Origin of the sequence: Acinetobacter pittii ATCC 19004 = CIP 70.29 (assembly GCF_000369045.1) — a bacterium.
Taxonomy (GTDB): domain Bacteria; phylum Pseudomonadota; class Gammaproteobacteria; order Pseudomonadales; family Moraxellaceae; genus Acinetobacter; species Acinetobacter pittii.
In genome coordinates this window covers 80,844-138,514 of record NZ_KB849797.1, presented here as the reverse complement: position 1 = coordinate 138,514, position 57,671 = coordinate 80,844, and the positions used below count along the sequence as shown (strand labels likewise).

At 38.3% G+C, this 57,671-nt stretch carries 53 protein-coding genes and 2 pseudogenes (1 of these 55 only partly in view); 29 read left to right on the top strand and 26 right to left on the bottom strand.

Going from position 1 to position 57,671, the window contains the following annotated elements:
- The 3 genes from bamB to F928_RS19295 form a co-directional block, all read left to right on the top strand.
- Window positions 1–724, top strand: the 3' portion of a protein-coding gene (gene bamB / locus F928_RS19305) for an outer membrane protein assembly factor BamB (protein ID WP_002115136.1). 422 nt of this gene lie to the left of the window's left edge; the window shows 724 of its 1,146 coding nt (coding positions 423–1,146); its start codon lies beyond the left edge, outside the window; the stop codon is at window positions 722–724.
- A 189-nt stretch (window positions 725–913) separates the two neighbouring features.
- Complete coding sequence (der, locus tag F928_RS19300; RefSeq protein ID WP_002115095.1) at window positions 914–2,323, top strand: ribosome biogenesis GTPase Der; 1,410 nt, start codon at window positions 914–916, stop codon at window positions 2,321–2,323.
- A 114-nt stretch (window positions 2,324–2,437) separates the two neighbouring features.
- Window positions 2,438–3,094, top strand: a complete 657-nt coding sequence (locus tag F928_RS19295) for a 4'-phosphopantetheinyl transferase family protein (protein ID WP_002114899.1) — start codon at window positions 2,438–2,440, stop codon at window positions 3,092–3,094.
- 68 nt (window positions 3,095–3,162) lie between these two features.
- On the opposite strand, the pseudogene secB reads toward F928_RS19295, so the two are convergent.
- The 4 genes and pseudogenes from secB to rsgA all read right to left on the bottom strand — a co-directional run bounded on the left by secB (window position 3,163) and on the right by rsgA (window position 5,497).
- A pseudogene (gene secB / locus F928_RS0104025) lies at window positions 3,163–3,621 on the bottom strand (protein-export chaperone SecB).
- A gap of 27 nt (window positions 3,622–3,648) precedes the next feature.
- A complete protein-coding gene (grxC, locus tag F928_RS19290; protein WP_002114715.1) occupies window positions 3,649–3,906 on the bottom strand; it encodes a glutaredoxin 3 in 258 nt (85 codons plus the stop codon).
- Between the two features lie 11 nt (window positions 3,907–3,917).
- Complete coding sequence (gene yibN / locus F928_RS19285) at window positions 3,918–4,334, bottom strand: rhodanese-like domain-containing protein (protein WP_000443006.1); 417 nt, start codon at window positions 4,332–4,334, stop codon at window positions 3,918–3,920.
- Between the two features lie 98 nt (window positions 4,335–4,432).
- A complete protein-coding gene (gene rsgA, locus F928_RS19280; protein ID WP_002114663.1) occupies window positions 4,433–5,497 on the bottom strand; it encodes a ribosome small subunit-dependent GTPase A in 1,065 nt (354 codons plus the stop codon).
- A gap of 125 nt (window positions 5,498–5,622) precedes the next feature.
- Here rsgA and orn point away from each other — a divergent pair, with 125 nt between their 5' ends.
- The 3 genes from orn to fabI all read left to right on the top strand — a co-directional run bounded on the left by orn (window position 5,623) and on the right by fabI (window position 8,016).
- Window positions 5,623–6,189 (top strand): oligoribonuclease, encoded by a 567-nt coding sequence (orn, locus tag F928_RS19275; RefSeq protein WP_000099436.1) that lies wholly within the window; start codon window positions 5,623–5,625, stop codon window positions 6,187–6,189.
- Window positions 6,190–6,343: 154 nt separating this feature from the next.
- A complete protein-coding gene (locus F928_RS19270; protein WP_002114711.1) occupies window positions 6,344–7,075 on the top strand; it encodes a Bax inhibitor-1/YccA family protein in 732 nt (243 codons plus the stop codon).
- 137 nt (window positions 7,076–7,212) lie between these two features.
- Window positions 7,213–8,016 (top strand): enoyl-ACP reductase FabI, encoded by an 804-nt coding sequence (gene fabI / locus F928_RS19265; protein ID WP_031944198.1) that lies wholly within the window; start codon window positions 7,213–7,215, stop codon window positions 8,014–8,016.
- Window positions 8,017–8,131: 115 nt separating this feature from the next.
- Here the strand turns inward: fabI and F928_RS19260 are convergent, their stop codons facing one another.
- From F928_RS19260 to leuS, 8 genes are all read right to left on the bottom strand, one after another.
- Window positions 8,132–8,461 carry a hypothetical protein gene (locus F928_RS19260; RefSeq protein ID WP_002115115.1) on the bottom strand — a complete coding sequence of 110 codons (330 nt, stop codon included), beginning with the start codon at window positions 8,459–8,461 and terminating at the stop codon, window positions 8,132–8,134.
- Between the two features lie 118 nt (window positions 8,462–8,579).
- Window positions 8,580–8,834, bottom strand: coding sequence for a hypothetical protein (locus F928_RS19255; RefSeq protein ID WP_002114885.1), 255 nt, complete (start codon window positions 8,832–8,834; stop codon window positions 8,580–8,582).
- A 184-nt stretch (window positions 8,835–9,018) separates the two neighbouring features.
- Window positions 9,019–10,413, bottom strand: a complete 1,395-nt coding sequence (cmeC, locus tag F928_RS19250) for an efflux transporter outer membrane subunit (RefSeq protein ID WP_080632764.1) — start codon at window positions 10,411–10,413, stop codon at window positions 9,019–9,021.
- Window positions 10,414–10,435: 22 nt separating this feature from the next.
- Complete coding sequence (gene macB / locus F928_RS19245; protein WP_005079110.1) at window positions 10,436–12,430, bottom strand: MacB family efflux pump subunit; 1,995 nt, start codon at window positions 12,428–12,430, stop codon at window positions 10,436–10,438.
- Between the two features lie 2 nt (window positions 12,431–12,432).
- Window positions 12,433–13,773 carry a MacA family efflux pump subunit gene (macA, locus tag F928_RS19240; protein WP_005079109.1) on the bottom strand — a complete coding sequence of 447 codons (1,341 nt, stop codon included), beginning with the start codon at window positions 13,771–13,773 and terminating at the stop codon, window positions 12,433–12,435.
- A gap of 107 nt (window positions 13,774–13,880) precedes the next feature.
- Complete coding sequence (gene holA / locus F928_RS19235; protein WP_005079106.1) at window positions 13,881–14,870, bottom strand: DNA polymerase III subunit delta; 990 nt, start codon at window positions 14,868–14,870, stop codon at window positions 13,881–13,883.
- A gap of 18 nt (window positions 14,871–14,888) precedes the next feature.
- Window positions 14,889–15,398, bottom strand: a complete 510-nt coding sequence (lptE, locus tag F928_RS19230) for an LPS-assembly lipoprotein LptE (RefSeq protein ID WP_002115142.1) — start codon at window positions 15,396–15,398, stop codon at window positions 14,889–14,891.
- A 27-nt stretch (window positions 15,399–15,425) separates the two neighbouring features.
- Window positions 15,426–18,050, bottom strand: a complete 2,625-nt coding sequence (leuS, locus tag F928_RS19225) for a leucine--tRNA ligase (RefSeq protein ID WP_005066198.1) — start codon at window positions 18,048–18,050, stop codon at window positions 15,426–15,428.
- Between the two features lie 534 nt (window positions 18,051–18,584).
- Here leuS and ilvI point away from each other — a divergent pair.
- From ilvI to F928_RS19205, 4 genes are all read left to right on the top strand, one after another.
- The gene (ilvI, locus tag F928_RS19220; protein WP_005079103.1) at window positions 18,585–20,309 is read left to right on the top strand and encodes an acetolactate synthase 3 large subunit; all 1,725 of its coding nucleotides are present in this window, start codon (window positions 18,585–18,587) and stop codon (window positions 20,307–20,309) included.
- Window positions 20,309–20,800, top strand: coding sequence for an acetolactate synthase small subunit (gene ilvN / locus F928_RS19215; RefSeq protein ID WP_002114824.1), 492 nt, complete (start codon window positions 20,309–20,311; stop codon window positions 20,798–20,800). The genes ilvI and ilvN overlap by 1 nt, the downstream gene beginning before the upstream one ends.
- Window positions 20,801–20,832: 32 nt before the next feature.
- Window positions 20,833–21,849 (top strand): ketol-acid reductoisomerase, encoded by a 1,017-nt coding sequence (gene ilvC / locus F928_RS19210; RefSeq protein ID WP_002115094.1) that lies wholly within the window; start codon window positions 20,833–20,835, stop codon window positions 21,847–21,849.
- Window positions 21,850–22,175: 326 nt separating this feature from the next.
- Entirely contained in the window at window positions 22,176–24,230 is a 2,055-nt protein-coding gene (locus F928_RS19205) for a bifunctional diguanylate cyclase/phosphodiesterase (protein WP_005066201.1), read from the top strand.
- Between the two features lie 408 nt (window positions 24,231–24,638).
- On the opposite strand, the gene F928_RS19200 is transcribed toward F928_RS19205, so the two are convergent.
- Window positions 24,639–25,211, bottom strand: a complete 573-nt coding sequence (locus F928_RS19200) for a TetR/AcrR family transcriptional regulator (protein WP_005079100.1) — start codon at window positions 25,209–25,211, stop codon at window positions 24,639–24,641.
- Window positions 25,212–25,537: 326 nt separating this feature from the next.
- On the opposite strand from F928_RS19200, the gene F928_RS19195 reads away from it, so the two are divergent.
- From F928_RS19195 to F928_RS19165, 7 genes are all read left to right on the top strand, one after another.
- Window positions 25,538–26,401: a hypothetical protein gene (locus tag F928_RS19195; RefSeq protein ID WP_005079090.1), complete on the top strand. Its 864-nt coding sequence runs from the start codon at window positions 25,538–25,540 to the stop codon at window positions 26,399–26,401.
- Between the two features lie 222 nt (window positions 26,402–26,623).
- A complete protein-coding gene (prfC, locus tag F928_RS19190; protein WP_005079088.1) occupies window positions 26,624–28,216 on the top strand; it encodes a peptide chain release factor 3 in 1,593 nt (530 codons plus the stop codon).
- A gap of 69 nt (window positions 28,217–28,285) precedes the next feature.
- Entirely contained in the window at window positions 28,286–29,128 is an 843-nt protein-coding gene (locus F928_RS19185; RefSeq protein WP_005079086.1) for a hypothetical protein, read from the top strand.
- 90 nt (window positions 29,129–29,218) lie between these two features.
- Entirely contained in the window at window positions 29,219–30,160 is a 942-nt protein-coding gene (locus F928_RS19180) for an RsiV family protein (RefSeq protein ID WP_016805940.1), read from the top strand.
- Complete coding sequence (locus F928_RS19175; protein WP_005079084.1) at window positions 30,160–30,972, top strand: TatD family hydrolase; 813 nt, start codon at window positions 30,160–30,162, stop codon at window positions 30,970–30,972. The genes F928_RS19180 and F928_RS19175 overlap by 1 nt, the downstream gene beginning before the upstream one ends.
- 124 nt (window positions 30,973–31,096) lie before the next feature.
- Window positions 31,097–33,853 carry an aconitate hydratase AcnA gene (gene acnA, locus F928_RS19170; protein WP_005079083.1) on the top strand — a complete coding sequence of 919 codons (2,757 nt, stop codon included), beginning with the start codon at window positions 31,097–31,099 and terminating at the stop codon, window positions 33,851–33,853.
- Window positions 33,854–34,185: 332 nt separating this feature from the next.
- On the top strand, window positions 34,186–34,947 hold the full coding sequence (locus F928_RS19165; protein ID WP_005079081.1) for a tRNA threonylcarbamoyladenosine dehydratase: 762 nt from the start codon (window positions 34,186–34,188) through the stop codon (window positions 34,945–34,947).
- A gap of 64 nt (window positions 34,948–35,011) precedes the next feature.
- On the opposite strand, the gene F928_RS22245 is transcribed toward F928_RS19165, so the two are convergent.
- Window positions 35,012–35,134: a hypothetical protein gene (locus F928_RS22245; protein ID WP_002117232.1), complete on the bottom strand. Its 123-nt coding sequence runs from the start codon at window positions 35,132–35,134 to the stop codon at window positions 35,012–35,014.
- Between the two features lie 96 nt (window positions 35,135–35,230).
- Here F928_RS22245 and F928_RS19160 point away from each other — a divergent pair, with 96 nt between their 5' ends.
- A complete protein-coding gene (locus F928_RS19160; RefSeq protein WP_080632754.1) occupies window positions 35,231–36,130 on the top strand; it encodes a LysR family transcriptional regulator in 900 nt (299 codons plus the stop codon).
- A 10-nt stretch (window positions 36,131–36,140) separates the two neighbouring features.
- Here the strand turns inward: F928_RS19160 and F928_RS19155 are convergent, their stop codons facing one another.
- From F928_RS19155 to dusA, 3 genes are all read right to left on the bottom strand, one after another.
- Complete coding sequence (locus F928_RS19155) at window positions 36,141–36,536, bottom strand: hypothetical protein (protein WP_002117235.1); 396 nt, start codon at window positions 36,534–36,536, stop codon at window positions 36,141–36,143.
- 178 nt (window positions 36,537–36,714) lie between these two features.
- The gene (locus F928_RS19150; protein ID WP_002117310.1) at window positions 36,715–37,224 is read right to left on the bottom strand and encodes a hypothetical protein; all 510 of its coding nucleotides are present in this window, start codon (window positions 37,222–37,224) and stop codon (window positions 36,715–36,717) included.
- Window positions 37,225–37,559: 335 nt separating this feature from the next.
- Window positions 37,560–38,576, bottom strand: a complete 1,017-nt coding sequence (gene dusA / locus F928_RS19145) for a tRNA dihydrouridine(20/20a) synthase DusA (protein WP_002117180.1) — start codon at window positions 38,574–38,576, stop codon at window positions 37,560–37,562.
- Between the two features lie 134 nt (window positions 38,577–38,710).
- On the opposite strand from dusA, the gene F928_RS19140 reads away from it, so the two are divergent.
- Entirely contained in the window at window positions 38,711–39,859 is a 1,149-nt protein-coding gene (locus tag F928_RS19140; RefSeq protein ID WP_004738134.1) for a tyrosine-type recombinase/integrase, read from the top strand.
- Here F928_RS19140 and F928_RS19135 read toward each other — a convergent pair.
- From F928_RS19135 to F928_RS19115, 5 genes are all read right to left on the bottom strand, one after another.
- Window positions 39,843–40,115, bottom strand: coding sequence for a pyocin activator PrtN family protein (locus F928_RS19135; protein WP_004738135.1), 273 nt, complete (start codon window positions 40,113–40,115; stop codon window positions 39,843–39,845). The genes F928_RS19140 and F928_RS19135 overlap by 17 nt on opposite strands.
- 18 nt (window positions 40,116–40,133) lie before the next feature.
- A complete protein-coding gene (locus F928_RS19130) occupies window positions 40,134–41,114 on the bottom strand; it encodes a hypothetical protein (RefSeq protein WP_005079078.1) in 981 nt (326 codons plus the stop codon).
- Window position 41,115: 1 nt separating this feature from the next.
- Complete coding sequence (locus F928_RS19125; protein ID WP_000838814.1) at window positions 41,116–42,351, bottom strand: YagK/YfjJ domain-containing protein; 1,236 nt, start codon at window positions 42,349–42,351, stop codon at window positions 41,116–41,118.
- A 749-nt stretch (window positions 42,352–43,100) separates the two neighbouring features.
- Window positions 43,101–44,213 (bottom strand): hypothetical protein, encoded by a 1,113-nt coding sequence (locus F928_RS19120; protein ID WP_005079077.1) that lies wholly within the window; start codon window positions 44,211–44,213, stop codon window positions 43,101–43,103.
- A gap of 361 nt (window positions 44,214–44,574) precedes the next feature.
- On the bottom strand, window positions 44,575–44,790 hold the full coding sequence (locus F928_RS19115) for a hypothetical protein (RefSeq protein WP_000489165.1): 216 nt from the start codon (window positions 44,788–44,790) through the stop codon (window positions 44,575–44,577).
- 546 nt (window positions 44,791–45,336) lie between these two features.
- Here F928_RS19115 and F928_RS19110 point away from each other — a divergent pair.
- The 7 genes from F928_RS19110 (at window position 45,337) to F928_RS19085 (ending at window position 49,603) form a co-directional block, all read left to right on the top strand.
- Complete coding sequence (locus F928_RS19110) at window positions 45,337–45,600, top strand: hypothetical protein (RefSeq protein ID WP_000790976.1); 264 nt, start codon at window positions 45,337–45,339, stop codon at window positions 45,598–45,600.
- A 100-nt stretch (window positions 45,601–45,700) separates the two neighbouring features.
- Complete coding sequence (locus tag F928_RS22495; RefSeq protein ID WP_000682545.1) at window positions 45,701–45,847, top strand: hypothetical protein; 147 nt, start codon at window positions 45,701–45,703, stop codon at window positions 45,845–45,847.
- 70 nt (window positions 45,848–45,917) lie between these two features.
- The gene (locus F928_RS19105) at window positions 45,918–46,943 is read left to right on the top strand and encodes a J domain-containing protein (RefSeq protein WP_025465554.1); all 1,026 of its coding nucleotides are present in this window, start codon (window positions 45,918–45,920) and stop codon (window positions 46,941–46,943) included.
- Window positions 46,944–47,024: 81 nt separating this feature from the next.
- Complete coding sequence (locus F928_RS19100; RefSeq protein ID WP_001985473.1) at window positions 47,025–47,723, top strand: hypothetical protein; 699 nt, start codon at window positions 47,025–47,027, stop codon at window positions 47,721–47,723.
- 58 nt (window positions 47,724–47,781) lie between these two features.
- Entirely contained in the window at window positions 47,782–48,111 is a 330-nt protein-coding gene (locus F928_RS19095; protein WP_001068164.1) for a hypothetical protein, read from the top strand.
- Window positions 48,112–48,202: 91 nt separating this feature from the next.
- Window positions 48,203–48,499 carry a hypothetical protein gene (locus tag F928_RS19090; RefSeq protein ID WP_000553831.1) on the top strand — a complete coding sequence of 99 codons (297 nt, stop codon included), beginning with the start codon at window positions 48,203–48,205 and terminating at the stop codon, window positions 48,497–48,499.
- A gap of 54 nt (window positions 48,500–48,553) precedes the next feature.
- On the top strand, window positions 48,554–49,603 hold the full coding sequence (locus F928_RS19085; RefSeq protein WP_000951143.1) for a DUF932 domain-containing protein: 1,050 nt from the start codon (window positions 48,554–48,556) through the stop codon (window positions 49,601–49,603).
- Between the two features lie 265 nt (window positions 49,604–49,868).
- Here F928_RS19085 and F928_RS19080 read toward each other — a convergent pair whose 3' ends face one another.
- Complete coding sequence (locus F928_RS19080; RefSeq protein WP_005079068.1) at window positions 49,869–50,750, bottom strand: copper resistance D family protein; 882 nt, start codon at window positions 50,748–50,750, stop codon at window positions 49,869–49,871.
- Window positions 50,751–50,817: 67 nt separating this feature from the next.
- Window positions 50,818–51,198: a copper resistance CopC family protein gene (locus F928_RS19075; RefSeq protein ID WP_000689223.1), complete on the bottom strand. Its 381-nt coding sequence runs from the start codon at window positions 51,196–51,198 to the stop codon at window positions 50,818–50,820.
- 278 nt (window positions 51,199–51,476) lie between these two features.
- On the opposite strand from F928_RS19075, the gene F928_RS19070 reads away from it, so the two are divergent.
- Entirely contained in the window at window positions 51,477–53,834 is a 2,358-nt protein-coding gene (locus tag F928_RS19070) for a heavy metal translocating P-type ATPase (protein WP_005079053.1), read from the top strand.
- A gap of 77 nt (window positions 53,835–53,911) precedes the next feature.
- Here F928_RS19070 and F928_RS19065 read toward each other — a convergent pair whose 3' ends face one another.
- Window positions 53,912–55,285: a heavy metal sensor histidine kinase gene (locus F928_RS19065; protein ID WP_000149041.1), complete on the bottom strand. Its 1,374-nt coding sequence runs from the start codon at window positions 55,283–55,285 to the stop codon at window positions 53,912–53,914.
- Complete coding sequence (locus F928_RS19060) at window positions 55,275–55,958, bottom strand: heavy metal response regulator transcription factor (protein WP_001221582.1); 684 nt, start codon at window positions 55,956–55,958, stop codon at window positions 55,275–55,277. The genes F928_RS19065 and F928_RS19060 overlap by 11 nt, the downstream gene beginning before the upstream one ends.
- 148 nt (window positions 55,959–56,106) lie before the next feature.
- On the opposite strand from F928_RS19060, the gene F928_RS19055 reads away from it, so the two are divergent.
- Complete coding sequence (locus F928_RS19055; protein WP_000853615.1) at window positions 56,107–56,457, top strand: hypothetical protein; 351 nt, start codon at window positions 56,107–56,109, stop codon at window positions 56,455–56,457.
- Between the two features lie 81 nt (window positions 56,458–56,538).
- Window positions 56,539–57,671 (top strand): annotated as a pseudogene (locus tag F928_RS22235) (multicopper oxidase domain-containing protein); the annotation flags it as partial.

Sequence of the window (57,671 nt, the reverse complement as noted above, 5' to 3'; positions counted from 1 at the left end):
AAGTCCTTCTTTAGTTCAGTCTGGACGCGTTATTACCATTGCTAATGATGGTACTGTATTTGCCCATGATGCTGCTTCAGGCCAACAAGTTTGGGCTTATAAATTGCCAAATGTCCAATTTAGTTTACGTGGTCAGGCGTCACCGGTGAGTCTTGATCCGCGTACCGTATTAATCGCATCTGCAAATGCGTATGTTTATGCAATTGATACGATTAGTGGTATTCCACGTTTCCAACGCCGTGTTGCGGTAAGTGAAGGTCGTTCTGATATTCAACGTTTGATTGATATCGATGGTGATCCTACTGTTGCTGGACAGTTTATGGTAACGACTAGTTTCCAAGGACAAGTGACTGTAACTGATCTAGCTTCTCAACGTGTAGTTTGGAGTGAAGACTCAAGCAGCACGAAGCGTCCAGAAGTTTATGACAATAAAGTATTTGTTTCATCAACTGATGGTAAGTTAACTGCTTATGATTTAACGACAGGCGAACAAGTTTGGCAAAATGATAGTTTATTAAACCGTCATTTAAGTAACCCTGTTGTGTTGGGATCGGATCTTATTGTTGGTGATTTAGATGGCGTATTACATCTTGTTGATCCTGCAACAGGTAAGTTGATTGGTCGTTCAAAAACAAGTGGTGAGGTCAATACATTACGTGTTATTGAGAACCAACTTTACGTTTCGACCAGAAAAGGCGATTTAAGTATTTGGCAGAATCGTTAATTTCGTTTGCTTGTGCTAAAATAGCCGCTTAACAAATTACGCTGTTAAAAAAATATCGGGGTGTTTGAATTAAATCAGTTCAAAGCCCCGTCTTTTATTATGGTCATATCTGACCTTAAAATATATCTCCTGTATTGTTTCTAATGCTCATGCCATGAGATATGGCTGGTCTTGAATTAAGGTTATTGTATGAAACCCGTTATTGCGCTCATTGGTCGTCCGAATGTCGGAAAATCAACGTTATTTAACCAGATTACCAAGAGTCGTGATGCACTTGTAGCCGACTTCGCGGGTCTGACTCGTGACCGTAAATATGGTGATGCGACTTATCAAAATAAGTCTTTCATTGTTGTTGATACTGGTGGTATCGGTGAGAGTGAAGGCGGTATCGATAACTACATGGCCGAGCAGTCAAAAACAGCGATCAATGAAGCAGATATTATTATTTTTGTGGTTGATGCTCGTGCTGGATTGTTAGCTTCTGATGAGCAAATTGCTCGTGAACTACGTACTTTAGGCAAGAAAATTTATCTTGTTGCGAACAAGGTAGATGGTGTTCATGCTGAAGCAGCGTTGGTTGAGTTCTATAAACTTGGTATGGGTGAACCATTACAAGTTGCAGCGACCCATGGTCGTGGCGTACAGCAAATGCTGGAAGATGTACTTGCAGAAGTTCCAGAAGATGAAAACCCTGAAGAACATGACAAAGATACTGGTTTACGCTTAGCAATTATTGGTCGTCCTAACGTTGGTAAGTCAACACTGGTCAACCGTTTGCTTGGTGAAGACCGTGTGGTGGCATTTGACCAACCAGGTACAACTCGTGACTCGATTTACATTCCTTTTGAGCGTGAAGGCCGTAAATACACCTTAATTGATACAGCAGGTGTGCGTCGTAAAGGTAAAGTTGATGAAATGATTGAGAAGTTCTCAATTGTTAAAACTTTGCAAGCAATGAAAGATGCACATGTTGTCGTGGTTGTAGTCGATGCGCGTGAAGGTATTGTTGAGCAAGACTTGCATTTAATTGGCTATGCGCTTGAAGCTGGTCGTGCCATGGTTATTGCCATCAACAAATGGGATAACATGTCTGAATACGACCGCAAGCAGTGTAAGCTTGATGTTGAACGTCGTTTTGACTTTATTCCATGGGCAAAAATCCATTTAATTTCTGCTTTACATGGAACTGGGGTAGGTGATTTATATCCTTCTATCCACCGTGCTTATGAGTCTGCGAACTTAAAAGTATCACCAGCTAAATTGACTCAAATTTTGAGTGATGCGACAGAAGCCCATCAACCACCAATGATTAGCGGTCGTCGTATTAAAATGCGTTATGCACATATGGGTGGTCAGAATCCACCGACTATTGTGATTCATGGTAATAAGGTTGATAAGACACCTGCCGATTATCGCCGTTATTTAGAAAACGTGTTCCGTAAAGTGTATAAACTCGAAGGTACACCAGTTCGTATTGACTTTAAAACTTCTGAAAACCCGTTTGAAGGTCGTAAGAGTCAGGTTGATGAACGTACTGCTGCACGTCGCCGTCGTTATATTCAGAAATTTAAGAAAGCAGAGAAAAAATTTAACCGTTAAGTTTTTTATTGTTCAAAAACCCAAAGTTTTCTTTGGGTTTTTTATTACATGGTTTAATAAGTTATTGGTATTTTTTATATTAGCTTTAGTCCCTCATGGGATGGATTTAGAAAGATGAATGATAGGAAAATTGAAGTTTATATAGGAAAGCTCAATGAGTTTTTAAAACAAGAACAACAAAACTTTCCAGACTTCCGTTCATTTAATCATTATAAAAAACAACAAATACAGAGTGTCAGAAATCGACTGATTGCAGAGAAACTCCAACTCACGTCAATGGAATTGGAGTTTGCCAAGCATGAACATGGTAAACCTTATTTATTGAATCACACTTTGCATTTTAATCACTCACATAGCCAACAATACTACGCTTTAGCCATGAGCGAACAAGTTAAAGATATTGGGGTAGATGCTGAGGAACTGGATCGAAATGTACGCTTAGATGCTTTAGCAAAACATGCCTTTCATCCCGATGAATATGAAACATGGCTAAGCTTAGAACAAGATAGAGAATATTGGTTCAAAGTCTGGACCACAAAAGAAGCCGTTTTAAAAGCTTCAGGATTAGGTATACGTTTAGATTTAAATACGTTAAATACTCAGGCACATCCTACCGATCATGGTGGAGTCTGTTCTCACCCACTTAATGGGACATTTGCTTATCAGAATTTTATTGTTGGCAATATGATATTAACCGTGGCATGGCGTTCAGAGTTATCTTGCCGTGGTTTTCAGTTTCCGTCTATTCAGCTTCACTCACTTGACCGTTAAATCTAAATAGCACACATAAAAAAACCGCGTAATACGCGGTTTTTTTATTAAAAGGAGAAGCTAAAAAATTAAGCTTGACCTTCAACAGCAGCAGCTTGAGCACGTTGCATGTTAGCTTCAAACTCGGCATCAAAGTTGATTGGAGTAAGAAGTAACTGTGGGAAGCTACCTTTAGTTACTAAATCATTTACAGCTTCACGTAAGAACGGGAACAAAATATTTGGGCAATATGCGCCTAAAATATAAGGTAAACGCTCTTCTTCAATGTTGTCGATCAAGAAAATACCTGATTGAGTTACATCTACAATGAACGCTGTTTCGTTGTCGTTATCGGCTTGTTCCACAACTTTTTAAGAAACTTCAAAGTGAGTTGGGTCAATCTTTTCTGCAGCAGAAGAAAGATTGATATTAAGTTCAGGTTGCCATTGTTTAGTAAAAACCTGCGCCCCAGGAACCTCAAAAGAAATATCTTTTGTATAAATACGCTCTAAAGCTAATTGTGGTTGAACTTGTTGTTCTTCGCTCATTGTTTTTTCCTTAATATGGATGCGATGTTAAGCCAATAATTCGTCGAGTTTACCTTCACGCTCTAAAGCATAAAGTTGGTCAAAACCACCGATAAACTGATCGTTAATGAAAATTTGTGGGACAGTACGATGATTTGTGCGTTGCATTAATTCAACACGTACTTCTGGTGCTTCAACAGAAAGATTTACTTCTTTATAAGCAACACCTTTACGCTCAAGTAACTGTTTAGCACGAACACAATACGGGCATACAGAAGTTGAGTAAACAATGACATTTGCAGCCATGATAATTCTCCTTAAGCTTTTGGTTTGCTTTTAACAAGAGGTAAGCCTTGTGCTTTCCAGTTACTAATACCACCATCAAGACGATAGCTATCGTGGTGAGCAACTTTTTGCAAAGCACTTCCAGCAACTTGCCCCAAGTTGCAAATAAATACCAGTGGACGGTCACTTGCTTTTAATTCGTCAGCATGACTTGCGATTTGGCTATACGGAATATTGCGACTGCCACTAATGTGACCTTCGCGGAAATCTTTGCTATCGCGTAAGTCAATCAAAAGAGCATTTTTCGCTTTCACTAAAATACCAAGCGACTGTGGAGAAATTTTACGACCGTTACGTTGACCTTCAAAAATGAAGAACAACACGATCAAGACTCCGAGCGTACCAAACAAAATGGGGTGATTCCCCATAAACTCTAACCAGCGTTCCACAAGTCACCTAAAAAAATTAAAAAACAAAATTGACCTAGAGTATAGCGTATATAGATGGTGATCAAAATCACCACTTCAAGGGCAAATAGGGCAGAAAATCAGTTTTTTTGCTGCGCTTCTTGAATCTCATCGATTAAACGCAAAAAGCTATCTAAACGTCGTGGCAAAATTTCACCCGCTTCAACGGCCTGTTTAAGCCCACAATTCTTTTCATGAGTATGTGTGCAATTACGGAATTGGCAAGATCCTAGATGTGCGGCAATGTCAGGAAAGCCCATACGAATTTTTTCTAAATCGAGATGCCAAAGCCCAAACTCACGAATTCCCGGAGAATCAATTAAGGCACCATTTTTACCGAAGTTGATTAAGCGCGTAGAGGTTGTCGTGTGTTGTCCAAGTGCAGAATTTTCAGAAATAACATTAGTTTTTTGCTCTGCATCTGGAATGAGCACATTAATTAAAGAGCTTTTTCCTACGCCTGATTGCCCTACAAATGCTACGGTTTCACCATCTAAACGCTCAGATAAAGCAGAGATATCTCCCTTCTTGGACTGACAAATCATCACTTCATAACCCAAGGTTTTATATTCTTCTAATAAGGTAAGAATTGGGTCATTTTCAGTGAGTAAATCAGACTTATTGAGGACCAAAAGAGCAGGAATGTTAGCGTCTGCACAAGCAACTAGATATCGATCGATTAACGTTGGAGCTGGTTCAGGAAGCGGTGAAAATACAATCACAATCAAACTGATATTCGCGGCCACTGGTTTAACTTTGTGATAGCGGTCAGGGCGGGTAAGTAAAGATGTACGTGGGTGAATGGCTGTAATAATGCCTAAACCAGTATTTGGATCTGCCTGCCATTTAACACGATCACCAGTTACAAGTAACTCAAGATTAGTTCGAGTATGGCAACGCCAAACGCTATTGAGTTCGATCGGCTTCCAGAATGGTTCTGGTTCTCCTTCGGCAACTTGTGGTTTTTCTGGGTGATGCTCCTCAGGTACAGAGAGGGCTTGTACTTCAAGTTGACGGCCATAATGTTGTACAACGAGTCCGTCTAGATCCTGTGAAGTATCGATCTCTTCTTGGCGAGTTTTATGCTGTTTTTCAATACGACGTTGCTGTTGTTCAGTTAAACGACGCTTACGAATTAAAGCCATTCATATCCCAAAAAAACCATTGTTTGAAGACCGCAAAAATAGCATGAAGCAGCTATAGAATTACAGCGCGGAAGCAAGAAATTTGCTACTATTGATGTTTTTACGGCATTTTAGAACGTACATTCATGAGCAGTACTTTAAATACACGATTAATTTGGATTGATCTGGAAATGACCGGATTAGATACCGATAATGATCAAATTATTGAAATCGCAACAATTATTACAGATGATCATTTAAATGTACTTGCCGAAGGTCCAGTTTTGGCTATTCATCAACCTGATCGTATTTTAAATGCAATGGATGAATGGAACACTCGTCAACATGGGCAGTCTGGACTGATTGAACGAGTCCGTCGCAGTAAGTTAACAGCCCGTGATGCTGAGTTACAAACTTTAGAATTCCTAAAAAAATGGGTAAATCCAAAAGTTTCACCAATGTGCGGTAACTCAATTTGTCAGGATCGCCGTTTCTTACACCGTCTTATGCCTGAACTTGAGCAGTATTTCCATTATCGTAATCTTGATGTATCTACGGTAAAAGAGCTTTCAAAACGCTGGCGTCCTGAAATTATGAGTGGCCTGAAAAAAAATGCATCACATTTAGCAATGGATGATATTCGTGACTCAATTTCAGAGTTGAAATATTACCGCGAATATTTCTTTATCATGAATACAGATGGTAAAGATTGATTACGTTGTAGACGTGATATGAAAGGGAGGCTATTGCCTCCTTTTTTATTACTTAAAGGACCTTGTTACAATAATGCCGATTGCTTAATTTGGCTTTCATATTCATTTTGCTTAAAATGATATTTTAAATTTTTATTATAAAAAGAGAGCATTTATGCAAAGTAATAACCCGATACTGACGCGTGTTGAAACGGTCAGTGATTATAGTCAACCGATGACTGTGCAAGGTGCCATTCAAAAATCTGTTATGTTGACGGTCATTGCAGCTGCAGTGGGTGTCGCTTTATTTTTCTATTCAGCCTTTACTGCAAATGTTGGTATTGCTTACGCGGCTTCAATTGTGGGTGCAATTGGTGGCTTGGTTTTAGCTTTAATTACAACGTTTAAACCAACGACCGCGCCAACATTGGCAATTCCGTATGCCTTATTTGAAGGGGCTTTTTTAGGTGGTATTTCGTTTACTTTCCAGTTGAAATACCCAGGTGTTCCACTTCAGGCTTTATTAGCAACCTTTGTCACCACTTTGGTGATGTTTGGTTTATATAAATTCCAAATTATCCGCGCAACTGAAAAGTTCAAGTCAGTTGTAATCTCTGCATCTTTGGCAATTTTTATTGTATTTATTGTGCAGATGATCATGCGTTTAGCATTTGGTTCAAGTGTTCCTTATATTTTTGAAAGTAACTGGTTAGGTATTGGTTTTGCTGCATTCGTCGCGGTCATTGCTTCGCTTAACCTAATTTTAGATTTTGATTTAATCGAAACTAATGCAGCTTATCGTGCACCAAAATTCATGGAATGGTTGTGTGGTATCGCATTACTTGCAACTTTAGTATGGATGTATATTTCTTTCTTACGCTTACTGGGTTTATTGTCTGACGACTAAGATTGAATTCATCTAGAAGTCGCTCCTCATCAGGAGCGATTTTTTTTCGTGCGATTTTTGAAAAAAGATGCATTATGCAATTTCGAAAACCGCCGAATATTGGCATTATGCTTGAAATTGTTTTGAGTGAGATCGGCATGACACAAGGACTTTTAGCAGGTAAGCGCTTTTTGATTGCAGGCGTTGCTAGTAAATTATCAATTGCTTTTGGTATTGCACAAGCATTACACCGTGAAGGTGCAGAGCTTGCGTTTACTTATCCAAACGAAAAATTAAAAAAACGTGTGGATGAATTTGCTGAGCAATTCGGTTCTAAGCTTGTGTTTCCATGTGATGTTGCTGTTGATGCTGAAATTGATAATGCATTTGCAGAACTTGCAAAACATTGGGATGGTGTAGACGGTGTTGTACACTCAATTGGCTTCGCACCTGCACATACACTTGACGGTGACTTCACTGACGTGACTGACCGTGAAGGTTTTAAAGTTGCTCATGACATCAGTGCATACAGCTTTGTTGCAATGGCACGTGCTGCAAAACCTTTATTACAAGCTCGCCAAGGTTGTTTATTAACTTTGACTTACCAAGGTTCTGAGCGCGTTATGCCTAACTACAACGTAATGGGTATGGCAAAAGCTTCTTTAGAAGCTGGTGTTCGCTATTTAGCATCAAGCCTTGGTGTTGATGGTATCCGTGTAAACGCGATTTCTGCGGGTCCAATCCGTACTTTGGCTGCATCTGGTATTAAGTCTTTCCGTAAAATGTTAGATGCCAATGAAAAAGTTGCGCCGTTAAAGCGTAACGTAACGATTGAAGAAGTAGGTAACGCAGCATTATTCCTATGCTCACCTTGGGCTTCAGGTATTACTGGTGAAATTCTATATGTAGATGCTGGTTTCAATACTGTAGGTATGAGCCAATCTATGATGGATGATGAATAATTAGATTGCTCTAAATTATTTAACAAAGCCGCTTTTATAGCGGCTTTGTTTTAACAATCTGTTTTCGCTTTTTATGTCATTTCAAAATTAATATAAATATAGGTCTATAGTCTAATTATTCGGTTTTGGGATATGGTCCTTCAATAAACCATTCATGATCTTTGTAATATTCAAGCCATTCATCAAACATAGGATCATCTATACCGCAGCGCGAGAATTCATCTTGCAGAGTGCAGGAAAATGAATTGCTCTCCATGCTCCATTTAATAGATTTGATTTTTTGGTTTCTTTCAAAAGGAAAGTCAATTTCTAAGCCAATGAAAGGAATAAATGGCATCTCAATCGTTTTATATGCAACCGCCCAATTATTCGATTGGTCTAAATTTTGACGATCCCAAATATATAGGAGAAGGTGAACTTTATGCGTATTGTTATTATTATCCATGTTAAGAGACCTGTTTATAATTTAATAAATACTTGAATATCCAATTTGTTAAGCCGTACTTTGGTGATTTTATATCGCTACGCAGAGTTTATGTGGCAAAAGTACATAGTTAAGCAATTTATACTATTTGTTTTCTCATATATTCTTTTGCTTGGTTTAATATATCTTCACCCATTGTTTTAGAAATTAAGTCATCAAGTTCACCTGCTATAAATTGTTCGAAAGAAACAGACTTTGAACCACTCGAATGAGCAAAACGCCCATATGTACAAATGACATTTTTTTCTTTGTGAATTATTAATTCATATAGCTCATCTCCAATGTTGTCTAAAGTCCACTTTTTGATAATTCCATTTACCCAAGGTTCGTGCATTTAACTAGTCTCTTTTGATATATCGTTGTAATAATAAAATATAATTAATTGGATTTTCTATCTTATTTTTATCGACATATAAAAACAATATTTTCGTCAAGATGCATAATAATCAGGAGTTACCAGCCCTTCGAAAATGAGCTGATAACTCTAATTGAATAAAGAAATAGCATCTATAGTGCTATTAATTCGGCAATTCTTTTACAGGGGACCCACCTAAAGCTTGCATGAGGGTGACATACGCGTTGTATTGGCTTTGCTTGGTTTCAACGAGGCTTAAGCGAGCAGTACGTGTGGTTTGCTGTGCATCGAGAAGAGTCTTTAATGCAACAGCACCATAGCGATAACGGACTTCGGTTAAACGTTCAGTTTTTTCTGCAAGTTCAACATTACGCTCTTGTAATGCTACTTGTTTGTCGAGTTCGGTACGACTCGATAAAGCATTTTCTACATCAGCAAAAGCCTGATAAAGCGTTTGACGATATTGAATAATCGCTTTTTCATAATCCAGATTACTAATCGCGATATCTTTTTTCATATCGTTATATTGCAAAAACGGTAAGCTCAAACTCGCCCCAAGCGTGAGGGCAGGGTTACGTAATAACTCTGTTAACGATGTGCTGCTTGAGCCCAAACTACTGGTTAAGCTAATCGATGGATAGTAGCTCGCTTTAGTAGCATCTTTAGCGGCTAATGCTTTTCTTAAACGTAGCTCACTTGCTTGCAAATCAGGGCGGCGCGATAAAATGTCGGCAGGTAAGCCAGCACCAATTGCAGGTAGAGCAGTGCGTGGTAAACGCTTTGGCTCTTGAATATTTAATTGCTGCAATGGTTCATGCAATAACACCGCAATGGCTGTGCGAGTTTCAACCAGTTGTTGTTCAATCTGGCTTAAACTCGCTTTCTGGCTTTGTACTGATTGTTCTGCTTGAGTCAGATCTACACCTGAAACGGCACCAGCTTTATATTGAATCTGTACCAAGTCATAAAGCTTTTGAGAGGTTGCTAGACTTTGCTGGGCAGTTGTGTAGCGCTCATTTAAATAACCGAGTTGCCAATAGAGTTTGGCAGTGGTTGCAATTAAACTTTGCCCAGTGGCTTGTAAGTCTTGTTCAGTCGCTAAAGCTTCCCATTTACTTGCTTCAGTTTGGCGTGCAAGCTTGCCAAACAAGTCAAGCTCATAGCTTACGCCAGCGCTCATTGATAGACCTTTAGCACTATCATCTCCCGAATTTAAATCGAAAGAATGCCCTGTAGAAACACTTGAACTGGTTCGTAAGCCTTGTTTGTTAGCGGTTAAGTCAGCTTGTAGACGGGCTTGCTTTAGAGCAATACCTGCAACTGCTAAATCACTATTACGTTCTAATACATTACTTACAAGTTGATTGAGCTGTGCATCGTTAAAGAGTGTCCACCAACGGTCAGAATATTGATTGGCAGACATGGTTTTTGTTTTTGCTGTGTCATACTGAAAACTACCCGGAACTTGTACTGCAGGTGTTTCATAAGGTGTTTTTACTACAGCTGCACATCCGACAAGAGAACCTGTGAGAAGAAGTGCTGTGCTGAGTTTAGTCATAGAGAAAGACATGCAATTTTCCTTATTCTCGAGATAGTGCGGCGACAGGGTCAAGTTTCGCGGCATTCTTGGCTGGTAAGAAACCAAAAACGACCCCAATCAGTGTTGAACAGACAAAGGCTGCAATAATTGAGGTGCTTGAATAAGCCACGCTAAAGTTACCGCCAGCAAATTTATTAATAAGTTGCCCAAGGCCAAGCGACAGTAAGACGCCAAGCACACCACCAATTAAACACACCAAAATTGCTTCAATCAGGAATTGCTGCAAAATATCACTTTGACGCGCACCTACGGCCATACGTACACCAATTTCTTGAGTACGTTCAGTCACCGAAACCAACATAATATTCATTACCCCGATACCACCAACGACCAATGAAATTACGGCAATTGCTGAAACCAGAAGGGTCATTGTGCTAGTTGTTTTCTCAATGGTTTGACGGATACTGTCACTGTTCATAGTGAAAATATCTTGTGCACCATGGCGCTGGGTTAATAAATTCACAATCGCATTTTCAGCTGCAGCAGTTGAATATTTGTCATTAATACGAACCACGATATTACGTACATTAGATTGTCCTAACATACGGCTCATTACGGTTGTATAAGGCATATAGACATTTAGCGTATCATCTGAACCCATACCGCTTGTTTGTGGCTCAACCACACCAATAATACGAGCAGGTACACTACCAAGTAAGACTACTTGACCGATTGGGTTAGTACCGTCACTAAAAAATTGTTTTTGAGTATTGGTATCAATGACCACATCCTGTGAGCGATCACGAACACTACGTTGATCAAAAGTTTGTCCATCTTTAAAGTCCAAACCTTTCACATCGAAATAATCGTTACTCACACCATTAATGGTCGCGTTAGCTTCATTTTGTTGATAACGCATGGTTTTGGATGTGCTGACGATTGGGCTTACTGCACTGACATACGGTTGAGTCATTAACGCATCGGCATCGGCAGGGACCAAGGTTTTAAAACTTGCAGTTTTAGAGTTGTCACCAAAACCACGGCCCTGAAACACGGTAATTGTATTTGTTCCCAGACTGCTAATATTGCTTAAAATTTGCTGTTGAGAGCCTTTACCTAGCGCGACAACCGTAACAACCGATGCAATACCAATAATGATCCCAAGCATGGTTAAAAAAGTACGCATGCGGTGGGCATTCATAGACAGTAAAGCCATTTGAAAGGCTTCAGATAAACGGTCTAAAGTAGAACGCCATGCAGAAATACTTTTGCCTTTCTTCTGTTTACCTTGCAAAGCAGGCGCCGCATCAGGATCAGTCTTGATTGGTTCGGCTGCTTGATCTGGAACATTAGGACGGTCACTAATAATTTCTCCATCACTAATCTCGATAATACGAGTCGCATTTTTTGCAACTTGCATATCGTGGGTGACTAAAATAATAGTGTGACCTGCAGCATTGAGTTCACGCAAGATACGCATCACCTCAACACCACTATGAGAATCGAGTGCCCCCGTCGGTTCATCTGCCAGAATAACGTCACCGCCATTCATCAGCGCACGGGCAATCGAAACACGTTGCTGCTGACCACCAGAAAGTTGGCTTGGTCTATTAAGTGTTTTTGTACCTAAACCTAATTCGGTTAGTAAAGCCGTTGCGCGTTGTTTACGTTCAGAAGGCGTAACACCAGCATAAACAGCTGGAACTTCTACGTTACCTTCGGCAGATAAGTCGCCCAGTAAGTGATAGCGCTGGAAAATAAAACCAAAATATTCACGGCGTAGTCGAGCCAGCTGATCTGGCTCAAGTTTACCTGTTTCTTGTCCATTAACTTTGTAACTACCACTCGTAGGTCGGTCCAAACAACCCAGAATATTCATGAGGGTGGATTTACCAGAACCCGACTGGCCGACAATGGCAACCAGTTCACCTTCATAAATGGTTAGGTCAATGCCTTTTAAAATTTGTATCGTGCTTTCGCCAGCAGGGAATTCCCGGACTAGATTGCTGACTTCAAGCAAAGCTTGTTTTGTCATGCTTACATTCCCATTGGGCCACTACGGCGACGGTTATTACTACTATTTGCCGATGCAGCAGAAGTATCTGCACTATCAGCAATGACAACTTGATCACCTTGTTTTAAGCCCGCAAGAACTTGCGCATTTACACGGTTGTTAATACCCACCAAAATTTGAGTCGGTTTAGTTGTGCCGTCAGCTTGTAATACACGTACAACACTTAATGTTAATTTACCTTGTTCAACCAGTTGTTTTTGTTCAGCAGTCAAATTTAAGCGTTCTAGACGAGCTCCGTTTCCTTGAGGTTTTTTAGCTGCTTCAGGTGAAGAACTTGATTTATCAGATGATTGGCCTGATTTTCTTTGACCTGAAAATTGTTTAGAACTCAGTGCTGATGATGGAACGAGCAGGGCATTTTTAGCTGAGTTTAATACGATATAAACTTGTGCAGTCATATCAATACGCAATTTACCATCGGTATTTGGCACATCGAATAAGGCATTGTAGTAAACAGCCGAACTGGTTGTTGAGCTTGTTGTACTTGTTGATTCGCTAGAAATTGAGTCAGGAGCAGGCTCAATTTGACGTAAAGTTGCGTAGCGCTTAGTTTCATCACCTAAGGTTGTAAAGTAAACCTGTTGTCCTTTTTCAACTTTCATAATGTCAGCTTCACTGACTTGCGCCTTAATCGTCATGTTTTGTAATTTTGCAATTTTGACAATTGTTGGCGCGCTTTGGTTTGCGTTTACGGTTTGACCTTCTTCAGTCACAATCGCGACAACCGTACCATCAGTTGGAGCAACAATACGTGTGTAACCAATATTGGTTTGTGCCGTAGATTTTGTGACTTTTGCAGATTCGATTTGTGCATCTAATGCTTTAATTTGTGCCTGAGCTGTTTTATAGCTTGCCTCAGCCGATTCTAAATCTGCACGTGGCGTTGCGTCTTGTGCATACATTTGTTGCTGACGGCGGTATTCAAGTTGCTTTTCATTTAAAGAAGCAACTTGTTGAAGGCGCTGTGCTTCTAAATTTTTAATGTTTGCATCTGAAGTTTTTAAACTATTTTCTTGGGTGGTTGAGTCAATTTGCGCAATGAGTTGACCTTGTTTAACCTGATCACCCAACTGTACATACATCTTTTTAACCTGACCAGATACCTGCGCACCCACACTAATGAGTTTGGTTGCATCTAGTGTACCTGTCGCAAGTACATTATTTTCAATATCCCCACGTGTTACCTCAGCAGTAATATATTGAGGTTGCTGCTCTTTAGGCTTTAAAAACTTCCAAGCTAATACAGCAATAACTGCTATACAGAGGATAATAATAACAAGTTTGATTGGCTTTATTTTTGGCATGGTGAGAGGTCGAAAAGTTTAAAATTTAATTTAGTATAAAAGCGAAATGAGGATAAAACGTGAATTTTTATTATATTTCAAGAATGAAGAAAAATGATTCAGCCGAATTACTGTATAAATAATGTTTTTCCACATAATTCAGCAATCGCTTGCTGCATTAGATGTTCTGCATTTTCGTTCGACATTCCTTTAATTGCTGCATCAACTTGCAATAGAAGGGTAGACCATCCTAAAAACTGTTGAGGATTTAATCTTCTTAAAGCTTGTTGATATAAACTGACTTTAGTTTTCCAGATACCAAGTTGTAATGCATTATGAGGCTGTTCAAATAATTGCATCAGTAAACGCATTTCTTTGCTTAGTGTCCATAAAATCAGACTTTCTGGTTCGCCAGCAGCAATTAAATATTGAAAAATTTTAATAGATTGAGCGAGATTACCTTCTAACAGTGCGTCACTTAAATCGTAAGTGGTGTAACGAGACTGATCTTGTAAACAAGCATACAGCTGTTCAATTTGAATTAGTTGTTGGTCTGGGAAAGTATCTCTTACACGCATCAAGCTATTCTTAGCTGCGAGCAGATTATGCTCATGATGCTGCATGAGCCACTGCCATGCGTCATTATCGAGTTGAATTTCAAGTTTCTCTGCTTCAGCAGATAAAATTCTTTGACGGTCTTGCGGATAGTTTGCCGTTAGGGCAACGACAACACCATTTGCTTCCACAACTTGGAAAAAAGCAGACTTTAAGCTACTACTATCTTGCTTAGGTAAAACAATTAAAAGCAGGTTAGTTTCATTATGTTGAATATAACTTTTAAGTTGTTTTAGCCCATTTGCGTCAGGCTTTATATTGCCATGTACTTCAATGGCAAGCTGCTGAGAAAATAAAGATAAGCTGTTAAGAGCGTTAAAAACATTCTTCCAGTCGCTTACACTACTAATATCGTAGCGCTGTCTTTCAACTTCTTGTTGTTGCCAACTTTTACGAAAAGCATCTAATAAATTTTGTTCCAGCAAAGGTTCTTGGCCATGTAAAATCCACGCACCCCGTGCTTCCGGAATGCGTTTTAAGGCTTGTAAATAGTCAATTTTCATTGCTGGTAAAAATAAAGATTAAGGCTGAGCTTTTGGTAAACGGTTTGCTGAAATCTGACGAGTAATTTGCTGTGCAATGTCATCGATCACAATACGTTGCAAATAAGATTCTTGCTGATTTTCGGTGTTAACCGTTGCAAGATCATATTGGTAACTACGAGATGCAGTTAATGAACGTGGTTCAGTAATTTTATTACCCTGACGGTCTTCAATCTGGAAGGTTACGGTTAAGCGTAATAATACTTCCGTTAGTTTTCCATTTAAAAGCTGACGACGTGGTGTGTACTCTAAAACACGGAGTACGTAGGCATCATTATCATTGCTGAATTGAACACCATTTGCAGCTAAATAAACTTTTAGCTGGGTTTCCAAATCATCAGTTTTAGCTGGTAACTCAAGGCTTAATTTTTTATAAACAAGCGGAGTTGCAGTCGGGTTGGTTCCTTTTAAATGAAATCCACACCCGACTAAGCCTGCACTAAGGCCTAAGGTCAAAACAACAGCGGCTAAACGTTTGGCAAAGTGCATGCTTGATCCTCTCATTAATAACTTTAATTAAACCACGAGGTTAACTAATTTATTTGGAACCACAATTTCTTTCTTTGTTGGTCCTGTTAAGAATTGTTGAACTTCTGGAAGGGCTTTAGCTTGAGCTAATAGGTCTTCTTTAGAGATATCAACCGAAACTTCAAGTTTACCGCGAAGTTTACCGTTAACCTGTACAACAATCGTTTGTGTATTGCGAGTTAATGCAGAAGCATCGACTTCAGGGAATCTTGCTTCTGTTACATCTGTACCAAACTGAGCCAATAACGTTTGACTTAAATGTGGTGCAAATGGAGCAAGTAAAGTTAACAGTGTAGTGATCGCTTCACGTTCTACAGCAACGTCGTTGTCATCTTTTGCTTCAAACTTGTTGCTCGCATTTAACAATTCCATCAAAGCAGCAATCGCAGTATTGAATGCATGACGACGTTCGATATCATCACTTACTTTTTGAATAGTTTCGTGAGTTTTGCGACGTAAATCTTGAGCATCTTTAGACAAGTTAGCAGTATCAATCGTAGAAGCTTGGTTGCCTTTTTCAAGGAAGCTTGCTACAAGGCGCCACACACGTTTTAAGAAACGGTTTGCACCTTCAACACCTGCATCAGACCATTCTAAAGATTGATCTGGTGGAGCAGCGAACATCATAAATACACGTGCTGTATCTGCGCCGTATTGATCAATAATCGCTTGTGGGTCGATACCGTTGTTTTTCGACTTAGACATTTTTTCTTGTCCGCCGATCACAACTTCTTGACCGTCACCTGAATATTTTGCAGAAAGAATACGACCTTTTTCATCGCGTTCTAATTCGATATCAGCAGGGTTAAACCAAGTTTTTTTACCATTTTCTGCTTCACGATAGAATGTATCCGCAAGCACCATGCCTTGAGTTAACAAGTTGGTAAATGGTTCATTACCTTGTACTACACCTTCATCACGCATTAATTTGTGGAAGAAACGTGCATAAAGTAAGTGAAGAATCGCGTGTTCAACACCACCAATATATTGGTTTACAGGAAGCCAGTTTTGAGCAGCTTCAGGTTTCACCATTCCGCCAGTGAAGTCTGGAGACGCATAGCGTGCGTAGTACCAAGATGACTCAACGAAAGTATCCAAGGTATCTGTTTCACGGCGTGCATCGCCACCACAACAAGGACATTTAGTTTCATAGAACTCAGGCATTTTATTAAGCGGGTTACCTGAACCATCTGGAACAACGTCAGTTGGTAATACAACTGGAAGCTGGTCTTCTGGAACTGTGACTTGACCACAAGTATCACAGTTAATCATTGGAATTGGACAACCCCAATAACGTTGACGAGAAACACCCCAGTCACGTAAACGGAATTGAACTTTAGAATTTGCTAAACCTTGTGGTTCTAATTTTGCAAGGAATGCATCGAAAGCAGCTTGGAATTCCAAACCGTCAAACTCGCCAGAGTTAACAAGTTTACCTTCTTTAGAACCGTACCATTCTTGCCACTCAGTTGCAGAGTAATCTGCATCATCAGCGCCTTTGGCATCAATTACTTGCTTAATAGGCAAGTTGAACTTGTTAGCAAACTCAAAATCACGTTCGTCATGCGCTGGTACAGCCATCACTGCGCCAGAACCGTAAGACATTAATACGTAGTTTGCGATCCAGACAGGAAGCTCTTCACCAGTTACAGGATGCTTTACAAACAAACCTGTCGCCATGCCTTTTTTCTCGGCTGTTGCCAAGTCCGCTTCTGCAACTGAACCCATGCGGCACTCTTCAATAAATGCAGCCAATTCAGGGTTGTTTTCAGCAGCTTTAAGCGCAAGAGGGTGTTCTGCTGCAACGGCAACATATGTCACGCCCATAAGCGTGTCAGCACGTGTTGTATAAACAGTTAAGCCATCAGCATAAATTTCGGTATTGGCAGAAGGGAAAGTAATTTCCATGCCTGTAGAACGACCAATCCAGTTACGTTGCATGGTCAACACTTGTTGAGGCCAGCCGTCTTGTAGGGTGTCTAGGTCGTCTAATAATTCTTGTGCATAGTCAGTAATACGGAAGTAGTACATTGGAATATCGCGTTTTTCAACCAATGCACCAGAACGCCATCCGCGACCATTTTCAACTTGTTCGTTTGCTAAAACAGTTTGGTCAACTGGATCCCAGTTTACTGTTGAAAGTTTACGGTAGATCAGGCCTTTTTTATAAAGCTGAACAAATAACCATTGTTCCCAGTGATAATACTCTGGTGTACAAGTTGCAAATTCACGATCCCAATCTACAGATAGACCTAATTTTTTTAATTGGTCACGCATGTACGCAATGTTTTCAAATGTCCATTTTGCTGGAGCAACTTTATGGGCAATTGCTGCGTTTTCCGCAGGTAAACCGAATGCATCCCAACCCATAGGTTGTAATACAGTTTCACCTTTTAAACGGTAAAAACGGCTAATCACATCGCCAATTGTATAGTTACGCACATGCCCCATATGCAGCTTGCCGCTTGGGTAAGGAAACATTGACAGGATGTAACGATGTTTACCTTCGACAGTGTCGGCAACTTTAAAGACTTTACGATTTTCCCAATCTTGTTGAACTGATGGTTCAATCGTGTTTGCTTGATATTCGGGGTCAATGTGAGAAATAGTCATAGACGTAAGCTATACAACAAAAATTGATATTAAAGATTGTTGCACAGCATAGCGCAAAATCGACAAAAATGCAGTTTTGGGATGGATTTATTTTCCGTTAAAAATTAAACAAGAATAAACCTGAAAAAAGCGGGGTAATCATAAAAAAAGAAAAGTGGAAAAATCAAATAAGATGAAAAAATAGTCAGTTAAAAAATAATCATAGAAAAGTGTTTCTTTAATCTTGACTTTAGTGAATTAAACAACAAAAATGCTTCCTTTAGTTTTATATGCGATTATTTGATCACCCTTCGAGTAACCGTCATGTTTTGTAATAGACATTCTCTCTAGCCGAGAGATTGATTTTACTTAAAGTATGTATATCCAGACATGCTTTATTAATGTTAAAAAAGCTTATACGGCTGAAAAACAGAAATTTTTCTATTGCAACGAAAACTAGACAATATGTGTGCTATAACAGTGCAGACAATTCAATGAATGAAACACTATTTGTGCCTTCCATAAATAGTGATAAAGATTTTAGGGTGAATCACGTTGGAACTTTTATCTGGTGGTGAAATGCTCGTTCGTGCTCTTGCGGACGAAGGCGTTGAACATGTTTTTGGTTATCCAGGCGGCGCTGTATTACATATTTATGATGCGCTATTTCAACAAGACAAAATTAATCATTACCTCGTACGTCATGAACAAGCTGCTGGTCATATGGCAGATGCTTACTCGCGTGCCACAGGTAAGACTGGCGTAGTACTGGTCACTTCTGGACCTGGCGCAACTAATACTGTGACTCCAATTGCAACAGCTTATATGGACTCAATCCCAATGGTGATTTTGTCTGGCCAGGTTGCATCACATCTTATTGGTGAAGACGCTTTCCAAGAAACTGATATGGTAGGTATTTCACGTCCAATCGTGAAACACAGCTTCCAAGTTCGTCATGCAAGCGAAATTCCTGCAATTATCAAAAAAGCATTTTATATCGCAGCAAGTGGTCGCCCTGGTCCAGTTGTAGTCGATATTCCTAAAGATGCGACAAATCCTGCAGAAAAATTTGCGTACGAATATCCTGAAAAAGTGAAGATGCGTTCTTATCAGCCACCTTCACGTGGTCATTCTGGCCAAATTCGTAAAGCGATTGATGAGCTTTTAAGTGCAAAACGCCCTGTAATTTATACGGGTGGTGGTGTTGTTCAAGGTAATGCATCGGCATTATTGACTGAACTCGCACATTTACTAGGTTATCCAGTAACTAACACACTTATGGGCCTTGGTGGCTTCCCTGGCGATGATCCACAGTTTGTGGGCATGTTGGGTATGCACGGTACTTATGAAGCAAATATGGCGATGCATAATGCTGATGTCATTCTTGCAATTGGTGCGCGTTTTGATGACCGAGTAACCAATAACCCAGCAAAATTCTGTGTGAATGCTAAAGTTATTCATATTGATATTGATCCGGCGAGTATTTCAAAAACAATTATGGCGCACATTCCGATTGTAGGGGCTGTTGAGCCTGTACTTCAGGAAATGTTGACACAGTTGAAACAATTGAATGTGTCTAAGCCAAACCCTGAAGCAATTGCTGCGTGGTGGGATCAAATTAATGAATGGCGTAAAGTTCATGGCTTAAAGTTTGAAACTCCGACTGATGGAACAATGAAGCCGCAGCAAGTTGTTGAAGCTTTATATAAAGTCACTAATGGTGATGCCATTATTACTTCGGATGTTGGCCAACACCAAATGTTTGGTGCGTTGTATTACAAATACAAACGTCCACGTCAATGGATTAACTCAGGCGGATTGGGCACCATGGGCGTAGGTTTACCTTATGCAATGGCTGCGAAGCTCGCTTTCCCAGATCAACAAGTTGTTTGTATTACTGGTGAAGCTTCAATTCAAATGTGTATTCAAGAGCTTTCAACGTGTAAGCAATATGGCATGAATGTGAAGATCTTGTGCTTGAATAACCGTGCTTTAGGTATGGTGAAGCAGTGGCAAGATATGAACTATGAGGGCCGTCACTCAAGCTCATACGTTGAATCATTGCCTGATTTTGGCAAGTTAATGGAAGCTTATGGTCACGTTGGTATCCAGATTGATCATGCTGATGAACTAGAGTCGAAGCTTGCTGAAGCAATGGCGATTAATGATAAATGTGTATTCATTAATGTCATGGTTGATCGCACGGAACATGTTTATCCAATGCTGATCGCAGGTCAGTCTATGAAGGATATGTGGTTAGGTAAAGGGGAGCGTACATAATGAGACATATTATTTCTGTACTCGTTGAAAACGAAGCTGGTGCGCTTTCTCGCCTTGTTGGTTTATTTAGCCAACGTGGATATAACATTGAAACACTGAATGTTGCGCCAACCGAAGACCCAACTTTGTCACGCTTAACATTAACAACTTATGGTGATGACCATAAGATTGAACAGATTACAAAGCAGCTCAATAAACTTGTTGAAGTTGTAAAAGTAGTTGATTTATCAGAAGGTTCACATATTGAGCGTGAACTGATGTTGATTAAAGTAAAAGCGTTAGGTGCTTCACGTGCTGAAATTAAGCGAACAGCGGATATTTTCCGTGCGCAGATTGTAGACGTGACACCAACTACCTATACCATTCAAATAGCAGGGACAACTGAAAAATTAGATGGTTTTATCGATGCGCTTGCAGAAAACACTATTCTAGAAGTCGTTCGTTCAGGTGTATCTGGTATCGCCCGTGGCGAAAAAGTATTAGCCATTTAATTTTTTAAAAAGTATTTTAGCGGAGAACACAAATGCAAATTTTTTACGATAAAGACTGTGACTTATCAATCATCCAAGGCAAGAAAGTAGCGATTATTGGTTACGGTTCTCAAGGTCATGCTCATGCACTTAACCTTAAAGACTCAGGCGTAGACGTAACTGTAGGTTTACGTGCAGATTCAGCTTCTTGGAAGAAAGCTGAAAATGCAGGTCTTAAAGTTGCAGAAGTTCCTGCTGCTGTTAAGCAAGCTGACCTCGTAATGATTTTGACTCCAGATGAATTCCAATCACAACTTTACCGTGACGTGATTGAGCCAAACATCAAAGAAGGCGCGACTCTTGCATTTGCTCATGGTTTCTCTGTTCTTTACAACCAAGTTGTTCCACGTAAAGATTTAGACGTAATCATGGTTGCTCCAAAAGCACCTGGTCACACTGTACGTTCAGAGTTCCAACGTGGTTCAGGTGTTCCTGACCTAATCGCAATTCACCAAGATGCTTCTGGTAATGCACGTAACGTTGCTCTTTCTTATGCTTCTGGCGTAGGCGGCGGCCGTACAGGTATTATCGAAACTTCATTCCGTGAAGAAACTGAAACTGACTTATTCGGTGAGCAAGCAGTTCTTTGTGGTGGTGCGGTTGAATTGGTGAAAATGGGCTTCGAAACTTTAGTTGAAGCTGGTTATGCACCAGAAATGGCTTACTTCGAATGTTTACACGAACTTAAATTGATCGTTGACTTAATGTTCGAGGGTGGTATCGCTGACATGAACTACTCAGTATCTAACAATGCTGAGTACGGCGAATATGTAACTGGTGTTGAAGTAATCAATGAACAATCTCGTGAAGCAATGCGTAATGCATTGAAACGTATTCAATCTGGTGAGTACGCTAAGATGTTCATTCAAGAAGGTGCGTTAAACTACCCATCTATGACTGCTCGTCGTCGTCAAAATGCTGCACATGGTATTGAAGTAACTGGTAATAAGTTACGTGCGATGATGCCTTGGATTCAAGCGAATAAAATCGTAGACAAAGAAAAGAACTAATTTTCTTTATCTAACGTTTTAAAAGAACCCTGCTTTAAGCAGGGTTCTTTATTTATACTATTTTATTTGAATGTGAAAATTGCGATTAGGCCAACTTGACTAGATTAAATAAATTCTATATTTTTCATATAATTGGCTGCTTAAATTTTATTTACTTTATTGATTTATAAAGTAAAAAATACTTGACCAAAAGATAGATAATGTTATTGTTTATAACTGACTGAATAAGTCAAATTTACTAAAATTTCTTTAACATGTTTAATTGTATTTTGGGCAATGAGTTGAACAAAATAAAAAAAAGTATTGAATAATCATGGAAGTCCAATATGGGTCATGTTGATTACGATAGCACATTGATCGTCGGCTCTTTTATTGCAGCTGGCTTCATTTGTTATATTGTAATTTCCATGGAGCAGCTAATATTCAAGCAAGTCTATAAGAAATTTGAATCCTTAATTTTATTTATTAATGGATTGCTACTCGCCTTAGCAATTAGCATCGTCCATATTGTTGGTATACAGGCTTATCATCTGTTTGATACAGCTCACTCTAATATTCCTTTAATTGCAATTTCTTATGCCATTAGTGCATTGTTATCTTGCATTGCGATGTGGTTGACTTCGCGTTTTACGCTCCCTTTATTTAGACTCATTTTGAGCTCGATTATTATGGGAATCGGAATTTCAGCTTCTTATTACATTAGCATGTTGGGCTGGAATATTAATGTTTATAAAAAAGATTACACTTCGTTTTTACTCTTATTTTCTGTATTAATTGCGATGAGTGGTTCAGGGCTAGCGTTTTTACTCGCCTATAAATTAAAAGACACGGAACGATATCGCTTAACTTTAAAAATCGCATTTTCGGTTATGATGACCTTAAGTATTATGGGGATGCACTACACAGCGCTTATTGCGACGAATATTACTGATAAATTTATTAGCCAATATCAGGCTGAGCATGACTTATTATTATTTACAATTATTCTAGTCACCTGTTTGGTACTCGTAGCAAGTTTTATTGTTGCAATGTTAGAGCAACGCCTTACTCAACAGAATTTAGAGCTGCGCAAAGCAAATAAAGAATTAGCTAACCTATCTATACAAGATAATTTGACTAAATTACCTAACCGCCTTTATTTGGTGGATTATGCTGAAGTATTACTTTCAGATCATCGATACAAAGACCAGAAAATTGCTTTCTTATACATTGATTTAGATCGATTTAAATCGGTGAATGATGCATTTGGACATCATGTGGGGGATCAATTACTTATTCAGATGGCGAACCGCTTACATTGGCAACTCAATGAGAAGTGCAAACTGCTTAGAATTGGTGGTGATGAGTTTTTGCTTATTGCCGAAAATACAAATGCCGATGAAGCAGTTATTTTGGCTGAGAAAGTTTTACAGCTGATTCAAGAGAGTTATCAGATTTCTGGTAAAGAAATTAATATCTCTGCAAGTTTAGGGGTAGCACTATTTCCTGAGCACGGACAAAATGTTCAGGACTTACTCATGAACGCTGATGCCGCGATGCTCATGTCTAAAGAGCAAGGCCGAAATACTTACACCATCTTTAGTTATTCAACCCATCAACAAGAAACGAGAAGTCAGTCAAAACTGATCAATGATCTTTATAAGGCCGTAGAAGAAAAGCAGTTCATCTTATATTACCAACCAAAATTTAATACGAATCTTGAAGTCTGTGGCGTTGAAGCATTAATCCGTTGGAATCATCCAGCTTTAGGAATACTCACACCGCATATGTTTATAGAAGGTGCAGAAAAAACGGGTTTGATCATTCCAATGGGATATTGGGCACTTGAGCAAGCTTGCCTGCAAATTCAAGAGTGGGAACGCAGTAACACCCCATTTTATCCAGTCGCAGTAAACCTATCTGCACTACAGTTCGAAAATAAAAAATTATTTAGTACACTCGAAGCATTATTGAAAAAATATCAAATTCAACCTCATCACTTAATTGTTGAGATTACTGAATCAACAGCAATGCGACATATCGATTTAAGTATTCGAGCTTGTGAGCGACTACGTGATATGGGCATTCGAGTCGCAATTGATGATTTTGGAACAGGCCATTCAAGCTTTTTATATTTAAAAGATTTACCTGTAGATGAATTGAAAATTGATCGTGGTTTTATCGTTGACTTAAAACCAGGCTCAAAAGAAGAAGTTATATTAGAAAGTATAATACATTTAGCTAAAAAGTTAGGTTTAACCGTAACAGCGGAAGGGGTGGAAACTCAACAGCAAGTTGAAATTTTAACCCGTTTAGGTTGTCAGCAATTTCAGGGTTATTTATTAGGAATGCCTGTTCACGTCGATCAACTGATTGAATCTCAAGGCGCTCACTTCGCTTAATCTTTTCTATATCGATTTTAAACCTAACATTTACTTTTATCTTTAAAGAACAATTAATTAAAGTAAATTTATCTTCTAAAACACACCTATATATTTGTAGTAGTGAATAGTATTATTTTCTCAGTTAGTTGAGTATTTTACATATAATAATTTATGAATATATACTGCAAGTATAAAGTAATACTAATAAATTGATGTTTGTATTTTATAAAATATAAGAGGTGAAAAGGGTTGTTATAAAGTATTATGAAGTTTATATAATAATTGAAATTGATGAAGATAGAACTAAATAAAAATATTAATTTTTAGGGAGTGAATAGATTTTTGGTGGAGTTGGAGAGTGGACTCCACCGAATTAAAAATACTTTTTATCTTTATTAAAATATAAATATTTAATTAATTTATAAATTAAATAGTTGCATACTCTCGAACTGTTTCTAATTCAATAATTTTGTTTATATAAGACCACGTTTGTTCTGGATTAATCTTTCCTTTATTTATAGTACAGTCAATAATGATTCCATCTACAATGTTAAGAAAGAGCCCTGTTAGAATTTTTGTGTTTTCCACTTCTAATTCTGAAAGAGCTGAGAAAACTAATGAGTAAATCCACTCCCGATATTCATTAATTTGATGCTTAATAGAAGGGTACAATTGCATGACTTCGATGGTTGCTTTTTTAAATAAGCAGCCGTTAAAGTCATCTGTATTAATCCAATCGATATACCAATTAAATATCTTTTTCAATTTAATCAATGGGTTGTTGGTATTTTTTATTTTTTCCAATATTGAATATTGGATCTCTAAATTTCTTTTATAAAGACATTCTTCAATTAAGGCTTCTTTAGAAGAAAAGTATTTATAAAAAGTCATTTTTGCAACATTTGACTCAGCAATAATGCGATCAACACCAATAGAAGTATAGCTTTTTTGGTTAAAGAGGGATGTTGCTGTTGTTATAATAGTTTCTCTTTTTGTCATCGGGTTCCCCGTTGCGGATATTTTTTGATTAACTTTGCTATTGTAAAGTGTATAAGCTTAAATAAAACTTATTTTATAGTATTTAAAAAATTATATTTATTCAATAGCTTGGTTAATTTAAAAAACAACATATTATATATTTAATTGGCAATAGTTTACTTTTTTAAATATTATTAATTAATCCGTTGATTTGTTGAGATAATACACATAGTATCAACTTGTTAAGTATGGGTGTACGGAATTTATTTTAGCAATTGAATGCAAAATTGTAGTAAAGAGAGAGCCTGTAACTTAACTATAAGAAAAACTTTTTACAGAGAATCATTATGTTAAAAAAATTTGAAGACTTTAATAATCCAAGAGAAAAAGCATTGCAGGGGATGAGAAATAGTATTCCTGCAAAACAATGGGATGAAAATTTACAATTTCTTAAACAGTTAAGAAAAACGATTGCAGAGTTACCAGTTTGTAACCATCCTGCTATTGAACTGTTAAACAGTGGATATCTTGATAAACAACGTTTGACTCTTATCCATTTAGAATATCGTCATGCGATTGTACAAATTTTTACTGATGCTTTATTAAAGGCTCAATTTTTAACAAAACAATTGGAACCTAAACTCCACTCTGGAGCGAAGATGTATCCACGGGTATTATTAAGTTTAAATATACTTGATGAGTTTGGTTTTCGCCCTGGTTTGGATAAAGATAATTACTATTTGGGTAATCCTGAATATGCTCATTATCCTTTATATGAAGATTTACTTAATGATTATGGTTTAACGGAGCTTGACCGTCGTAATTATAAACCATCAAAATTTGCAGATCAGGTTAGATCATTTTTAGAATCTTCTTATGATAGTTATATTAATGTCGTGGCATTATTGGCTGTTGCAGAAGAGGAAGTGATTCTTTTTAGTCCCCCATTACGTCAAGCAACCAAATTCGTAAATATCGATGTTGAAGGTGGTGGTTACTACCATGTACATGGTGTATCTACGGATGAAACATCTGAGGCTGCTGATGACGATCATGAAGATGACTTATGGTTTGCATTAGCACAAGCAATTACAAAAGATGATTATGAAAGCTTAACCAAGCTATGTATTGATTACTGTGCTTTATGGAATGAGTTCTGGGATGCACAAATTGCAGATATTCAATTCATTGAAGAAAAGAAATTAGCGTAACGATTCTATTAAGTCTTAATCAAGCCCCATCTATAAACAGGTGGGCTTTTTTAACTGTAAAATTTCTAAGAAGTTAAACTCCATACTCAAAAAAGCTCGTGAGTAACTCATGGCTTATCAACAATCATTAAACAGTTCTATAAATCTGCTACAATTACGCCAATTTTTATTTTGATCGACTTTAGGTCTTTGGCACTGCAATCTCCGCAGTAGGTGTATTTCATGAGTTTTAAAGATGAGTTAGCGGCACAGGTTGCTCAACGCCGCACATTTGCCATCATTTCCCACCCCGATGCCGGTAAAACGACCATGACAGAGAAATTACTGTTATGGGGTAAAGCAATTCAGGTTGCAGGGATGGTAAAAAGCCGTAAATCTGACCGCGCAGCTACATCTGACTGGATGGAAATGGAAAAAGAGCGTGGAATTTCCATTACCACTTCTGTTATGCAGTTTCCTTATAAAGGTCACACCATTAACTTACTTGATACACCGGGACATGAAGACTTCTCTGAAGATACTTATCGTACCCTAACTGCAGTTGACTCTGCGTTAATGGTGATTGATGGTGCAAAAGGTGTCGAAGAACGTACCATCAAATTGATGGAAGTTTGTCGTATGCGTGACACTCCGATCATTTCATTTGTAAACAAGATGGACCGTGAGATTCGTGAACCACTTGAGTTACTGGATGAAATTGAGAATGTCCTCAATATTCGCTGTGTACCAATTACATGGCCATTAGGGATGGGGCGTGATTTTGCTGGTGTATACAATATTCTTGAAAACAAATTGTATGTCTACAAAGCAGGCTTTGGTTCAACTATTACAGATATTGAAGTACGCGATGGCTATGACCATGCAGATATTCGTGAAAAAGTAGGTGAGCTGGCTTGGGCGTCTTTTGAAGAGTCACTCGAGCTTGTACAAATGGCGAATGAGCCTTTGGACCGCGAATTATTTTTACAAGGTAAACAAACTCCAGTTCTATTTGGTACAGCATTAGGTAACTTTGGTGTTGACCACGTGTTAGACGCATTTATGAATTGGGCACCAGAACCAAAAGCACATCCAACCCAAGAGCGTGTTGTCGATGCGAAAGAAGAAGGTTTTTCTGGTTTCGTCTTTAAAATTCAAGCCAACATGGATCCGAAACACCGTGACCGTATTGCCTTTATGCGTATTTGTTCAGGTAAATACGAGAAAGGTTTGAAGATGAATCATGTACGTATTGGTAAAGATGTACGTATTAGTGATGCATTGACATTCCTTGCGGGTGAGCGTGAACATCTAGAAGAAGCGTGGCCAGGTGATATTATTGGTTTGCATAACCATGGCACAATTCAAATTGGTGATACTTTCACAAGTGGTGAAAATCTACATTTCACAGGTATTCCGCACTTCGCACCAGAGATGTTCCGTCGTGTGCGTTTGAAAGATCCATTAAAGTCAAAACAATTGCAAAAAGGTTTGAAAGAGTTGTCTGAAGAAGGTGCAACTCAGGTATTTATGCCACAAATTAGCAATGATTTGATTGTGGGTGCAGTTGGTGTACTTCAGTTTGATGTGGTTGCTTACCGTCTGAAGGAAGAATATAAAGTTGACTGTCTGTATGAGCCTGTAAGTGTTAATACGGTTCGTTGGATTCATTGTGATGATGACAAGATTCTCAATGAATTTAAGAAAAAAGCACATGATCAGCTTTCTATCGATGGTGGCGGTCACTTAACTTATCTTGCGCCAAGTCGTGTTAACTTGCAGATTATGCAAGAGCGTTGGCCTGATATTCAGTTCCGTAACACGCGTGAACACTAATCTTTAAGATTTGACAGACAGCTTCGAACAGAAGCTGTTTTGTTTTGAAAAATAAGAAAGGATGATGAAATGAATTTGAATAGAAAGACAGTTATTGCACTTTTAGTTGCGGTAATCATATTACTTTTAGCTATTTGCCTTTTTGTCTGGAAAAGCTTTCAACCTTCATCATCTTCTCAAATGAAATCGGCTTCTACCCAAAATCAAAATATAGAGAAAGCGGAAGTACTACCATTTCTAAACTTGCAACAAGTAAAAGCTGATTATGCTTTGCCATTTTGTGAGAAGAAAAATTGTATTGATGTCGATATTCAAACAATAAAGACTCAAGATGCATGGCTAAATGAATGGATCGCGAAAAGTCAGGCTAAAGTGATCCAAGACCAAATTGATTTGAAAAAAGACTTAAGTTTGCAGCAAGCCATTAATGCTTACGTTAAAAAGTCTGATGAATGGCAAGATAAATATTCAAAGAATCGGGCTTATGAATTGCATCTTCATACACGTATTGCATCGCAGCGTAACCAATATGTTTTATTGCAATTAGGACTTGATACCAAGCAGGAAGAGCTCACGATTAAAGACCGTTATTACTTTTTTGTGGCCGACCGAAAACAGCATAAGAGCTTAACTTTGTTAGATGTTTTACAAAAAGATCAACAAACTACTGTGCATCAAATGGTGCAGGTGGCGTATCAAGACTGGTTAAAAAAGCAGACTGCTGACATAAAGAAAGAAGCACCAAAAACTTTATATTGGGGACAGGCAGATTGGTTCTTTGATGGTGAAGGAGTTGGCTTACATTATCAGGCAAACCAGATTACTAAAGAAGCTCCACAGCTCGATATTTATTTATCTAAAGAACAGACCAAAAAAATATTACAACCCGAGGTTTATGAACAAATGTTTTAAGATGGTAGCAGAATTTGCAACCTCTATTTATATGCGCTAATTTCTTAGAAAGGCATAGCGTAATCTCCTTAGAATAAAAGGCAAAATATGATGTTATCTTCTAAAGCTTCACTGCGATTAACTTTGCTTGCTTCTGCTATATTTCTGGCAGCATGCCAACCTAAAGCTGATCCTAAGGATTCTCAAGAGCAGCAGAAATCAACTGTTCAAGAACAAAAGCCAGTAGAGTTGACTTTGAAGGGTGAAACAACTCCTAGTAAGGTGGTTTTACCTGATTGTGATGGTAAAACTTGTCCAGAATTTACGGTAGAGCGCTTACAGAGTAATTTTCCTTTTATTGACAAAATTATAGATCAACAAATCTTAAGTACATTAAATCAAATTTTAGAAATTGCTGAACCTGATGCTAAGAGTACGCAAACGGAACAAAAGTCAGAAGCTTCAGCGGTAGCGGGTGCAGAGCAAAAAAATAGCTTTGATGCACAGGTGCAACGGTATGCAAATTCATTTATTGATCTAGATAATGAGTTAAAAGCTTTAAGTAGTAATCATCAGATTAATCTTTTAGTTAAACCTAAGATTTTGCAGGCTCAAGGTAAAGTTGTAACTGTAGTGCTTAATAGTAGTAGCTATTTAGGAGGGGCTCATGGCTCTGCTGCACAGCATTATTATAATTTTGATTTAAAAGAGCAAAAGCAAATTAAGCTTGAAGATTTATTACGTCCTCAGCAAAAAGCAGCTTTAGAGAAGTTAGCCCATGAAGCCTTTAAGACATGGGTGATGGACTCTAAATTGGCTGATAATGTTGCTGACTATGAACAAGCATGGCCATTTAAATTATCTAATAACTTCTTGTTGGGTGAGCAAGGTTTAATCCTTCAGTACGGTGAGTATGAAATTGGCCCATACGTGGTTGGACTCCCTCGATTAGTCATTCCTTATGACCAATTACAAGATGTGTTGAAAGAAGAATATTTGCCACAGCCTAAAGCCAAACCAGCTTCGGCACCAGTTGCAAAAAGTGCTGGCTAATGCATTTGTTTGATACCCATACCCATTTCGATGTTGCCGATTTTGATGAAGATCGGCAGCAATTAGCACTCGAGGCTAAAAAAGTGGGTGTAGATGCTTTGGTTTTAATTGGCTTTCTACAGTCACGTTTTGATGAGTTGGTGCAGACTCATCATCAGTTAAAAAGTTGGGAAAATGTGCCTACTTCTTATTTAGCACCAGGCTTACACCCATTTTATATTGAGCAGCATCAACCAGAGCATCTTTCTCATCTTGAACAAATCTTGCAGCAAGAAAACTGCGTGGCTGTAGGTGAAATTGGCTTAGATACTTTCTTGAAAGAACATAAGCAGCCAGATGTATATGCAAAGCAAAAACAATATTTTGCAGTTCAGTTAGAGCTGGCAACCCAATACCAAAAACCAGTGTTACTCCACATTCGAAAAGCGCACGGTGATGTGCTCGCTCTATTAAAAGCTCAAAAATTTAAATTTGGCGGAATTGCTCATGCCTTTAGTGGTGGATTAGAAGAGGCAAAGGGTCTTATTAAGCTTGGTTTTAAAATTGGTGTGACGGGGCAGATCACCAACCCGAATGCGAAAAAACTTCATACGGTTGTGCAGGCTATAGGTGCAGAACACTTGGTGATTGAAACAGATTGTCCAGATATGACACCGCTTTGCTGTCAAACCTCAACAGAACAGCGGACTCGTAATACCCCTGTTAATTTGCCTTATGTTTTACAAAGTTTGGCCGAAAATTTAAACATGCCTGAGTCAGATTTAGCTGAGTTACTGTGGAAAAACTCTCAATCTGCTTTGAAATTATCGTAATAAAAATCAAAGATTAGAAATATTAACTAAAACAAAACACAGCGATTAAAAAAGAAGCTTAAAGTAAGAAAACAACATGTAAAAACGTGAAAAATAACATTGCCAGACGTGGGAGGATAACCCAATGGCTAAGTATAGCAATATCAATAGTTTTAATGCTTTACAGACGCTAACAGTAGGTTCCAGCAATTATCAGATTTTTAGCTTAGCCCAAGCAGAGAAAACGCTAGGGGATATTGCCAAACTGCCGAAATCTTTAAAAGTATTATTGGAAAACTTATTACGGTTTGAAGATCAGCATAGCGTTAAAACGGAACACATCCATGCTTTAGCAGAATGGCTAAAAACCCGTACCTCGGATCAAGAAATTCAATATCGACCTGCACGGGTTTTAATGCAAGATTTTACGGGTGTACCAGCAGTTGTTGATTTAGCTGCAATGCGAGCAGCGATGGCGCAAGCGGGTGGTGACCCTGAAAAAATTAATCCATTATCTCCTGTAGACTTGGTCATTGACCACTCTGTCATGGTCGACTATTTTGCCGATGATCAGGCGTTTGAAGAAAACGTACAAATCGAGATGCAGCGTAATGGTGAGCGATATCAATTTTTACGTTGGGGACAGTCTGCATTTAATAACTTTAGTGTAGTGCCACCGGGTACGGGAATTTGTCATCAGGTTAATTTAGAATACTTGGCTCAAGCGGTGTGGCTAGGGGAAGATAACGGTCAAACTTTTGCTTTTCCAGATACTTTAGTGGGTACAGACTCACATACCACCATGATTAATGGTTTAGGTGTTTTAGGTTGGGGTGTAGGGGGGATTGAGGCTGAAGCTGCTATGTTAGGTCAACCCATTTCTATGCTGATTCCTGAAGTTATTGGTTTCAAATTGACAGGAAAACTACCAGAAGGAATTACTGCAACTGACTTGGTGTTGACCATTACTCAAATGCTCCGTCAAAAAGGAGTTGTGGGGAAATTTGTAGAGTTCTATGGAGATGGTTTAGCCGATTTGCCACTGGCTGACCGAGCGACCATTGCCAACATGGCACCGGAATATGGTGCGACTTGTGGTTTCTTCCCGATTGATGAAGTGACTTTGGGTTATTTGAAATTAACTGGTCGTCAAAGTGATCGTATTGAATTGGTCGAAGCGTATAGCAAAGCGCAAGGTTTATGGCGTAATGCGGGTGATGAACCTGTCTTTACAGATACTTTAAGTCTTGATATGAGTACGGTTCAGGCAAGTCTAGCAGGACCAAAACGTCCACAAGATCGAGTGCTTTTATCAGAGGTGCCGAAAACCTTTAATGCGCTCATGGAGTTAACTTTAAAACCAGCCAAAGAAGCTAAAGAGCGTTTAGAAAATGAAGGCGGTGGCGGCACTGCTGTCGAGGCAAAAAAAGCAAATATCCAACATGAAAGTCCATCTTGCGTGATTGAAGGAAAAACCTATCCATTAAATCATGGTGATGTTGTTATTTCGGCAATTACCTCTTGTACCAATACTTCTAACCCAAGTGTAATGCTAGCAGCAGGTTTACTTGCTAAAAAAGCGATTGAAAAAGGTTTGCAGCGTAAACCGTGGGTGAAAAGCTCTCTTGCACCAGGTTCTAAAGTTGTGACTGACTATTTATTGGCTGCTGGGCTTACGCCGTATTTAGATGAGTTGGGCTATAACTTGGTAGGATATGGTTGTACGACTTGTATTGGTAACTCAGGTCCACTACCTGAGCCAGTGGAAGATGCAATTCAATGCCATGATTTAAATGTTGCATCAGTACTTTCCGGTAACCGTAACTTTGAAGGACGCGTACATCCATTAGTTAAAACAAACTGGCTTGCTTCGCCACCTTTGGTAGTGGCATATGGTTTAGTTGGTAATATTCGTACCGATTTGACTACGCAACCTATTGGGCAAGGTAAAGATGGACAACCTGTCTATTTAAAAGATATCTGGCCAAGTCAGGCAGAAATTGATGCTGTCTTACAGAAAGTAAATACAGAGATGTTCCATAAAGAATATGCTGCGGTGTTTGATGGTGATGAAAGCTGGCAATCCATTCAGATTCCAAAAAGTAAAACTTATGAATGGGCGGATGATTCGACTTATATCCGTCATCCGCCATTCTTTGAGGGAATTGGTGAGCCACCCAAACCGATTAAAAATATTGAACAGGCACGTATTTTGGCAGTGCTTGGTGACTCGGTAACGACTGACCATATTTCACCAGCTGGTAATATCAAAAAAGACAGCCCTGCAGGTCGATATTTACAAAAGCAAGGTGTTGAGCCAAAAGATTTCAACTCTTATGGTTCTCGACGTGGTAATCATGAGGTTATGATGCGAGGCACCTTTGCCAACATTCGTATTAAGAACGAAATGCTTGGTGGTGAAGAGGGTGGTAATACCATTCATGTGCCAAGTGGTGAAAAGCTCGCTATTTATGATGCGGCGATGCGTTACCAACAAGAACATACACCGCTTGTGATTATTGCTGGTAAAGAATACGGAACGGGTTCTTCACGTGACTGGGCTGCCAAAGGAACGAACTTGTTAGGTGTAAAAGCTGTCATTGCTGAAAGTTTTGAGCGTATTCACCGTTCAAACTTGGTAGGTATGGGAGTGTTGCCATTACAGTTTATTGATGGACAAACTCGACAATCTCTCAACTTAACTGGTCATGAGGTGATATCAATTCGAGGTTTGTCTGATGGCGTTCAGCCTCATCAAATTCTTGAAGTTGATGTCAAAGGACCAAATGGAGTGGCGAGCCATTTTAATGTGTTATGTCGAATTGATACGTTAAATGAGGTCGAGTACTTTAAGGCGGGTGGTATTTTGCATTATGTACTGCGGAATTTGATTGCTTCATAAATTGGCTAAGCTCGCACAGCCTTGTAATGAATGTGAATGAGTTAATGTTGGGTATATAGCCATATCCTTACTTTTTAAGGATAAAAAGTAACAAAAATCCTTTGTCGGGCTGACGGTATGTCCTTATACCGCAGCCCAACTGAGCGGCATCCATGCCGCCTGTCACACTAGTAAATAATAGTTTAAATCTTAAGTCGTATAATTTGATTAATAATCATAAGACTTGTCGTGAGTTTAAATATTACAGTCTCAAGTTTTCTTTGATCTAAAATACACTTTCTTCTGAAAAGCAGTAAAATACTCTCCGTGTTTTATATCCCCAAAGAGTAGCAATGACCGATCTCCAACAAGATGAATATGACCGCCGTTTTGCAGGTGTAGCCAAAGTTTATGGTGATTCATCGTTCCAGCACTATGAAAAAAGTCATGTGATGGTGATTGGTATTGGTGGTGTCGGCAGTTGGGCGGTAGAAGCTTTAGCACGTACAGGTATTGGCGAGATCACGTTGGTCGATATGGACGTGGTTGCAGCATCAAATGTAAACCGTCAGCTACCTGCCATGACCTCAACTCTGGGCTGTGAAAAAGTTGAAATTATGGCGGAGCGTTGTCGCCAAATTAACCCACATATTAAAGTTAATATTATTGATGACTTCTTAACGCCTGAAAATGTCACAGAGCTTTTAAACCCTGTACCAGACATTGTTTTGGACTGCATCGATGACGTTAAAGCAAAACTGGCTTTAATGCTGCATTGCCGCTTTAATAAGATTCCTTTAATTGTGTCGGGCGGAGCAGGTGGTAAGCTCGATCCACTTAAAATCCGCGTAGCTGATTTATCAAAAACAGAACAAGACCCAATGTTAGCTAAGCTCCGTAGCCAGCTTCGTGCTCGAGGTATCTGTAAAAAGCCAAAAGAGAAATTTGGCATTACCTGTATTTACTCAATCGATAACCCATTTTCTAGTGCAGATGTTTGCCCATCGGCGGGATTACGTTGTGGTGGCTATGGTTCAGCGGTAGTGGTGACTTCAAGCTTTGCGATGATTGCTGTGGCTGAAGTTTTGAAAAAGCTTGATTTAAAGAAAGCCTAATTTAAATATTGAAAAGGCATGTGCTTATGTGAGTGCATGCCTTTTTATTTTTGAGAGAAACTATTTAATCATACAGCTCTATGTTGTCTTGCTGGGGCTGTGTGGGTAGTTGCTGATCATAAAATTTAAAGCACCATAAAATTAGAACAACAACGGTGAAAATGACAAACCCTTTTAAATACTTCATGAATAATTCAATCAATTGAATGGTCTTGATAAAATTCTAGCGAAGGCTATCTATCTAATCTAATATAGAAAATAGACCTAATAATCTAATTTTGAGATGGTTATGCTCACATTAAAACAATTCCAATATTTCATAAAAATCGTTGAAGAAGGAAGCTTTACTGCGGCTTCTGAAAAGCTATTCATAGCTCAGTCTGCTTTAAGTCGGCAAATTAAATTATTAGAAGAAGAAATTGATTTTCAGTTATTTGATCGTACTGATAAGAAAGTAAAACTCACGGCAGCAGGAGAGGTCTTCTATAAAAAAATTAAAGATAATATGCATTATTTAAATGAGATCATTGGAGTTTCTAAGAATATTGCAGAAGGAAAAAATCGTCAGATTAAAATTGCTCATTCGAGCAGTATTATTATGGATGATAGAAAGATCCAGATATTAAAAGAAATTAGCTTAACGCAACAAATCAATTTTGAGATAAATACCTTGTCATCTGAGCATCAGATTTTGGCTTTACTGAATGGGGAAATTGATATTGGTTTGATTAGACCACCAGTTCGGCATACCCTTGAAGAAATAACGACCTTGAAACTATATGAGCAGCCGTTATTTGCAGCTGTTTATATTGATCACCCTAAATTTAAAGAAACACAAAGTATCCAGATAAAAGATTTAAAAGATGAATATTTTGTTTCGACTCCACATCCTAAGCGGGGAGGTTTGAGTTATTTAGTCTCAAACTTGTGTATAGGGGCTGGCTTCTGGCCTAAAGCAGCGACGATCCAATCACGTAAGCTAAACCAATTACAGTTAGTTGCTGCAAATTTGGGTATTAGCATTGTTCCCCAAGAGTTTGAGCAAATATTACCCCAAAATGTAAAGTTGATTCCTCTAGAAAATAAGAATCTTTTATCTGAAGTGGTTTTAGCTTACAGAACTAACCAGAGTGATCTGATTCAACCTTATGTTGAGCAGATCTACCATCTGCTGGAAGTGTGAGCTGAAATAATTATTGTGGCCCAATATGTTCACTAATAGAAAATGTATATTCCGTACCACCTTCTAATTGACGTTCCTGAGATAGGATGTCCATTTTGGGGCGCTTAAGTTGGTAAAATTCCAAATTGATACAACCACTATTGTTAATCTCATAGCGAATATAGTAACGATCTGGCTCTAGAAAAAATGTTGCCTCTTCAAATGAGTGCAAAGATAGAATTTTCTTCTTGTCGTGATAAATCACAGAAGGACAGTCTAATATTCCATTTAAATATTGTTTTCGTATCACATGGATTCGAGCTTGAGGAGTCGTCCCTTTCAATAAATATTGAGGTTGGTAAATCCGTTTTTCGGGTACTTTTTTAAAAACCTCTATAATGTTTGTATCAGAGGCGGCATAAGTCATGCTAAACGATGTCAGTAAGTAAAAGCTCAGCAGTATTCTTTTCATAAAGTTCCATCATTATTTTTGATAATTACAATATGAAAATAAAGCAAAAAAGAAGCCAAGCTGGGTTTAAAACACTCGTTTGATCAGTTGTTTGAAACAATTAAAGCAATTGAACATCTAGTTCTTAGGTAGATTACCCTAATCTGTAATAAGTATAAGTTACACTGTCATCTTTATAGACATCATAGCTATTTTGTTTGAAGTCAGAGACCCATTCACTTCCAGTATATCCTGCGATGTGTCCATAAACGTGGTTGCGGGTTCTGTGAATGATGTAGATGTCACCTTCTTGAGGTTCGTCGAAGGCTGGATCAATTTGTTTATAGCCAATCTTTTTGAGAGTATCGCCCCAATCTGAAGCTGCGATTGGGTGGTTTTCAACATTAGCACCAGCAGATTCGAGTGCAAGACGGATACTACGTGCGCATCTAGCTTTACTGCGTCTAGAAGTAACGCTTTCTAATTTTTCTACAAACTTTTCTACATCGATGGGTGGGTTGGTTGAAGTTTGAGTTTGATGATTATTGGGTTTCATGGTGAAAGGATAAGGGAGGCTTGGTGTGCTGTGCGATACAACAATGGCTGCCTGATTTGAATCCTGATACATGTAATTATCAGCTACTTGTCCGTCATAAATAATCATCGTGAAATCTCTACCGTGCTACCCATATCCATATTAAAAAAATCACCACCTACCTGTGGCGTTCAGAGATACTAATAGGCGTATCTTAAAAGTTTTGTGTATGTTATGTAATAACGTATCTTTTTCCCAGAGGTGTCTGCTTTGGGGCGAAAAGCTACCTAGCAAAAGAGGTGATTAAAAATAGTGAAATTTAAATTATTGATATCATTATAAATAAATAACTAATCAGAGCTTAAATTTGAATATTTTTTTCCAACATTTGCGAATATACTCAAAATCTAAGTCTCTGATTTAAAATGCCACATTTTCTTACAATTTAAGAAGTCGTTGTCAACTTAAACCTGCTGCTCTTTTACATACTCTTCAGTGCGAATCATAGCTGCTCGCATGTTCTGAATTGCATTTTCAACATCAGCTAAAGTTTTTGCGTTTCCGCCACTTAGCGCCTGACGCCATTTACGAGCACCCGGTAAGTTTTGGAATAAACCTAAAATATGACGTGTAATGATTGAAAGGGGAGCACCTTCAGCCATGCGTTGCTCAATATAAGGTAGCATTTGTTCCATAATATCGAATCGATCTGGTGCTTCTAAATTCCAAAGTTGGCCGAGCTCAGCAAGTAGGTAAGGGTTATGGTAGGCTTCACGGCCAATCATGACACCATCAACGTGCTGTAAATGAGCTTGAGTTTCGGCAAAGGTTTTAATTCCGCCGTTAATTTCAATAGTCAGATGGGGGCGTTCTTGCTTTAAGCGGTATACATCTTCGTAGCGTAAAGGAGGGACTTCTCGGTTTTCTTTTGGAGACAAACCTTTCAAAATAGCAATACGGGCATGTACAACGAAATACGTACAACCTGTTGCAGCGACAGTATCTACGAAATGTAGCATTTCTTCGTAAGACTGCATGTCATCAATACCAATACGATGTTTCACTGTTACAGGTATATTTACTGCTTTTTGCATGGTATGAATGCATTCAGCAACCAAGTCTGGCTCTGCCATTAAACATGCGCCGATTTTATTATTCTGTACGCGGTCACTTGGACAGCCTACATTAAGGTTAACTTCGTCGTAGCCCCAGTCTTCAGCCATTTTTGTGCAGGTTGCAAGCTCTTGTGGGTTTGAGCCGCCAAGCTGCAATACGATCGGGTGTTCTTGAGCGTTATAGTCCAAATGGCGTTTTGCATCGCCAAATAGGATTGCACCCGTAGTCACCATTTCTGTATAAAGCACAACGTTCGGGTTAAACAACCGTGCAAAGAATCGGTAATCCTTTGTAGTCCAGTCCATCATTGGGGCTACACTGATTCTTGGAGATTTAATAGTTTCAATGGTTTTATTAATAGTCATTAAAAATCATACCTTTAATCAGTGTTTTGCAACCTGTTTGAATCTGTGGGAACTCATATTTAGCTGCGTTAATCAGTTTGCATTTACACCAAAATTTACACCATAATGGAGAAAATGGTTCATGGTGTAAATTTATGGGGTCAATTACTGCCAGAAAAGGTGCAGATGGAAGTGTTAGTTACCGAGCTGCTATCCGGATCAACAAAAAAGGTTATCCAGCTTATTCTGAAAGCAAAACATTTCATTCAAAAAAAGTGGCAGAAAACTGGCTTAAAAAAAGAGAAGTTGAGATTCAAGAAAATCCAGACATTTTACTTGGCAAAGAACAACTGATTGATCTAACTTTGTCAGATGCCATAGATAAATATTTGGATGAAGTTGGGAGCGAGTACGGTAGGACGAAACGCTATTCTCTACTCTTAATTAAGAAGTTGCCAATCGCGCGCAATATTATCACAAAAATACATTCAATACATTTGGCTGAGCATGTTGCTCTAAGACGGAGAGGCGTGCCGAATCTTGGTTTAGACCCTATTGCAACAAGTACACAGCAGCATGAGCTTTTACATATTAGAGGTGTTCTATCTCATGCATCTGTTATGTGGGGCATGGAAGTTGATTTAAGTAGCTTCGATAAAGCTACGGCACAGCTTAGAAAAACTCGCCAAATCTCCTCTAGCAAAGTGAGAGATAGACTTCCTACAAATGAAGAGTTAATTGCTTTAACAAAACTTTTTGCTGAGCGTTGGAAATTAAATAAATATGGTACTAAGTATCCAATGCATTTAATTATTTGGTTCGCAATTTTTTCATGCAGACGTGAAGCAGAGTTAACACGCTTATGGCTGCAAGATTATGATTCTTACCATTCATCATGGAAAGTTCATGATTTGAAAAATCCGAACGGTTCTAAAGGTAATCACAAGTCTTTTGACGTGTTGGAACCTTGTAAAACAATAATTGAACTTTTATTAGATAATGAAGTGCGGAGTCGTATGCTTCGATTAGGATATGATGAACAACTTTTATTGCCTCTGAACCCAAAAAGCATAGGAAAAGAGTTTCGTGAAGCATGTAAAATATTGGGAATTGAAGATTTACATTTTCATGATTTGAGGCATGAAGGATGTACGAGGCTTGCAGAACAAAGTTTTACTATTCCTGAAATTCAGAAAGTAAGTTTGCATGATTCTTGGGGGAGCTTACAACGTTATGTTTCTGTGAAGTCAAGACGTAATGTAATTCAATTGGAAGAGGTGCTACGCCTCATTGATGAAACGTAGCAAAGTCTTTAGCAGCTTCAGAATACTTCTTATCTAAGATATCAGCCAAGTCTTTAACGTGCACCAGAAATGGTGCGCGTTTGCTTGAATCTATTTTAAAGACAGAGAAAGGAAATTCTTGATTATTTGCCTTTCTTAGCGCCTCTGCCTTGCTTAAGTGAGGATAATAGTCTTGTACTACACTCATTAATTCGACAGTCATAGAGCGATATTTCATAAATAGGTAATCAGCTGTGTTTAACTGGAATGCACCCATTGTGAAATAGCCTTTTAACTAGTTAGTTTTAAACTTGGAATACAACACATCAAAATTGGACTGTGTATCCCAAATTCGAAGGACTGCATCACTGCCTACTAGGTACGTTTTGAGCAGCTTAATAAGATCTTTGCACCTTGGATCACTTTTAAAAAAATGATTAGTTTGCATAAACCCGTTTAATGGCATAGATACAGGATATGCTTTGCAATTAAATAGGCCTTCCAGATTACCTCGTAAAGCAATGAAAGCATTTTCATCAGAAGAACCAACAGGATCATCTATGAACTGGCGTTCCAGTAAAAACACCAGTCTGAGTGCTAATTGTCCTTGGGGTGTAAGTTCCCATTTCGAAAATACGGCAATAATTTCATTATTACCACCTTCATTAAAGAAAATGGCGATCATCTCTTTCTTCTGCTGATCTAAATATTGTTGTTTTGAATATATTGGAGTATTCGCTGAAAGCGTAAATAGCATTGGCAAATATAGCTCATGTGTTTCGAAGCCTGCGTAGTCTTTGAATAGAACCTTCATTGTCGAATCAAATAACTCTTCAGCACGAATTTGTTCTGTATTCCAAGCTGTTAAATCCTCATTAAACTGCCTAGTGTTGAGCATATATTGGTAGCCCGTAATTTGATTAGAAAAATACTGATCATGGCAGTAAATCCCCCCATTAAGCATAGGCCCCATATGTTTAATAAACTGAATAAACAATTCGTTCTCTGGCTTTAGCCGAACAGATAACATCCCATTAGTGACAGGGGAGCCTGTCACTAATGGATATGCTGATCTAATCAACTCAACAGGTTTACTGAGAGATAATGCCTGATTACTATTTTGAGAATTTTGTTTTGCAAACATGCTTGTAGTTTTTGATCTCCCAAGAGCTTTTGCTGACTTCTCAGAACCAATCAGATCGTAAGCCCAAATAGGTTGAATGCTGCATGATGAATGTGTAGCTGCAAGTAAAGCATCTGATGCGTACTTAGTCATGTTACTGTCCTCCTACTTGAGCATCATCTGACTGATCAGAGTCTAGTAGGTTAAGTTGCTCGAACTTGCGTGGACGGCCAAGTTTGGTAGCAGGAACTTTTGGTATTTGGCTTGTTCGGAAGCTCCGAATTTGTTCTCCATTAGTAAAGGCGAAGTACTGATCATTTTTGCATATGTAGTCAAACGTAGCCTTGAGATTCTTAAGCATTTCATGGTCGGTATACTCCAAAATGCCTAAGGCACGATAGCGGTACTCATCTTTCTTCATATTGCAGATAAAAGCAGTCCCAAGATTGTTTGTAGCAACCCTCCATTTCTCAGCAATATATTGCCCCCACGTGATGTCCTCACGATGGTCATTGGCATTGAAGAAGTAATAAAGATGTCCATGGAATCCCTTGGTTGGGGTGTGTTCAATACGCAGGATATACCCGAGCGCTTGCTTAAGCTGATTATGCTTAGATGCATCATAGAACCGAATAAAAGACTCTTGCATAAACTCACTATCATGTTCAGCCTGAGCAAAATCAGTTGAGATAGCAAGCTGTTGAAGCTTAGCTGGATCGCGTATTAATCCTAGGTCTACTCGAACAACAAGGATTCGAGAATGGATCTTGAGTAGAGTCTCTACAAGCTCAACACAACGCTCTTTAGAACGGCGTCGATTACTAGCACGATTCGAAAGTTGTTTACGAATTGAGGCACTGCTCATTCTTATTGCAAACAACTTCTGAAATTTAATTAAAGCTGCAACATAAGCCTGAGCCTGTTCAGATGTGTAACACTGATTGATCAGAGAAAATTCATAAAGGGTATATTGTTCTTCCTTTGAAAGTTCTAAGAATGAATCCTTAAAGGCCTGTAACTCTATGCCCATCTTGTAATTGCCAGAGTGAGCAGACACAAAGATTGTTGTAAGCTGGCACTTAAGCAAAAGTGGAATATCCTTCGCATATTCAACACGTAGTTGCTCTTTGCCCTTAAAACTTTGAACAGATTTAAGAGTAGCGATTGGGCGCTCTTTCTCAAAATACTTGATGAACTCAACACGACTGAGCATTTTTTCAACTTCAGGGTTTATACTCGTTTTGAATATTTTAATCTTACCGTTTTCTGTCATGTACTCATGAGTTGAAAAATCTTCCTTGAGCTGTTCTAGGAATGCATCTCTATCTGCAACTGAGAACTGTGCGATAGGTGGAAGAATTGGTTTAGCTGTGTTGTTCAGAGATTTCATAGTATACCTACATACAAATAATTAATTACGTATCAGGCGTCATGAGGTAAATGCTCTCCCTATGGACATCGTTTAGAAATGTCCATTAGGGTAGGCGTAGAGTGGATATTGGCTAATCTATCTGGAGTGTATTCATCTCAAATGGATACACAATTAAATCAATCTAATCTATAAGCAGTATTTGCTAAGGCACACTGCTTATGACAATAAGTATCTAGTAGATTAATTACATATATCTAATATTACTTATTACAATTGTATTTAAACCGAAAAGCCGATTGCACTTTACTTCGAGAATGCTCTACCAAAAAATGACGGTAATACGAGGACTTTTTAAAAGTTGTGATGTCCTGCGTTATGCAGCATTTAAATGGCTTCGTTGAGCTATTCTTCGGGTGACCCACACCCGTAAATTGCTAAGCTTCCAATTGAATGTACTTATTAATTTGATGTGTTGCTGGCTTAGGTTTGAGTTGGTCATATTGGTTCCTTATGTAGCAAGTTTTGTATGCTTGATTGCATAAGGGAAATTCTAGAAAAAAATTAAGCACCCTCTAAAAATCTGCGAAGAATTTATTTAAGCTACTGATATATATGTATTTAAAATCTTTAAAATATAGAAATTTCATTGTAATTATTACTCTTTTAAAAATTTATTAATTTTTTTTAAGAGCATGTCAGTGTAGAACTAACAGGCTCTAAATAAATTATGTGAGTGATCGGATTTTTATTGGGGTGGGAGGGGAATTCTAAAGTTTTCTACCTTTCTTTTCTATAAAAATGTTCAGCGCATCATATAGGCTTGGCTCGCTTTCCTTTAACCAAGATTTAGCGCTATTCAGTAACTTCATTCTCTGATCGTCGGTTCTAATTTTACTTTTTTGAGTTTCTAAGGCAGAAATCTTTTTCTGATAAAATACTCTTATTTCCTTATAACGTTCGATAGGGCGACCTGCAAAAGAAGTTAGGGGTTGATCACGGTTCTGAGCTTGTATGATTACAGTTTTTTTACCATATTCTTCAATTTCTTTGACTTCAGCTGTAGATAGATCATTTCGAGCTGCAAAAAGAAAATATTCAGCTTCTTCTTTTTTTCGTAAACAATGTTCTATTTCAGCATTGTATTCTTGAGTGAGGTATTCTGGAATTTTTGAGATAGCTTGCTGCTCAATGGCTCCTAGAACCGTATCCATACTTGAGTAAGTTTTTTGATTACTGGTAATAAAACGTTGAACAAGTGAGAGGTAAGTTTTTTTTACCCTCTGGGATTTTTTATGGCTGTTTCGGGCTAATTGAGATTGCCTAATCTGTTTATAGATATCTTCTGGTAGCGTGTAGATATAGAAAGAACAATCATAATGTTTGGAGTAGAGACGAAATGCTTCTTCAAAATGTTTCTCAGCTTGTTGTGCTGTTTTTTTGAATATTCTGGTTTTAGTTGATACCAAGTTTTTGAATTTACGAATTTCAGTCGCGATTTCGCTATAGTGTCGGGCAAGTCGGTCCTCTTCGGGAATGTAGATGTAAATTTCCGATTTACCTCGAAGTAATGGTGGGGGTAATCTCCATGCCTGTTGACGGAGAGCCTTTTGTTCTGGCGATTCTTTTAATAAGCCTTGATCAAGCTGTTCATAAAACCACTTTCGGTCATTATCCGTCATTTCTTCACTGATAGGTTCCATTTGTTCGGGTAAATAAGCTTTGTAGTGTTCGGCATAGGCTGATGGCAAACCATAGGGAAATTTATGTCTTTTAATAATATGTTCTTCAAGTTGGTCAATTAAGCCAATAAGTTTTTTGATGTTAATCGTAGATGTGGTTTCTTGTTTAGCCTTAGCATTTTTTTTAGCTGAAGTTGCCATGTAATCAAGTTCACTTATTCATTTTAAAAGAAGTGCATATATTATAAGTCGTAACTACTTATAATTTAAAAATGATTTAGCTTAACTTGAGAGTGAATTATGAGCATTTGTAGAGGGGTGTTAGGTGTTAAACTGCACTCCATTTATGTACCGACTTATGATGATTCTGTACCGACTTGCGATGTTTTGGGTGAAAAGTAGTCAAAATCAAAATGTAGCTTAGAGTTATAATTGTTGGACTAAACTTGTAGTACTGTGAAGCATTCTACTGGATTATAAATTTATTATGGACTGAATCAAGTGCTAGAAAATCACTCATTATTGGTTAGTTAATAGTATGTCTTTGTATTACTAAAAGGTCTCAATAGCGTTTCATTAATTGCAATGCAAGATTGTAGGCTACGGTTGTAGAAATTGACTCTGCTATAAAGAACTCTTGGGGTGGGGTGAAGTTTAAAGCCTGCTTTCGATAACGCGTCTGCTTTCCTGTCTGTTTGTCTTTAAAAATAAACTCATCCTGAGCATGAGAATATTCTTGTCCATACAGTGGACCACCAAGACACTTTAACCGAAACACTGAATCATCCTTAAATTTACCTAATGGTTAGTTTAAAGAATTAATCTAATGAAAAACAATAACAATCACTTTACGACTTAGTCGATAGATCATTGACACCTTAAATATTGCACATTATCCTTTGCTTGCTGGCCACATTGCCAGTCGGTTTTGACAGACCGTTTTATTGGGTTGCATCAGAGTTATTCCTTCTGAGGAATAATTTTGAGGGTACATCTCGTCTCCTCCCGTTGCGGTAGGACGGGAGAGGGACACTTTCGAGTGTGCTGGTGTCAATCCAATCCGGTCTGTCAACCCTTTCTCGTTCTGCCACCATAATTCTCTAATGCTTTGGCAGAACTCCCAATATAAAGGAGTTGGCTATGCATATTCTTTTTATAACGCCTGATTAGTTTTAATAGGATTTGATGAACTTCTAGTTTCTCAAGCTTTAGATCTTTTCGTCTAAAAATTTACTTAAAAAAATGTCATGTGAGCTACACCATGGCAAGGCTTCGTGTTGCCTAAAAAAGCCTAAGCTCCATGACGACGTCACTGGATAAAATGATGAAAAATAAAATTTTGATGGGTTTGGTAGGTGTCAGTATTTTGTTGGTTACTGGTTGTTCTTCTGATTTCGAAAAGGGTATGAAACAAAGCTGTAGGAATACGGGAGGAAGTCGCAGTTTCTGTTCCTGCTTCTACGACAGGATGGAAGAACATTATGGTGAAGAAAAGCTGGAGGCGATTGGCATGATGCAAGTCAGGATGCCAGAGGATTTCGAAGAGGTGTCTTTTAAGTCTGGTCAGCAATGTGCACATAAACTTTAGAGCTCGTATTCACATTAAATCTTAGTTTGTCTTTTGATCTCACCTGCTGCCATAGAGCAGTGGGTTGGATAGGCTTACCTAAAAAAATGAGGAATTTACAATGAAACATCCATTGATTGGCCTTTATTTCACCATTGTGATTGGTTATTGGCTGTATTTGATTTGGCAGTACCCTATTTATTCTGGTTCATATTCTTTGGGTCGGGCACTTGTTTGGCCTGCTGATTTTCTACGTTGGTTGTTTTAGTCGCTAAATTGGGGAAGTTGCCATGACAATCATATCGAGAGAATCACTCCAGAAAAGCCGTTGGATGTTGATGTTAAGAGCGAGTGACAATATTTATTTTGCACCCGCTATTCCTTATAAAAAATTGCAAGGGGCTATGAGTTATCTCCCTCAAGGAATTCATCCAGATGAAATCCTTATGCTAATTGACGATACGGTATTTGGCAGTGCTAAAGCTGGACTTTGTGTGACGGCGACAGGACTCTTTTATAAAGAAAGCTTTGGAGATGAAGCGGTTTATCTCTTTAAAAGTATTCATCATGTCGAGGCAGATATTGGCGTCATTAATCATGGCATCGTACTGAATCGGATGGAAACTTTGACCTTTAACCAATTGGATAAGGGAACAGTACGAACATTGGCTTCATTTCTAAATGAAGTCTGTCAGGGACAAACAGAGACCTACCAAGCTCCACCACAGATTGATGCAGAACTGAAGGTGATTGTTGATCTGTTTGCTTATTTTATTACATTTACTGTGGGTCAATGGAATGCTCAGTCGAAAGAAGCGCTATCCAGTCATTTTTCTAAATTGAATAATCAAGCAGTACATCAGTATGTTGAACAACTAATGAATCAAAAACCAAACTTCGATTATGAAGAATTATTGCATCGCTTTGCAGAACTGAAAGATGTGCTGGCTTATAAACTTCGTACGGAGATGATCGAACAACTGGTCTACGCCATGGCACTGGGTCAGGTTGAGCAGAATCAGGCTGATCTTTTCATGACCCATTTGTGCCGTGTAGCTAATGTCTCTAAGGCAGTTCTTCCTGACCTCGTCAAAATTATCTATCAATGTCTGGCAGAGGAAATAGATCAGAAAAAAGTTTCTTATCTGACTAAGGAACAACTACAGGCCTGCAAACTTCTTGAAATTCAGTCTGAAGTATTGTGTGAGCAAACCCTTCAAGCTGCTTACCGGAAAAAGATGGCTGAGTTCCATCCAGATAAATATCAGAACCTTCCAGAGTCTGTTCGTCAGCTCATTGAAAGCCAAGCACAGCAACTGAATGAAGCACGGACTCTATTAAAGAGCTATTTGGACAATAACTGAAAATAAAGAATTTTTACTTACATATTACCCCAATGAAGGCAGCCCTAAAGCGCCGTATATCCTCTATTTCAAGGTAATGATATGAATATGATAAAGAACAGCACTAACTCAACTAAAAAGATACCACCGTTATATTGGTTGTTAACTGTAGTCATGATGGCGGTGTTAATTGCAGGCGGTATTTTATTTAATCAACATCAAAAACGACAAACTGAACTTCAGTTAGCACAACTCGCTTTAGAACAATCTAAGGTACAAAATCAATCTGCCACAACACAAGCAGCATCGGAACCCGTTGAATCAGGTTTCACTGGAATTGAAAGTATGGTGGAAAACCCGGAATCAGAATCTGCTCATTCACAAGCTGAAGATGAGGTTGTTGCGGGGGCAATAGCCGCGGTTGATCAGGCAAAAGCACAAGATACAAGTCTAGGTAATCTCAGTTCAGAAGTTGATGGTGAGTACCATGAAGGGAAAACCTTAAGTTCCAATGCTTCTCGCTATGGATTAAAGCCAATCAAATCTGCTCCAGCTGATTTAAAGTCAACCATCCCGAATATTGATCAAATGTTAGCGTCACATCTCATGAATGTATGGGGCCGCTCAAGTCCAGATCAGGTGAGTAAACGAGTTGAAGGATGGAGCCAGCAAGGTAATACCATGACCTATCGTACTGCATGGGACTCTGACCGTTACCAATGTACTTGGTATGTGGTGAGTTGGGATAAGAACAGCAATCAAGTCCTTCACGAAGGATACCAGCCATGCTTTGGTCACTAATTAAAGCTGGTCTGTAGCATTCGTTTAATTATTACTTTACTTAATCAGAGAAAATACCATGAACCCAATCAAACTTATCGCATGTGGAATTTTAAGTCTTTCACTCAGTTCTATTGCTTTTGCTAAAACTGAGCAGATTACACTTAAAGCCAATGTCTATTACGGCGAAGAGTCAGTTGTATTTCCAACTACTAAAGGCGAAGTCATTTTAAATAGCTACGCTATACCAGCTAAAGTCGTTCCACAAGTTAAACCTTTTAAGAAGGGGCAATGTTTAGAAATCAAATCAAAACATGGTTTCTTTAAAGACACTGGAGATGGTCAATATATTGAAAGTATCCAACCTTGTAGCAAGAAAGGTTTAGCGACTCCAAAAGTAACTCGTTAATTTGACTTAATCTAAAACGACATAAAGCTCAATCAAACCACAAGCATTTGCTTGTGGTTTTTTTTATGCCTTTTATTGAGAGGAGACGACTATGCATCAATGTCCTTACTGCCATTCGAGACATCTGAAATTACTACGGCAGTCAGAACAAAGCCATCAAGGTGTATTTGCAAAACTTTCATCATTCTCCCCCATGTCTCTGGCAGCAGCCTGTATGCAATTGTCAAAACGTAGTCCTATTCACCCACTAGTCGGTGGCTTTGTTGGTTTAGTTGTAGGGGGCATGTTTCTGCTCTACGTCCAGCATCAAGACAATACAGTGTCCTTGCATTATCAGTGTGAGCAGTGTCTGCAACATTTTGAAATCCAGCAATCAAGCTTTTCTTAACTTCATCCCAAACTCTTAATCAAATTATTTAAATCACTTAATAGGAAAAACATCATGGCACATCAAGTTGAAACAATGGCTTTTGTAGGTCAAACCCCTTGGCATGGTTTGGGCAATCAACTCACTAGAAATCAACCTTTAGAAGTATGGGCACAACAAGCAGGGATGGATTGGCGAATTGAATCATCCAATGTCAGCTATATGACAAAAAATGAACGTGGACAAAACATCATCATGCCGTATGAAGATCAGAGAGTCCTTTATCGTTCAGATACTCATGCGCCGCTATCAGTGGTAAGTCAGCGTTATCAGGAGGTGCAACCGATGGAGATATTAAACTTCTATAAAGACCTGACAGAACAATCAGGCTTTGAACTGGAAACAGCAGGGGTATTGAAAGGTGGTCGTAAGTTCTGGGCACTGGCTACGACTGGACAATCAACAGCACTGAAAGGAAAGGATGTGAGTAATGGTTATATCCTTCTGGCAACAGCATGTGATGGGACATTAGCCACCACGGCGCAATTTACAAGTGTACGTGTGGTGTGTAATAACACCTTAGCGATTGCCTTACGTGGGCAGAATAGTAGTGCAGGTGTGGTGAAAGTTCCACACAGTACCAAGTTTGATGCTGAAAAGATTAAACAGCAATTGGGTATTTCGGTTCATGCATGGGACGAGCACATGTATGAAATGAAGCAGCTCAGCCAGCGTAAAGTCACCCAGCAGGAAGCAGCAGCTTACTTCGATGCAGTGTTCAATAATACAAACCTGAATATTGCTGAACAAGATGAAAGTATCATTCAGTTCTACCGTAATGTAGCTACGCCTAAACAAATCAACTCATCCAAAACCGACAATAAAACTGAGCCAAATGGACGTGCGATGTCTAAGGTCATGACCATGTTTAACGGGCATGGTCGTGGTGCCGAGTTAGCTTCAGCTAAAGATACGGCGTATGGACTGCTTTGTAGTATTACCGAGTTTGTTGATCATGAGCGACGTGCGATCTCAAAAGATCACCGATTAGATTCAGCATGGTTTGGGGTAGGAGCCAACCTTAAACAACGCGGGCTGGAACAGGCACTAAGAATGGTTGTATAAGTTATGATTATTTGTTTAAGTTTATTTATACATGAATTACAGAAAATCATGTAATTAATTTATAAAAACATGGGCAGATTATGGGGTAAGTAATTTTACCCCTATATTTTAAAAGATCTGAGACTCTACAGTCTTACACTACACTCTACTTACAATAGTAAAGCTTATGGAGTTAGAAAAAATATCAAGGATTGAACCAATGATGAAATCAAGCAGAATCAGATAATTTTTTTCATTTTACTTTTTTAAATTACTATATACCTATTTAATCAATTCCCACTACAGTTGTAATATATCCTGTCATTAAAAGGATCATTAGACCTAATGACATTTCAAATAAAATGGCATAACCCAATTGTTTTGCAAATTTTGGATCCTGTAAACGAGGAGTAAAATACCATTTATTAAAGGCAGCCAATAATAAAATACTTAAAACAAATATTATTTTAATAATGAATCCATGCCCATAAGGAGTATTCAGTAGAATATTGAAATCTTTAATGAGTAATAGAGCAATACTGGCACCACATGCAAGTAATATTCCTACCACAAAAGCAGCAATTCTTCCAAACAGATGCATGCGTTCTTTCAAGGGAAGACCAGTAATTTTTTTACTTGTTCTCCATAAAGGATAAAGTGATCCCATCCATAAAGACATTACAAGTACATGGATTGATAATAAAAATTGTGCGAATAAAGGTAAATTTGTAACATGACCAAGTTGAGAAAAACTAAAAACAATAGGAGTTAAAAGTATGAGAAATATTACTCCTTCAATTTTTGAAACCTGAATAGTTCCTTTACTAAGTTTTATGATCATCAATAGAAGTAGAAAAGCAAAACTAATTGATCGAATAATATGAACGTGCCCTGTGGGAGTATTTATTAAAATGTTTATGTAGTTGCTATCCCACATGCCAGAAAGACCTGTATTGGCAAAACTTCCAATGAGAAGGAAGAAGCCAAGAATACTGGATATTAAACCCAGTCCTGCACCAATAGTTATGTACTTCAGAATAGTCTGTTTAATTTCTACATAACGACCAAGTAAGAAATAACAGAAAGCGCCACCAACAACAAATGCAATACCTAAATATAAAACGACTTTAGCCAGCCATGTTGCGTATATCCAAGTTTCAGGAAGCATATTTTTCTCCATCGTTATAGCGACATGCCAGCAAATTGCTGGCATGTTTACTAACTTCGTTTTTATTTTATTTTGCTGCTTTAAGCGTGAAATTATATTCGCCATTCATGTTATGGCCATCTGCACCCATTGTGGTCCATACCACGGTATATTTACCTTTCTTAAGTTTAGGTACGGCCACTTCAAATGACTTTTTCATATCATGAGTTATTTTATAATTTAATGGGATATCCTTACGTTGGGCATCAAGCAATTTGACGTTCATTAACATAACCTCTTCACCAAAATTTAAAGTTATGTTTTGGGGTTGACTTGCTACAGAAGCATTAATAGCAGGTGTTGCACTTTCAAGTTTTACATGTGCAAACGCACTTGAAGCAGCTACAACCATAGTTGCACCAACTAATACATTGCGTAGAACTGATACTTTATTTTGGAAAATTTTCATTTCATCATCCTTCTAAAACTGATACATAGCTAAGTAATGACCCGTTGACGTTCATGAATAGATTGAGTTGGTCATCACTCTTCGTATGCTTATTATTCAAGACAGATAGAAACGTCTTGATGACTCCAAAATTACATTTTTGTCATTTTTAAAATTGAAAACACACAAGTGTTACACTGACTTTATTGAAAATAATGGTCACTAAATGACCGGAAAACGAAAAATTAGTTTAATCCTAATGAGCTCTTTATTTTGAGAATTAATATGAAGGAGGTTCTATGGACCATCATCATGAAGATAAGAATACTAGCAATAGACTTATTGACCCTGTCTGTGGAATGGCCGTAACGCAGGCTTCTAAATTCTATGAAAAAATTGACAGTAAAACGTTTTACTTTTGCAGTGAAAAATGCAAGTTAAAGTTTGAAAATGATCCTTTGTTTTATATTAATGAAGAGGGTAAATCTTCTCCAACTAAAAAATCAATGAATAGAGCTGAAGTAGATTCAAATGAAATTACTAATTCAGCTCATGTAAATACTTCAACAATTTATACATGTCCCATGCATCCGGAGATTCGACAGAATCAACCTGGAAACTGTCCAATTTGCGGTATGACATTAGAGCCTTTACTTCCAAATTTAGATGAGGCTGATGAAAATCCTGAACTCAAGGACTTTAAAAGAAGATTTTGGTACACGTTACCTTTGACCGTTATCGTAATAACCTTGGCGATGTTTGGTCATAAATTAAACTGGTTTGAAATTAAAGTACAAACCTGGATTGAACTTCTTCTTACCTTGCCAATAGTTTTTTGGGCGGGATGGCCATTTTTTGTTAGGTGTTGGCAATCAATTTTAAATCGTAGTCCGAATATGTGGACTTTAATTGGAATTGGGACTGGAGCTGCATTTATTTATAGTGTCGTTGGAACCCTAGCCCCACAAGTTTTCCCAGCGTCTTTCATCTCTATGGGGCGTGTTGCTGTATATTTTGAGGCAACAGCCGCAATTATTTCACTGACCTTATTAGGTCAAGTTCTTGAGTTAAAGGCACGTTCGCAAACTTCGTCAGCAATAAAATCTTTACTTGGGTTGGCACCGAAAACCGCAAGAAAAATTAATGAAGATGGCACAGAGGAAGATATCCCACTTTCCCATGTACATGTTGGAGATTTGCTTAGAGTACGACCAGGTGAGAAGGTCCCCGTTGATGGAATAATTACAGAAGGTTCAAGTTCTATTGATGAATCAATGTTAACGGGAGAGCCAGTTCCAGTAACAAAACGTATAGGTGACCAAGTAATCGGTGCGACAATGAATATGAACGGTTCATTAGTGATACGTTCGGAAAAGGTCGGTTCTTCAACAGTACTTTCACAGATAGTTCAAATGGTAGCGCAAGCTCAGCGTTCTAAAGCCCCTATGCAAAGAATGGCAGATCAGGTAGCTGGCTGGTTTGTACTGGTGGTGATCGGTATATCTATCCTTACCTTTTTTGGGTGGGGAATATTTGGACCAGAACCGAGTTGGGTATACGGACTAATCAATGCTGTCGCAGTTTTAATTATTGCTTGTCCGTGTGCTTTAGGATTAGCCACACCAATGTCAATCATGGTGGCAACGGGTCGTGGTGCATCCAATGGCGTACTCTTCCGTGATGCTGCAGCAATAGAAAATTTACGTAAGATTGATACATTAATTATTGATAAAACAGGGACCTTAACAGAAGGTCGCCCCTCATTTGATAAGGTCATTGCTTTATCTGGATATGAAGAAAATGAAGTTCTCAGATTAGCTGCCAGCTTGGATCAAGGTAGTGAACATCCGTTAGCGGATGCAATTGTACAGGCTGCCCGTGAAAGAAATCTTGTACTAACAACACCAACATCTTTTGAGTCAGGTTCTGGAATTGGTGTTAAGGGTGAGTTAGATGGACAACAATTATCATTAGGCAATACAGCTTTAATGGAACAACTCGGCATATCAGTTGATACATATATCCCTCAAGCTGAGCAATTAAGAGCAGAAGGCGCAAGTGTTATGCATTTGGCTGTTGATGGGACGCTCGTAGGACTATTGGCTGTTTCAGATCCAATCAAAGTCAGTACACCTGAAGCTGTGCATGCTCTGAAGAATTCTGGATTAAGAATTATAATGGCCACAGGAGATGGTTTAACTACTGCAAAATCAGTTGGAGCTAAATTAGGTATTGATGAAGTATACGGAGAAGTTAAACCAGCAGATAAACTGGAACTGGTTAATAAATTACAAAAAGAAGGAAGAATGGTTGCAATGGCAGGTGACGGTATCAATGATGCCCCAGCTTTAGCTCAAGCGGATATTGGTATTGCAATGGGGACTGGAACAGATGTGGCTATGAATAGTGCTCAAGTCACTTTAGTCAAAGGTGATTTACGAGGTATAGAGATCGCTCGCTCCCTGTCAGAGGCCACTATTAAAAATATGAAGCAAAACCTGATGTTTGCATTCCTTTATAATGCATTAGGCATCCCTTTAGCCGCGGGTATTTTATATCCATTTACTGGTTGGCTACTTTCTCCTATGATCGCAGCTTTAGCAATGAGCCTAAGTTCAGCATCGGTTATTGGTAATGCTTTAAGGCTACGTAGTTAAGAAAGGATCATTTTCTGACTACTCATAATTTTTTAGATACTGGAAATGAGTAGTCAGTTGTCTTTTATTTACAAAAATTAGTTTTTAAAAGTTATTTTAAAAACTATCCGACCGTTGTTATAGTCTGCTTGAATCGTTGCGCCATGTACATCAAGAATTGACTTGGTAATTGCTAGACCTAAACCTGTGCCTTCCTCAACTCTTTGTCTGGATGCATCCGTACGGTAAAAACGGTCAAATAATCGATTCAGCTGTTCAGATGTTATTGGTGAGCTTTCATTTTCGATTGTGAATATAGTGGTATCAATATTTTGTCGGCAATTAATCTTAATTATTGAATCAGGTTTACCATATTTGATCGCATTTGATAGTAAATTACTCAGTGCACGACGTAACATTGAGGGATCGCCTTTTACGTATCCTTGTCCACTTTGTTCTAGGGACATTCCCTTTTCAGCAGCGATAGCATCATAGAAGTCAAATAAAGCAGAAATCTCTTTTACTAGGCTGACCTGTTGTAGGTTTGGTAAGTGTAGGCCATGCTCTGCCTTTGCAAGAAATAACATATCTGAAACCATTCGAGCCAAACGTTCAAACTCTTCCAGATTAGAAAAGAGAACTTCCTGATAAGTATTAATATCCCGACTACGAGATAAACATACTTGAGTTTGAGTCATTAAATTATTAATAGGTGTTCTAATTTCATGGGCCAGATCAGATGAAAAATCTGAGAGTTTTTCTACAGCCGTTTCTAGCCGATCTAACATATCGTTAAAGGCTATGGCTAATGATTTTAGTTCAGTGCGTGTATTATCGACCGCTAATCGTTCAGATAGATGCTGAGCTGAAATGCCTTCTGCAACTTTTGCCATTTTTTGAACTGGTCGTAATCCTCTCCAAGCGGCAAACCAACCTAAAAACATTAAACAAATTGTGCCTACAACGCCGATATATAATAACTGTCGTCTAAAATCATTTAAAAAGTGTTGATGTTCAGATGTATCGATCCCCACAATAATTTGGGCTGATGGAATACTAATATTATTAAAGGACTTTTTATAAACTAAGCCCCGATAGATTTTTTTTTGAATTTCCCATTCTATCCAAGGGGCTTGTTTAGATTTGACTAACGTTTGCGTCTTTATGACTGCTGGTGCTGAACTAAAAATGATTTGGCCTGTTGGACGTTCTATTTGAACAATCAGATCATGATGACCTACTAAAGCATCTTTTAAATATGTATTTAATTCATGGGTATTTGTAGGGTTCTGTTCAAGTAAATTTTCTAAAAGCTGAATTTTTCCTTCTAACTGGGTCCGGTCCTGAGTTTCAAAATGATGCATAACAAGTTGATGAATGACCAGCCCCATAATCAATAAGATGATGACAGTTGATAGAGAAAAGATAATTGCAATACGGAAGCTAATTGCATTAAACAATTTATGAGTCATCTTCTACCTCTAAGACATATCCCATCCCCCGGATGTTTTGAATTAACTTAGGAGTGAAGTTGCTATCTATTTTATTTCTTAACCGTTTAATAGCGACTTCAACTACATTGGTATCACTATCAAAATTCATGTCCCATATTTGAGAAGCAATTAAAGCACGAGGTAGAATTTCTCCACGTCTACGCATAAATAATTCCATCAATGCAAACTCTTTGGCTGTTAGGTCAATACGTTGCCCTGCACGAGTAACACGACGTTTACGTAAATCAAGTTCAAGGTCTGCAATAGTGATTAGGTTGCTATCTTCTTTTTGTTGTCCCCGACGGAGTAAGCTCTTAATTCGAGCCAGTAGCTCTGCAAAAGCAAAAGGCTTGACAAGATAATCATCAGCCCCTAATTCTAACCCTTTCACTCGATCATCAATTTGATCTCGGGCTGAAAGAAAAAGAATAGGCATGCTTTTACCGCTTTTTCTAATGTCATTAATGATATTCCAGCCGTCCAACTTAGGTAACATTACATCTAGAATAATTAGGTCATACTCTTCAGAAAGAGCCTGGTGTTTTCCTGTTAATCCATCTGTAACCCAGTCAGTAATATAGCCAGCTTCAGAAAGGCCTTGTTTAAGATAATCACCAGTTTTTTGTTCATCTTCAACTAATAAGATTCTCATTTATAAAAACCTGATTGCATTAATTAGGATCATAATAACGTTATAAATCCGTGATTCGGCGTAGATTACAAAAATGTCATTTTCATGTCATATAGATGTTTAGTGCCGGCCTTTAATGTATTCATATGAGCTAATCTTGGAGCAAAAAATGAAAACTTTATTTCGTCGTAGTTTAACTACTTTTTTATGTGTTGGGTCTTTGTTCGCTGGAACTCAGTCTTGGGCTGCAGAGGCTAAACAGACCAGTACAGTAAGTACTGCTGTTCAAGCAGATATCAAAGAACAAGGTAAGTGTCAAAAACCCTGTGATATGAAGAATGATAAAACAACTCAACAGGATCATAGCCAGCACGACCACAGTAAAATGTCCGATATGTCCCAAATGGATCATTCTAAGATGATGAATATGGACCCTTCTAAAATGGGAAATATGGATCACTCAAATATGATGAACATGGATCACTCTAAAATGAACATGTCAAATACATCAAATAAATAAAGAATACGATAAATGAGAGATTGGGGGTAAAGCAGTTAAACATGTTTTATCCCTTATCTTGATATCCGATAGGTGAAGTAAATGTCTAAAAAATTAAGTCATGTCTTTTTAATAGGAATCGGTTTATTTTCGTCGACTTGGGTTATGGCCGCGGTTAAAGAATATGATTTAACTATTGCTGAACAGACGGTGAATATAACAGGTAAGCCTTTAAAGCGAATTACGGTAAATGGTAAGTTTGTTGCACCTCTTCTTGAGTTTGAGGAAGGTGATGATGCTGTTATTCGTGTACATAACAAGTTAAAGAACCAAGATTCATCTATTCATTGGCATGGTTTAATCTTACCTGGCATCATGGATGGTGTTCCTGGATTTAATCAGTTTGATGGTATTGCACCAAATAAAACTTATGAATACAAATTTAAAGTCCGTCAAAATGGTACTTATTGGTATCACTCACACAGTAAAGGACAAGAACAGGATGGCCTATATGGCCCCCTCGTGATTTATCCAAAAAATAAAGTACCTTTATCAGCTGGAGAAAAGGCTGATAGAGATTACGTAGTCCTACTATCTGACTTTCATAATTCGACTAGTGGTCAAATTATGAGTAATCTCAAAAAAGAGGCTGATTATTACCAAAATAGAAGAGAAACGGTTTTTGATGTTTTTAAACAGATTAAAAAAGATGGCTTAAAAGCAACATGGCAAGATCGCTCTATGTGGAATCAGATGCGAATGCTTAAGACAGATATGTCTGATGTAACAAAGTATACGTTCTTGATGAATGGTAAGACTCCAGAACAAAATTGGACTGGAAATTTTAAAGCTGGAGAAAAAGTACGTCTTCGGTTTATTAATGCCTCGGCAATGTCTTTGTTCGATGTAAGAATTCCTAATCTGAAAATGACAGTAGTCAGCGCAGATGGACAACCAGTAAAACCCGTGCCAGTGGATGAATTCCGGATAGGAACAGCTGAGACTTATGATGTTATTGTAGAACCGAAACAAGCAAATTATCAGATTGAAGCTGAATCTATTGATCGAAGTGGTTTTTCTATTGGTACATTACATGATGAAAATACTTCACTTGTAAAAAGTACTACGATGCCGACACCTCGTCCCCGTGCTTTACTGACGATGGAAGATATGGGAATGGACCATGATATGTCTTCAATGAAAGGTATGGATCATGATATGTCTTCAATGAAAGG

What these genes read in the sequence shown, in the direction of transcription:
- der (WP_002115095.1), top strand. Translation starts at nt 914, where the DNA reads ATGAAACCCGTTATTGCGCTCATTGGTCGTCCGAATGTCGGAAAATCA.
- F928_RS19295 (WP_002114899.1), top strand. Translation starts at nt 2,438, where the DNA reads ATGAATGATAGGAAAATTGAAGTTTATATAGGAAAGCTCAATGAGTTT.
- grxC (WP_002114715.1), bottom strand. Translation starts at nt 3,906, where the DNA reads ATGGCTGCAAATGTCATTGTTTACTCAACTTCTGTATGCCCGTATTGT.
- rsgA (WP_002114663.1), bottom strand. Translation starts at nt 5,497, where the DNA reads ATGGCTTTAATTCGTAAGCGTCGTTTAACTGAACAACAGCAACGTCGT.
- orn (WP_000099436.1), top strand. Translation starts at nt 5,623, where the DNA reads ATGAGCAGTACTTTAAATACACGATTAATTTGGATTGATCTGGAAATG.
- F928_RS19270 (WP_002114711.1), top strand. Translation starts at nt 6,344, where the DNA reads ATGCAAAGTAATAACCCGATACTGACGCGTGTTGAAACGGTCAGTGAT.
- fabI (WP_031944198.1), top strand. Translation starts at nt 7,213, where the DNA reads ATGACACAAGGACTTTTAGCAGGTAAGCGCTTTTTGATTGCAGGCGTT.
- F928_RS19260 (WP_002115115.1), bottom strand. Translation starts at nt 8,461, where the DNA reads ATGGATAATAATAACAATACGCATAAAGTTCACCTTCTCCTATATATT.
- F928_RS19255 (WP_002114885.1), bottom strand. Translation starts at nt 8,834, where the DNA reads ATGCACGAACCTTGGGTAAATGGAATTATCAAAAAGTGGACTTTAGAC.
- cmeC (WP_080632764.1), bottom strand. Translation starts at nt 10,413, where the DNA reads ATGACTAAACTCAGCACAGCACTTCTTCTCACAGGTTCTCTTGTCGGA.
- macB (WP_005079110.1), bottom strand. Translation starts at nt 12,430, where the DNA reads ATGACAAAACAAGCTTTGCTTGAAGTCAGCAATCTAGTCCGGGAATTC.
- macA (WP_005079109.1), bottom strand. Translation starts at nt 13,773, where the DNA reads ATGCCAAAAATAAAGCCAATCAAACTTGTTATTATTATCCTCTGTATA.
- holA (WP_005079106.1), bottom strand. Translation starts at nt 14,870, where the DNA reads ATGAAAATTGACTATTTACAAGCCTTAAAACGCATTCCGGAAGCACGG.
- lptE (WP_002115142.1), bottom strand. Translation starts at nt 15,398, where the DNA reads ATGCACTTTGCCAAACGTTTAGCCGCTGTTGTTTTGACCTTAGGCCTT.
- leuS (WP_005066198.1), bottom strand. Translation starts at nt 18,050, where the DNA reads ATGACTATTTCTCACATTGACCCCGAATATCAAGCAAACACGATTGAA.
- ilvN (WP_002114824.1), top strand. Translation starts at nt 20,309, where the DNA reads ATGAGACATATTATTTCTGTACTCGTTGAAAACGAAGCTGGTGCGCTT.
- ilvC (WP_002115094.1), top strand. Translation starts at nt 20,833, where the DNA reads ATGCAAATTTTTTACGATAAAGACTGTGACTTATCAATCATCCAAGGC.
- F928_RS19205 (WP_005066201.1), top strand. Translation starts at nt 22,176, where the DNA reads ATGGGTCATGTTGATTACGATAGCACATTGATCGTCGGCTCTTTTATT.
- F928_RS19200 (WP_005079100.1), bottom strand. Translation starts at nt 25,211, where the DNA reads ATGACAAAAAGAGAAACTATTATAACAACAGCAACATCCCTCTTTAAC.
- F928_RS19195 (WP_005079090.1), top strand. Translation starts at nt 25,538, where the DNA reads ATGTTAAAAAAATTTGAAGACTTTAATAATCCAAGAGAAAAAGCATTG.
- prfC (WP_005079088.1), top strand. Translation starts at nt 26,624, where the DNA reads ATGAGTTTTAAAGATGAGTTAGCGGCACAGGTTGCTCAACGCCGCACA.
- F928_RS19185 (WP_005079086.1), top strand. Translation starts at nt 28,286, where the DNA reads ATGAATTTGAATAGAAAGACAGTTATTGCACTTTTAGTTGCGGTAATC.
- F928_RS19180 (WP_016805940.1), top strand. Translation starts at nt 29,219, where the DNA reads ATGTTATCTTCTAAAGCTTCACTGCGATTAACTTTGCTTGCTTCTGCT.
- F928_RS19175 (WP_005079084.1), top strand. Translation starts at nt 30,160, where the DNA reads ATGCATTTGTTTGATACCCATACCCATTTCGATGTTGCCGATTTTGAT.
- acnA (WP_005079083.1), top strand. Translation starts at nt 31,097, where the DNA reads ATGGCTAAGTATAGCAATATCAATAGTTTTAATGCTTTACAGACGCTA.
- F928_RS19165 (WP_005079081.1), top strand. Translation starts at nt 34,186, where the DNA reads ATGACCGATCTCCAACAAGATGAATATGACCGCCGTTTTGCAGGTGTA.
- F928_RS22245 (WP_002117232.1), bottom strand. Translation starts at nt 35,134, where the DNA reads ATGAAGTATTTAAAAGGGTTTGTCATTTTCACCGTTGTTGTTCTAATT.
- F928_RS19160 (WP_080632754.1), top strand. Translation starts at nt 35,231, where the DNA reads ATGGTTATGCTCACATTAAAACAATTCCAATATTTCATAAAAATCGTT.
- F928_RS19155 (WP_002117235.1), bottom strand. Translation starts at nt 36,536, where the DNA reads ATGACTTATGCCGCCTCTGATACAAACATTATAGAGGTTTTTAAAAAA.
- F928_RS19150 (WP_002117310.1), bottom strand. Translation starts at nt 37,224, where the DNA reads ATGATTATTTATGACGGACAAGTAGCTGATAATTACATGTATCAGGAT.
- dusA (WP_002117180.1), bottom strand. Translation starts at nt 38,576, where the DNA reads ATGACTATTAATAAAACCATTGAAACTATTAAATCTCCAAGAATCAGT.
- F928_RS19140 (WP_004738134.1), top strand. Translation starts at nt 38,711, where the DNA reads ATGGGGTCAATTACTGCCAGAAAAGGTGCAGATGGAAGTGTTAGTTAC.
- F928_RS19135 (WP_004738135.1), bottom strand. Translation starts at nt 40,115, where the DNA reads ATGGGTGCATTCCAGTTAAACACAGCTGATTACCTATTTATGAAATAT.
- F928_RS19130 (WP_005079078.1), bottom strand. Translation starts at nt 41,114, where the DNA reads ATGACTAAGTACGCATCAGATGCTTTACTTGCAGCTACACATTCATCA.
- F928_RS19125 (WP_000838814.1), bottom strand. Translation starts at nt 42,351, where the DNA reads ATGAAATCTCTGAACAACACAGCTAAACCAATTCTTCCACCTATCGCA.
- F928_RS19120 (WP_005079077.1), bottom strand. Translation starts at nt 44,213, where the DNA reads ATGGCAACTTCAGCTAAAAAAAATGCTAAGGCTAAACAAGAAACCACA.
- F928_RS19110 (WP_000790976.1), top strand. Translation starts at nt 45,337, where the DNA reads ATGAAAAATAAAATTTTGATGGGTTTGGTAGGTGTCAGTATTTTGTTG.
- F928_RS22495 (WP_000682545.1), top strand. Translation starts at nt 45,701, where the DNA reads ATGAAACATCCATTGATTGGCCTTTATTTCACCATTGTGATTGGTTAT.
- F928_RS19105 (WP_025465554.1), top strand. Translation starts at nt 45,918, where the DNA reads ATGTTAAGAGCGAGTGACAATATTTATTTTGCACCCGCTATTCCTTAT.
- F928_RS19100 (WP_001985473.1), top strand. Translation starts at nt 47,025, where the DNA reads ATGAATATGATAAAGAACAGCACTAACTCAACTAAAAAGATACCACCG.
- F928_RS19095 (WP_001068164.1), top strand. Translation starts at nt 47,782, where the DNA reads ATGAACCCAATCAAACTTATCGCATGTGGAATTTTAAGTCTTTCACTC.
- F928_RS19090 (WP_000553831.1), top strand. Translation starts at nt 48,203, where the DNA reads ATGCATCAATGTCCTTACTGCCATTCGAGACATCTGAAATTACTACGG.
- F928_RS19085 (WP_000951143.1), top strand. Translation starts at nt 48,554, where the DNA reads ATGGCACATCAAGTTGAAACAATGGCTTTTGTAGGTCAAACCCCTTGG.
- F928_RS19080 (WP_005079068.1), bottom strand. Translation starts at nt 50,750, where the DNA reads ATGCTTCCTGAAACTTGGATATACGCAACATGGCTGGCTAAAGTCGTT.
- F928_RS19075 (WP_000689223.1), bottom strand. Translation starts at nt 51,198, where the DNA reads ATGAAAATTTTCCAAAATAAAGTATCAGTTCTACGCAATGTATTAGTT.
- F928_RS19070 (WP_005079053.1), top strand. Translation starts at nt 51,477, where the DNA reads ATGGACCATCATCATGAAGATAAGAATACTAGCAATAGACTTATTGAC.
- F928_RS19065 (WP_000149041.1), bottom strand. Translation starts at nt 55,285, where the DNA reads ATGACTCATAAATTGTTTAATGCAATTAGCTTCCGTATTGCAATTATC.
- F928_RS19060 (WP_001221582.1), bottom strand. Translation starts at nt 55,958, where the DNA reads ATGAGAATCTTATTAGTTGAAGATGAACAAAAAACTGGTGATTATCTT.
- F928_RS19055 (WP_000853615.1), top strand. Translation starts at nt 56,107, where the DNA reads ATGAAAACTTTATTTCGTCGTAGTTTAACTACTTTTTTATGTGTTGGG.